The following is a 54801-nucleotide window of genomic DNA, read 5'->3' on the forward strand; positions in this document are numbered from 1 at the left end:
CATGGCCTTCTCATGGCGCAGGCGGAACCAGGCGTTGTCGGCCTCGGGCTCGCGCCGGTAGGCCAGGTCCGTCTTGTCCCGGTCGCCCACGTAGAACAGATAGCCCAGCATCTGCACGGCCTCGCGCTGCTGGCCTTCGCCGAGCAGGGCCGCGACGGGCACTTCCAGGTGCTGGCCCAGCAGGTCGAGCAAGGCGGACTCGGCAGCGGTGACGGCGTGGATGGCCACGCGCAGGTCGAAGGTCTGCAGGCCGCGGCCGCCGCTGTCGCGCTCGGCGAACTGCGTGCGCATGGCGTTCAGCACGGCCTGGTAGTTACCTACGGGCTGGCCGACGATGAGCGCGCGGGCGTCTTCCAGCGTCTGGCGGATCTTCTCGCCGCCGGGCACCTCGCCCACGCCGGTGTGGCCGGCGTTGTCGGTGAGGATCAACAGGTTGCGCGTGAAGTATGGGCCGTGCGCGCCCGACAGGTTCATGAGCATGTCGTCGTGGCCCGCCACGGGCACGACACGCAGGTCTTTGACGATGGGGCTGGTCACGGGCTCAGTCCGCCGAGATCTTGCGGGTGTCGATCAGCGTCTTCCAGCGCGCCCATTCCTTGGCCTGGAAGGCCGTGAACTCGGCCGGCGTGCTGGCCACGATCTCCAGGCCCTGCTCCAGCATGCGCTGCTTGACGGCCGGATCGTTCATGGACGCAACGGCGGCCTTGGCCAGCTTGTCCTTCACCGCGGCGGGCAGGCCCTTGGGGGCTGCCAGGCCTTGCCACGAGTACACCTCGGCGCCCTTGACGCCGGCCTCGGCCAGCGTGGGCACATCGGGCAGCACGGGCGAGCGCTTGTCGCCCGTCACTGCGATGGCGTGCAGCTTGCCGGCCTTGATGTGCGGCAGCACCGCGTTGACGTTCTGGAACGAGAAGTCCACCTGGCCGCCCAGCAGGTCGTTGATGGCCGGTGCGCCGCCCTTGTAGGGCACGTGCAGGCCTTCGGTGCCGCTCTGCTGCCAGAACACCTCGGCCGACAGGTGGTCGGACGAGCCGTTGCCAGAGCTCGCGAAGCTCACCTTGCCGGGGTTGGCCTTGAGCAGCGCGATGACCTCGGCCAGCGTGCGCTCCTTCTGCTTGGGGCTGGCCACGAGCACGTTGGGCGCCTGCACCGGCACGCTGATGTAGTCGAAGTCCTTGGTGGCGTCGTAGGGCACGCTCTTGACCAAGTGCGGCGTGACGACGAAGGCGCCCAGCGAGGACACCAGCAGCGTGTAGCCGTCCGGCGCGGCGCGCTTCACGAAACCGGCGCCGATGGTGCCCGTGGCACCCGGCTTGTTGTCGACGATGAAGCTCTGGCCCAGGGCCGTGCCCATCTGCAGCGCCATGGCGCGCGCCACCATGTCGGTGGAGCCGCCGGCCGGGAAGGGCACGACGATGGTCACGGGCTTGTCGGGCCACGTGGTTTGGGCACCGGCCACGAGCGAGAGCGTGCAGGCCATGGCGGCGAGCAACTTTTTCATGGAATTTCTCCTGAAGAACAAAGGAAGGACGCCTCCGTGCCAGCGCACGAACCGCCAAAGTTATCGTTAACAAACTATGTGTTAACGATATCCAAAGTCCAACAGAAGAAATCTAGGTAATTACCCGAGCCTCAAATCACAAAGGGCCGTCGCGCGTCACGCAGGCGACACCGCGGTATCGGTACCGCGGATCTCAGGTGCTGGCGCGTTCCACGATCGAGAAGCCGATGTCGACCACGGGCGCCGCGGGAGCCCGGCCCTCGACCCGCGCCACCACCATCTCGGCCGCCAGGCGGCCGATGCGCGTGCCGTCGATGCGCACCGTGGTCAGCGGCGGCGCGGCGTCGGCCGCCACGCTCTGGTCGCCCATGCCGACGATGGCCAGTTGCCCCGGCACGGCGATGCCGCGCTCGCGCGCTTCGATGGACGCGCCCAGCGCCAGCATGTCGGAGCTGCAGAACACGGCCGTGACGCCGGGGGCACGCTCCAGCAGCTCGGCCAGCCCGGCCCGGCCCGCGCCCATGGTGCTGGGCGCCGGCATGAACGCCGCCTGCGAGGTCTGCATGCCCAGCGCCTGGGCCCGTTCGGTGAAGGCCGCCACGCGCGTGAGCGCGCGCGCGTCGCCCGCGCTGACCATGGCCACATGGCGGTGGCCGCGCGCGTGCAGGTAGTCGACCACGGCCGCGCCGATGGCAGGGTGCGAGAAGCCCACCAGCATGTCGATCGGCGTGGGCGTGAACTCCCAGGTCTCCACCACGGGAATGCCGCTGGCGCGCAGCACGCGCCGCCCCTCCTCGGAGCGCACCACGCCCGTGACGACCACGCCGTCGGGCCGGCGCTGCACGATGGCGCGCAGCAACTCGTCCTCGCGCGTGGCGTCGTAGCCGCTCTGGCCGATCATGAGCTGGTAGCCAAGCGCGTGCAGCGCAAGGTCCAGCGCCTCCACCATCTCCTGGAACACCGGCCCCACCATGGTCGGCAGCAGCGCGGCCACCAGCCGCGCGCGCGCGCTGCGCAGGCCGCTGGCCATGGCGTTGGGCACGAAGTTCGTGCGCCGCACGGCCTCGCGCACGCGCTCCAGCGTGTCGGGCGAGACCTTTTGCGGCGTGTTGAGCGCGCGCGAGACGGTCATGGCGGAGACGCCGGCGATGCGGGCGACGTCCTGGATCGTGAAGGGCTTGGCGCCTGGGTTCACAGTGTTGTTGTGGGGCGTGGAAAGCGGGGATTGTGACTAGAATCCGCGCCCCCTCGCCGGACCACCCATGCCGCAGATCGTCGTCGACCAGCTCACCAAGACCTACCGCATCGCCGAGCGCGCACCGGGGCTGGGCGGTGCGCTGCGCGGCCTGTGGCAGCGCCGCCACCGCGCAGTGCAGGCGCTGGCCGGCGTGTCGTTCCAGCTCGAACGCGGCGAGCTGCTGGGCTTCATCGGCCCCAACGGGGCGGGTAAGTCCACCACCATCAAGATCCTGGCCGGCATCCTGCAGCCCGACGGCGGCCGCGTCACAGTGGACGGGCGCAACCCGTTCGCCGACCGGCAGGCGCACGTGGGCCGTATCGGCGTGGTGTTCGGCCAGCGCACCCAGCTCTGGTGGGACCTGCCGGTGGGCGAGGGCTTCGACCTGCTGCGCGACATCTACCGCGTGGATGTACACCGCTACCGCGCCACGCGCGACGAGCTGGTCGCCGCGCTGCAGCTTGAGCGCGTGCTGGACCAGCCCGTGCGCCAGCTCTCGCTGGGCCAGCGCATGCGCGCCGAGATCGCGGCCGCGCTGCTGCACGAACCCGACCTGCTGTTCCTGGACGAGCCCACCATCGGCCTGGACGCGCCGTCCAAGCTCGCGGTGCGCGACTTCGTGCGCCGCGCCAACCGGGAACGCGGCACCACGGTGCTGCTGACCACGCACGACATGCACGACATCGAGGCCCTGGCCGAACGCGTGATCGTGATCGGCCATGGCCGCGTGCTGGCCGACAGCCCCGTGGCCGCGCTGCGCGCCCAGGTGCTGGCCGAGCGCCGGCTGCTGGTGGACTTTGCCGAGGAAGCCCCCGCGACGCTGGCGCAGCCCGGCGTGCGCGAGATCGCGCGCGAGGGCCGCACGCTGGTGCTGGGTTTCGATCCCGCGCTGGTGGCGGCCCCGACGCTGATCGCCGCCATCGCCGGTGCGCATGCCGTGGAGGACATCCGGCTCGAAGGCCTGGCCATCGAGGAAGTCATCACGCGCTTCTACGCGCTGCACGGCGCGGCAGAAGGCTGATGCAGGCTTACCGTGCCCTCTTCGTCTCGCGCTTCCTGCAGGTGCTGCAATACCGCGCGGCCGCGCTCGCGGGCTTTGGCACGCAGTGCTGGTGGGGCGGCATCAAGGTCATGGTGCTGGCGGCCTTCTTCGGTCAAGCCGGCCACGCCGCGCCGACCATGACGCTGGCCCAGGCCATCACCTACACCTGGGTGGCCCAGGGCCTGCTGGCGCTGCTGCCCTGGAGCGGCGACCCCGAGGTGGCGCTGGCCGTGCGCACGGGCGCCGTGGCCTACGACCGGTTGCGCCCCATCGACGCCTACGCGCTGTGGTTCGCACGCAGCGCGGGCTGGATCGCCGCGCGCGTGCTGCCGCGCGTGGCGCTGATGGCGGCCTTCGCGGCCGTGCTGTTGCCGCTGGCCGGCTTGCAGGCCTGGGCCTGGCAACTGCCCGCGACACCGGCGGCGGTGCTGGCCTTCGCGCTGTCGGCGCTGCTCGCGCTGGTGCTGTCCACGGCCCTCGTGATGCTGCTCAACATCGCCGCGGCCGCGGCCCTGGACGCACGCGGCATCAACGCTTTCGCGGTGCCGCTGGTCATCCTGCTGTCAGGCAACCTCGTGCCGCTGGCACTGCTGCCCGACGGCTGGCAGCAGGCTCTGCTGCTGCAGCCGCTGGCCGGACTCCTGGACATCCCGATGCGGCTGTACATGGCGCAGGCCACCGGCGCGCAGGCGGCGGCGCTGCTCGGGCTGCAGCTGTTCTGGGCTGTGGCGCTGGTGGCGCTGGGCCGGCTGCTGATGGCGCGCACCCTGCGCCGGTTAGAGATCCAGGGCGGCTGACATGAGCCACCTGCACCTGTTCCTGCGCCTGGTCGCCGCCTCGCTGCGCGGCCAGCTGCGCTACCCGGCCTCGGCACTGCTGCTGACCGTCTCGCAGTTCCTCGCCACCGGCATCGAAGTGGTGGCGATCTGGGCCCTGTTCGACCGCTTCGGCAGCGTGCAGGGCTGGCGCATCGGCGAGGTGGCGCTGTTCTACGGCCTCGTGCACACCATGTTCGCGCTGGCCGACGCGCTGGGCCGCGGCTTCGACATCCTGGGCACGGAGTTCCTGCGCACGGGCCACTTCGACCGCCTGTTGCTGCGTCCGCGCCCGTTGGCGCTGCAGCTCATGGCGCACGAGGTGCGGCTCTCGCGCCTGGGCCGGCTGCTGCAGGCGCTGGCCGTGCTGGCGTTCGCGAGCGTGGCCACGCCCATCGCCTGGACGCCGGCCACGCTCGCGCTGGCGCTGTTCTGCGTCGCCAGCGGCGTCGCCCTGTTCCTGGGCATCCTGGTGCTGCAGGGCACGCTGGCCTTCTGGACCGTGGAAAGCCTGGAGATCGCCAACGTGTTCACCTACGGCGGCGTCGAGGCCGGCCAGTACCCGATGGCCGTGTACGCGCGCTGGTTCCGTCGCCTGCTGACCTTCGTGGTGCCGCTGGCCTGCGTGGCCTACTACCCGGGCCTGGCCATCCTCGGCCGGGCCGACCCGCTGGGCGCACCCAACTGGCTGGGCTGGATTTCGCCGGTGGCCGGCTTCGCCTTCCTGGCGTTGTCGTTCGCGGCCTGGCGCGTGGGTGTGCGGCACTACGCCTCCACGGGCAGCTGAAGCCCCGCGTTCACAACGGATTTGCCCGGGGTGCCTACAGTGCGGCCGCATGCAAATAGCCCACACCTCCGTCTGGCGCGACTCCCCGGACCGTTACGGCCGCATCAGCCGCTGGCTGCACTGGGGCATGGCGCTGCTGTTCGCCTGGCAATTCATCGGCATGGGCCTGCGGCTGGCATTGGGCCGCACGCCCCTCGTGTCGTTCTTCGTCGGCTCGCATTCCAGCGTGGGCCTGCTGCTGATGGTCCTGGTGCTGCTGCGTGGCGCATGGGGTCTGTCCAACGCCGGCCGGCGTCCGCCGCACGGCACAGGTTGGCTGGGCCGCGCGGCGGCCGCCGGCCATCGCGCGCTGTACCTGCTCATGGTGGTCGTGCCGCTGCTGGCCCTGGTGCGCGCCTACGGATCGGGCCGGGCCTTCATCTGGTTCAATACGCTGCCGCTGTGGGGCGCCAGCCCCAAGAACGAGGCCCTGATGGCACCGGCCAACGCCGCACACGGGCTGCTGGCCTGGGTGCTGCTGGCGCTCGTCGCGGGGCACGTGGGCATGGTGCTGTTGCACCGCTGGTGGTGGCGCGACCAGGTGGCCCAGCGCATGGTGGGCCGGGTGCGCTGAGCGCCGCCGGCATCGAGACGCCGGCGTCCCGGTAGACGCAACGCACGAAGGAGCGTTCCAAAGCATGGTTCCGTTCTCGCTGGAAGAAGAGGTGCAGGCGCTGAAGTCGCAACTGGACAGGATCGTCCGCGAGCGCGACGACCTGGCGCGGCAACTGGAAGCATCGCGTTTCGATGCCCTGACCGGATTGCTGAACCGGCGCGAGTTCCACGACATCGTGTGCGAGCGCCTGCAAGAGGGCCAGAGTGGATCGCTGCTCATGCTGGATCTCGACGGATTCAAGCTGGTCAACGACCAGTTCGGGCACACCACAGGCGATGTCCTGATCCGAAGGGTTGGCGCCCGCCTGTCTGAATGGTCCCCGCCGGGCACGCTGCTGACGCGGTACGGCGGCGAGGAGTTCGGCGTCTTCGTGCCACACGCCCGCGGAGACGATGCTGCGCCGCTGTGCGAGGCACTGCTCCAGCTGTTCCGAAAGCCGCATGTCATCGATGGCCGCGCGCTCGTCGTCACGGTCTCCATCGGCTACACGGACTGCGGCAACCTGGGTCTGGATGAACTCCTGCGGCGTGCCGACATCGCCCTGTACGCGGCCAAGCACCGCGGCCGCAACCGGGCGGTGGCCTTCGGCTCTGCGATGGAAACCCTTCCCGCGGCCCGCCGCGAACTGGCGTCCATCGTCGTCAATCTGCAGCAGCAACTGATGGCCGTGCGCGACGAAGCGCGCACCGACGCGCTCACCGGGCTGCCCAACCGCCGCGCACTGGAGGAGACCATGGCCACCATCCAGGCAGACGGCACCGCGCCGCTGGGCATCGCGTTCGTCGACCTGGACCATTTCGGCATGGTCAACCACGCCCAGGGCGACGCGGCCGGCGACCGCGTGCTGCAGCAGGTCGCCACCGCACTCAGAACCGCCGTGCGCCAGGACGATCAGGTCTTTCGCAAGGGCGGCGAGGAATTCGTCGTGCTCATGCCCGGCATCACGGGAAAGGCCGCGACCCTGGCCGCCACCCGCATGCTCGACGCGATCCGCACGCTGAACATCCCGAACCAGGGCGGCACCGGCGGCGACTGCCTCACGGCCACGGTCGGCGTTGCGGCCACGCCCGGGGGTGCGGCGTATTGGTCCGTTCTGGAGCAGGCCAGTGCCGTGGCAATGCGGGCGAAGGAAACGCAGGGGCGCAACGCCGTCCATGCATGGCGGCCATCGGTCCCCAAGGACGCCGGGTAGCGCTGCCGAAGCCGGCGTCGGACCCGTCTGCGGTGTTGGCATCGCACGCTCAAACTGCCACACTGGCCGCGGCTTCCCCGACCGCACCATGACCGCCTTCGCATTCCTCTCCAACACGAGCTTCCTCAAGGTCCCCGTCAACGACACGCGCCGCCCGTTCGCCATCGCTGGCGTGGCCTGGGACGGTTGTGTCACCAACCGCCCCGGCGCCCGCTTCGGGCCACGCGCGATCCGCGAGGCCAGCCACATGCTGTGCGACGGCACACACCCGCTGTTCGACGTCTCGCCCGAGGCCGCGCTGACCGACGTGGGCGACCTGCCGCTGCCCAACACCAGCCTGAAGGAGATGCGCGCCGCGATGATGCCGCTGGTGCGCACGCTCATCGCGCACTACCACATGGCCTGGCTAGGCGGCGACCACTCGATCACGCTGGCCCTGCTGCGCGCCTACCGCCAACACTTCGACCGGCCGCTGGCCGTGGTGCACTTCGATGCCCATTGCGACACCTGGAAGGACCACTTCGGCGAACCCAGCGGGCACGGCACCTGGGTCTACGAGGCCATGCGCGAAGGCCTGGTGGTGAAGGAGTGCTTCGTGCAGTTCGGCATCCGCTCGGCCGGCGAGCGCGCCGCGCGCGACTATGTGCGCGACCAGGGCGGCATCATCCACACTGCGCGCGCGCTGCGCGGCCTGGAGGGCCCGACGCAGTTGCAACCCCTGGTGGCCGAACTGCGCGGGCGGCTGGCCGCGCACGGCAACCCGCCGCTGTACCTGAGCCTGGACATCGACTGCCTGGACCCGGCCTTCGCCCCCGGCACCGGCACGCCCGAGCCCGGCGGCATGAGCACCAACCAGGTGCTGAGCCTGCTCGAGGAGATGGCCGAGCTGCCCTTCGTGGGCATGGACTGCGTGGAGGTGGCACCGCCCTACGACCACGCCGAGCTGACCAGCTACGCCGCGGCGCAGTTCGTCTGGACCTACCTGAGCGCCCGGGTGGCGCAGCGGCCGCGCTGAGCCGCTTCAGAAGGCCGTCGCGTAGCGCTCGAACTCCCAGGCGCTGACGTGGCGCGCATAGGCGGTCCACTCGGCCCGCTTGAGCCGCACGAACTCGCCATGCGCCGCGGCGCCCAGCGCCTGCGCCAGCACGCTGTCGCGCTCGAGCGCCTCGACGGCTTCGCCCAGGCTTTGCGGCAGCACCGCGATGCCTTCGGCGCGGATGCGCTGCAAGGGCCAGTCGAACAGGTCGTCGGGCCGCGCCGGGCCCGGGTCCAGGTGCCGGTCGACACCGTCCAGCCCCGCCGCGATCAACCCCGCCGCGGCCAGGTAGGGGTTGGCCGCGGCATCGGGCAGGCGCCATTCGAAGCGGCCACGCAGCGTGCGCACCAGCGCCGTGCGGTTGTTGAAGCCATGGGCCACGTAGGCCGGCGCCCAGCTCGTGCCCGACAGCGATTCGCCGACCACCAGCCGCTTGTACGAATTGACCGTGGGCGCGGCCAGCGCGCACAGCGCCGCGCTGCGCCCGAGCACGCCGGCGATGAAGGACTGGCCCAGCTCCGACAGGTCTGCGTGGTCGTCGGCGAACAGGTTCTCCTCGCCCTTCCACAGCGACACGTGGAAGTGCAGCCCGCTGCCGGGCTGGTTGGCAAAGGGCTTGGGCATCATCGAGAAGCTGGCGCCGTGCCGCTCGGCCAGGGTGTGCGCCGCCATCTTGAACAGCATGAGCCGGTCGGCCGTGGTCAGCACGTCGGCATGGCTGAAATTGACCTCGAACTGGCCATGCGCGTCCTCGTGGTCGGTCTGCAGCAGTTCCATGCCGGCGTCCAGCAGGGCCTGGTTCAGCGCATCGAGAAAGCCGCCCTGGCGCGCCAGGGCCTTGAGGTCGTAGGAGGGCTTGTCCGAGCGGTCCAGCGCATCGATGGGTTGCCACTGGCCCGACGCATCGCGGCGCAGCAGGAAGAACTCGGGCTCCATGCCGACCTGCAGCGTCCAGCCGCGCGCAGCCAGCCGCTCCACCTGGCGGCGCAGGATCTGCCGCGGGCAGGCCTCGAAGGGCTGGCCGTCGACATGGCCGTCGCAGACCACGCGGGCATAGCCCGGCATCCAGGGCAAGGCCTGGGCCGTGGCCGGGTCGCCGCGGCCGTAGTACTCGGAGCGGGCGCCACTGCGCGGCAGGCCGGTGCCGACGATGGAGGTGCCGGAAAAACCGGCGCCGCTGCGCAGCAGCGTGCCGATCTGGGCCAGCGGCACGTACTTGCCGCGCGCCACGCCCAGCAGATCGGTGAACTGCGCCAGCAGCGTGTGGACGCCCTGCCGCGCCAGCCGCTCCTGCAGGGCCTGGGCCGTGTTCGGTTCAGGCATGGATGCGCAGCCAGGTGGTCTTGAGTTCGGTGTACTTGTCGAAGGCATGCAGCGACTTGTCGCGACCATTGCCGGACTGCTTGTAGCCGCCGAACGGCACGGTGATGTCGTCTTCGTCGTACTGGTTCACGTGCACGGTGCCGGCGCGCAGTGCGCGTGCGACACGGTGCGCGCGGTCGATGTGGCTGCTCCAGACGCTGGCCTGCAGGCCGTAGGGCGAATCGTTGGCCAGCGCGATGGCATGGGACTCGTCGCGGAAACGGATCACGCTGAGCACCGGGCCGAAGATCTCCTCGCGCGCGATGCGCATGTCGCTGCGCACCTGGTCGAACACCGTGGGTTCCACGTAGAAGCCGCCGCTGTCCGCGCGGGCCTGGCGGCCGCCCGCCACACAGCGCGCGCCCTCCTCCTGGCCCGATGCGATGTAGCCCATCACGGTGCGCAGCTGGCCTTCGTCGACCACGGCGCCCATCACGGTCGCTTCGTCCAGCGGGTCGGCCGGCGCGTAGGCCGGCGCATGGCGCGCCACGCGCGCGACGAAATCGTCGGCGATGGCCTCGTGCACGAGCAGCCGCGACGGCGCATTGCAGGACTCGCCCTGGTTGAAGTACATGCTGCCGGCCGCGGTCTCGGCCGCGCGGTCGAGGTCGTCGAAATCGGGGAACACGATGAAGGCCGACTTGCCCCCGAGCTCGTTGTAGACGCGCTTGAGGTTGGACTGGCCCGCATAGGCCAGCATGCGCCGGCCGACGCGCGTGGAGCCCGTGAAGCCGATGGCGTCCACATCCGGGTGCAGCGCCAGCGCTTCGCCCGCTTCGTGGCCGAAGCCAGGAGCCACGTTGAAGACGCCGGGCGGCAGCCCTGCCTCCACCGCGATCTCGGCCATGCGCATGGCCGTGTAAGGCGACTTCTCCGAGGGCTTGAGCACAACGCAGTTGCCGGCCGCCAGGGCCGGGCCCAGCTTCCAGGCCGCCATGATCATCGGGTAGTTCCAGGGCACGATGGCCCCGACCACGCCCATGGGTTCGCGCGTGATCAGCGCCAGCGCCGAAGGGCCGGTCGGTGCGATCTCGTCGTAGACCTTGTCGATGGCCTCGGCATACCAGGCGATGCAGCGCGCCGCGGCCGGCACGTCCACGCTGCGGCTGAAGCGGATGGGCTTGCCCATGTCCAGCGTCTCCAGCAAGGCCAGCTCGTCGGTCGCGGCCAGCAGGCCTTCAGCGAACTTCTGCAGCAGCTTCTTGCGCGCGGCCGGCGGCTGGCGCGACCAGCGGCCGTCGTCGAAGGCGGCGCGCGCGCTGGCCACGGCACGGTCCACATCGGCCGCCTGGGCCTGGGCCACGGCGCCGAGCAGGCGACCGTCCACCGGCGAGCGCTTGTCGAAGGTCTGGCCGGCGGCGCTGGCGCAGCGCTGGCCGTCGATCAGCATGCGGCCGTCGGGCCGCAGCGCGGCGGCCCGTTCCTGCCAGGAGGAAAGCGTCATGGAGAAGCTCCGCCCCAGGTCAGAAGCTCACGACGACCGAGGTCGCGAGCAGGTGGTTGGACTTCTTGTACTCACCGCTCCGAACATCCAGGAACACCGGCAGGTTGGCGCGGTCGAGCCGGTATTCGGCCTTCAGCGTGGTGTTGGGATTGAGCAGGTAGCTCATGCCCATCGTGAGCGCGTAGCGGTTGGCGCCCTTGTTGGGATCTCCAAGCTGATCGGGGCCGATGCCGTTGCGGTCGTCGAAGGCCGTGTAGCCCAACAGGCCGCCGCCGTTCTTCTTGTTGTGGATGTAGTCTGCGCGCAGCGTTCCCTCCAGCCGCGGCATGAACTTGTAGGCGGCCAGGCCCGACAGGCCCCACCAGCGGGCGTCGCGCAGGGCGCCGGTGTCCGGGTCGGGCGTGATCGAGGCCCGGCGCTGCATGCCGACGCTGGCCTGGCCCTGCAGCGTCCAGTCGCCACGGATGAAGTAGGCATCGAACTCGAACAGGTGCACGGTCGAGTCGCGTTGCGCAATGGGGTTGCCATCCGCGTCCAGCACCAACTCCGTGAGGTTTGGCGCCTTGCCATGCACGCCCGCGAAGCCGAAGCCCGCGTACTCGCCCTTGGCGTAGTCGACACGGTAGGCCAGCACCGGCGCCTTGTTGCCCGAGCCGCGCCGCGTGGCGTTCATGTTGGCCAGCATGGCCTTGTAGATCCACTTGCCGTCGGTGATCTCCATGCCGGCGCCGGTGTAGGCCGTGGGCAGCGTGAAGTCAAACAGCAGGTTGTGGGTGATGAGCTTGTTCTGCGGTGCCGGCAGGTATTCGTAGCCGGACCAGTCCGGCACCTGGCCGGCGATGAAGCGGGTCGTGGGGCTGCCCAGGGGGATGGAGACCGAGGCCTCGTGGATGATGGAGGTACCGTCGAAGGTCGAGCCGACGCCGCGGTTCGGCGCCAGCGTGAGGCGCCAGCGCGTGCCGCTGTCGGTCTCCTTCGTGAAGTCGATGACGGCGGCACCAAAGTAGGAGTTGTCGTAGTTGTAGCCGTCGTTGTCCACCCGGTTCAGGAACTGGAAGGTCGAGGTGTCCTGGCGCCTGTTGTAGATGTAGGTCGGGTCCATGTAGCCCTTGATCTGCAGGCCCTTGAGGCCCAGCGCGTCGCGGGTGTCTTCCAGTGCCTCGGTCTTGAGCGCGATGCGGTTGAACTCCTGCTGCTGGTCTGGCGTCATGCCGGGGGCTGGCGCGGCAGCAGCCTTGGCCTCGGTGTCCTGCAGGCGCTTCTCGAGCTGGTTGACCTTGTCGCGCAGCGCGCGCAACTCGTTCAGCAACTCGGCCGAGCTTTGCGCCGCGGACGGCAGCGGGAACGTGGCGGCCAGGGCGGCGGCGATGGCGGTGTACTTCCAGATGGTCATCTTGTTACTCCTCGAACGGGATGTTGTGGGACACAGGAAAGGAATCGAAAGGCGCGCATCACTCTTCACGTCGCGCGGCGGCCATCGCGCGGGTGCGTTCCCGCTCGGCGCGGGCAATGAGGTAGCTGGCGGCGATGACGCCGATGGAGACCAGCACGATGATCACGGTGGCCACGGCGTTGACGGTGGGGTTCAGGCCCAGGCGCGCGCGCGAGAAGATCACCAGCGGCATCGTGGTCGAGCCCGGGCCCGACAGGAAGGCCGACAGCACCACGTCGTCCAGCGAGATCGTGAAGGTGAGCAGCCAGGCCGACAGCATGGACTGCGTGATCATGGGCAGCGTGACCAGCCGGAACACCTGGGCCGGGCGCGCACCCAGGTCCATTGCGGCTTCTTCGAGCTGCGGGTTGAGCTCCTGCAGCCGGGCCTGGACGACCACGGTGGCGTAGGCCATGCCCAGCAGCACATGGCCCAGCCAGATCGTGAACGCGCCGCGCTCGGGAAAGCCGGTCAGGCGCTGCAGCGAGACCAGCATCAGCAGCAGCGACAGGCCGACGATGACCTCGGGCATCACCAGCGGCGCGTTGACCATGCCCGAGAACAGCGTGCGGCCGCGAAAGCGCTGGTACTTGTTCAGCGTGAACGCGGCCAGCGTGCCGAGCACGACCGACCCGCAGGCGGTGAAGAACGCGATCTTCATCGACAGCCACAGGCCGGCGATGATCTCGCGGTCGCGCGCCAGCGCGGCATACCACTTGAACGTGAAACCCTCCCAGACGCCCGGCACGGGCGAGTCGTTGAAGGAGTACACGACCAGCGCAATGATGGGCAGGAACAGGAAGGCGTAGACCAGGACCAGCCAGGTGCGCGCGGTGGTGCGGGCGGCACGGGGCCCGAACAGTGCACGGCTCATCGTCCAGCCTCCTGGGCTTGCGCCTGGTAGCGGTTGAACAGCGCCAGCGGGATCAGGATCAGCAGCACCACGACCACCGCCACGCTGGAGGCCATGGGCCAGTCGTTGTTGCTGAAGAACTCGTCCCACAGCACGCGGCCGATCATCAGGGTCTGCGGCCCGCCCAGCAGCTCCGGGATCACGAACTCGCCCACGCAGGGGATGAACACCAGCATGCTGCCGGCGATGATCCCGGCCTTGGACAGCGGCACCGTCACCTTCCAGAACGCGACCCAGGGCGAGGCGCCCAGGTCGCTGGCGGCCTCCAGCAGGCGCAGGTCCATCTTGGCCAGGTTGCCGTACAGCGGCAGGATCATGAAGGGCAGGTAGGTGTAGACCATGCCCAGCACCAGCGAAAACGGCGTGTTGAGCAGCTTGCCTGGCGTGGCGATCATGCCGCCGGCCGCCAGCAGTTGGTCGATGCCCAGCGCCACCAGCACCTCCGCCACCCAGCCATGGTCGCTGAGCAGGCCCTTCCAGGCGTAGACGCGCAGCAGGAACGAGGTCCAGAACGGCAGCATCACGAGCATCAGCAGCAGCGGCTGGGCCGTGGGGCGGGCGCGCGCCATGAAGTAGGCGAACGGGTAGCCGATCGCCAGGCACAGCAGGGTGGTGATGGCCGCGTACTTCAGGCTCGCCACATAGGCACGGAAGTACAGGTCGTCCTGCGTGATGAAGACGTAGTTGCTGAACTTCAGGCTCAGCTGCAGCACGCCGTCCTTCAGCGTCAGCAGGTCCTTGAAGGTCACGGTCTCCATCTCGGAGACGCTGATCTTGGCGACGATCAGGAAGGGCAGCAGGAAGAACACCAGCAGCCACAGGTAGGGGATGCCGATGACGGCCGTGCGGCCGCTCCACCAGGACCGGCGGCGCGTGGCGGCGGGGGTCGTGCTCATCGCATGCTCCTCACTGGGTCAGGACGACCTGGGCCGAATCGGACCAGTGCGCCCAGGCCTGGTCGTCCCAGGTCAACACGTCTTCCGGATGGCGCTCGGCGTTGATCTGGCTGACCTTGATGACCTGGCCGCTGCCCAACTGCAGGTGGTAGACGGTGTAGCTGCCGAAGTAGGAGAGGTCGCGCACCTTGCCCTGCACCTTGTTGTACTGGCCCGTGGGCTCCTGGCGCGACAGGCGAATCTTCTCGGGCCGCAGCGCCACGCTCACGTCCATGCCCTGGTGGCCGGTGATGCCGTGGCCGACGTAGTGCGTCATGTCCTGGCAACGGATCACCACGTGGTCGGGGTGGTCCTCGGCCAGCGTGCCGTCGATGAGGTTGACGTTGCCGATGAAGTCGGCGACGAAACGCGTGGACGGGGTCTCGTAGATCTCACCCGGCGCGCCGACCTGCAGCAAGCGGCCCTCGCTCATGATGGCGATGCGCGAGGCCATGGTCATGGCCTCTTCCTGGTCGTGCGTGACCATCACGCAGGTCACCCCGACCTCCTCGATGATGTTGACCAGCTCCAGCTGCGTCTCTTCGCGCAGCTTCTTGTCGAGTGCGCCGAGCGGCTCGTCCAGCAGCAGCAGGTTGGGCCGCTTGGCCAGGCTGCGCGCCAGGGCCACGCGCTGCTGCTGGCCGCCGGACATCTGGTGCGGCTTGCGCTTGGCGAACTTGCCGAGCTGCACGAGCTTGAGCATCTCTTCCACGCGCTGCGCCACCGAGTCGCCGGGCATGCCGTCGCGGCGCAGGCCGAAGGCGATGTTGTCCCACACGCTGAGGTGGGGGAACAGCGCGTACGACTGGAACATCATGTTGATGGGCCGCTCGTACGGCGGCAGGTTGCTGAGGTCCTTGCCGTCCAGCACGATGCTGCCGGAGGTCGGCAGGTCGAAACCACCCAGCATGCGCAGCAGCGTGGTCTTGCCGCAGCCGGACGAGCCCAGCAGCGCGAAGATCTCGCCCTTCTGGATGTCCAGACTGACGTGGTTGACGGCCTTGACGCCGCCGAAATCCTTGACCACGTCACGAATTTGCAGGTACGCCTGCCCCTGGCTCTTCACCATATTCCACTCCCCCTCGCGGTTGGCTGGACCTTCAGGTCACATGCCGGTCTTGAATGATGTGAACAGCCGGGTGACCGTGCGGCGGATGTCGTTGCTGAGGGCGTCGGGCGCCACCATCTTCTTCATGTCCTCGTCGGTCGGGAAGATGGTCGGGTTGTTGGCCACTTCGGGCTTGATGAACTTGCGCGATTCCTTGTTGGGGTTCGCGTAGAAGACCTTGTTGGACAGGCCTGCATGCACCTCGGGGCGCAGGATGTAGTTGATGAACTTGAGCGCGTTGTCAGGGTGCGGCGCATCGGCCGGGATCACCATCACGTCGAAGAACAACAGGCCGCCGTTCTTGGGGATCAGCGCCTCGATCTTCTGGCCGGTCTTGCCGTCGATGGCGCGCTGGCGCGCGATGTTGATGTCACCCGACCAGCCCAGGGCCAGGCAGATCGACCCATTGGCCATGTCGTTGATGTAGCCCGACGAACTGAACAGCGTGACGTAGGGGCGGACCGTCTTGAGCAGGGGGCCTACGCCGCTGTAGTCGGCCTGGTTGCGGCTGAACGGCGGCTTGCCCAGGTAGTGCATGGCGGCCGGCACGATCTCGGTGGCCGAATCAAGGAAGCTCACGCCGCAGGACTTGAGCTTGGAGATGTACTCGGGCTTGAACACCAGGTCCCAGACGTTGTCCGGCATGGGCGTGCTGCCGAGCGCGGCCTTGACCTTGTCGACGTTGATGCCCACCGTGGTGTAGCCCCAGAGCCAGTTCACCTGGTACTGGTTGCCTGGGTCGAGCTTGGCCAGTTGCTCCTGCAACACCGGGTCCAGGTTCTTCAGGTTGGGCAGCTTGGACTTGTCGAGCTTTTGCAGCAGGCCGCCATCGGCCTGCAGCTTGGCCCAGTACGAGGACGGCACGACGATGTCATAGCCGGTCTTGCCCGCCACCAGCTTGGCGTGGACGATCTCGTTGTTGTCGAAGTTGTCGTAGCGCACCTTGATGCCGGTCTCCTTCTCGAAGTTGGCGATCGTGTCCTCGGCGATGTAGTCGGACCAGTTGTAGATGTTGAGGACCTTCTCCTCCTGCGCCAGCACGGCCTGGGGGGCCAGCGCGGCGCAGGCCAGGGCAAGCCCGGCAAAGGCACCGGCGATGCGGTGCGGGCGGCGACGGAACGACATCAGCTTCATGTTGAAACCTCCGGAGTGGGGAGCAAGCGACAAGGGGAAGGGAGAAGTTCAGAGCCAGCCGTTGCGCTGCGCGTCGGCCAGGGTCAGGTCCAGCGCGCGGCGGATCAGCACCATCATGTCGTCGAGCTGGGCCCGCGTCATCACCAGCGGGGGCGCGATGATCATGCGGTCGCCCACGGCGCGCATGACCAGGCCGTTGCCGAAGCAGTGGCCACGGCAGACCATGCCCAGTTCCAGCGCCTCGGGAAACGGCGCGCCGCTGGCCTTGTCCTTGACCAGCAGCACCGCGCCCATCAGGCCGCAGGTCTGCACCTCGCCCACGAGCGGGTGGTCCTTGAGCTGCTCGAAGCATTCGGCGAGGTAGGGGCCGGTGTCGTCGCGCACGCGTTCGACCAGGCCCTCGCGCTGGATCAGCCGGATGTTGGCCAGCGCCACGGCGCAGGCCACCGGATGGCCGGAGTAGGTGTAGCCATGGTTGAACTCGCCGCCGCGCTCGATCAGCACGTTGGCCACGCGGTCGCCCACCATCACGCCGCCCAGCGGGATGTAGCCGGAGGTGACGCCCTTGGCGAAGGTCATGAGGTCGGGCCGCGTGCCGAAGCGCTCGCAGCCGAACCACTGCCCAGTGCGGCCGAAGCCGCAGATGACCTCGTCGGATACCAGCAACACGCCGTACTTGTCGCAGATGCGCTGGATCTCGGGCCAGTAGGTTTCCGGCGGCACGATGACACCGCCGGCGCCCTGCACCGGCTCGCCGATGAAGGCCGCCACCTTGTCGGCGCCGACCTCCAGGATCTTGGCCTCCAGCCAGCCAGCCGCGAGGAGGCCGAACGCGTCGCGCGACATGCTGCGGCCGAGTTCGTGCCAGTAGGGCTGCTCCATGTGGACGATGCCCGGGATCGGCAGGCCGCCCTGCGCGTGCATGCCGCCCATGCCGCCCAGCGAGGCGCCGGCCATGGTGGAGCCGTGGTAGGCGTTCTTGCGGCTGATGATCACGTCGCGCTGGGGCTGGCCCAGCAGGTCCCAGTAGCGGCGCACCATGCGCACCACGGTGTCGTTGCCCTCCGAGCCCGAGCCCGAGAAGAACACATGCTTGAACTGCGGCGGCGTGACCTCGGCCAGCAGCTCCGCCAGCTCGATGGCCGGTGGCGTCGCTGTCTGGAAGAAGGCGTTGTAGAAGGGCAGTTCCTGCAGCTGGCGCGTGGCGGCGTCGATGAGTTCCTGGCGGCCGTAGCCGACGTTGACACACCACAGGCCCGACATGGCGTCGAGGATCTTGTGGCCTTCGCTGTCGTGCAGGTAGATGCCTTCGGCCCGCGTGATGATGCGCGAGCCCTTGCGCGCCAGGCTCTGGAAGTCGGTGAAGGGATGCAGGAAGTGGGCGGCATCGGCGCGTTGCCATTCCTGGGTGGTGCGGGTGGTCGTGTTCATGGAGGTCGATGGAGTTCGGTGGATGGAATGCGTGAGGACAGCTCAAACGTGCAGCAACAGGTGTTCACGTTCCCAGGGCGAGATGACCTTCATGAACTCCTCGTACTCGATCTCCTTGACTTCGGTGTAGACGGTCACGAACTCCTGGCCCAGCACGGTGTGCAGGTCGGTCTCGGCCTTGAGCAGCTCCAGCGCCTCGCCCAGGCTGCGCGGCAGGCTGTATTCGCCCAGGTAGGCGTCGCCCTTGCATTCGGGCTTGGGCTCGATCCGGTTCTTCATGCCCAGGTAGCCGCAGGCCAGCGTCGCGGCCAGGGCCACGTAGGGGTTGGCGTCCGCGCCGATGACGCGGTTCTCGATGCGGCGCGCGGCCGGGCCCGCCACCGGCGAGCGGATGCCCACGGTGCGGTTGTCGGTACCCCACTGGATGTTGATGGGGGCCGCCGTCGCGCGGGACAGCCGGCGGTACGAGTTGACGTACGGGGCGAACAGCGCCATCGCCGCAGGGATGTAGCGCTGCAGGCCGCCGATGTACCAGCGGAACATGTCCGAGGCGCTGCCGTCGGCATTGCTGAAGATGTTCTGCCCGTTCCTGTCGACCACGCTCTGGTGCACGTGCATGGCGCTGCCCGGCTCATGGGCCATGGGCTTGGCCATGAAGGTGGCGTACATCTCGTGGCGCAGCGCGGCCTCGCGGATGGTGCGCTTGAAGAAGAACACCTCGTCGGCCAGGCCCAGCGGGTGGTCGTGGAAGAAGTTGATCTCCATCTGCCCGGCGCCGGCCTCGTGGATCAAGGTGTCGACGTTGAGCTCCATCTTTTCGCAGTAGGCGTAGATGTCCTCAAACAGCGGGTCGAACTCGTTGACCGCATCGATGGAGTAGGACTGGCGCGACGTCTCGGCGCGGCCGCTGCGGCCACGCGGCGGGCGCAGTGGTTCGTTGGGATCGGTGTTGCGCTCGATCAGGTAGAACTCGAGCTCGGGCGCGACCACCGGATTCCAGCCCTCGGCGGCAAACAGGTCGCAAACCCGGCGCAGCACGGAGCGCGGCGCATACGGCACCATGTTGCCGTCGCGGTCGAAGCAGTCGTGGATCACCTGGGCCGTCGGGTCGACCGCCCAGGGCACGATGCGCACGGTGGCCGGGTCGGGCCGCAGGTGCATGTCGCGGTCCGTCGGCGAGATGACGTCGTAATAGGGCCCTTGCTCGGGGAACTCACCGGTCACCCCGATGGCGACGATGGCCTCGGGCAAGCGCATGCCGCGGTCTTCGGTGAATTTCTCGCGTGGCAGGATCTTGCCGCGGGCCACGCCCGTGAGGTCGGGCACCAGGCACTCGATCTCGGTGACGCGGCGCTCGTTGAGCCATTGCTCGAGCTCGCTGAATGTGAAGTTATCTCGTACGACCATATCTACCTTTCTTGTGCACCGGCCCTGTGGGCGCGGCGCGTCTTATCTGGATCTGACAACGATGCGTTGCAGTCAGGGCAGCTAGGTTTCAGGCGCGAGATCGTCGTCTTCGTTGCGGTGGTGCGCCGCGCGCCAAGCTTGACAGGCGCGACCGAAAGCCGTCAAGAGCTTGCGGGAGATGGGGTTCTCGGCGGCCCGCCATTCGGGGTGCCATTGCACGCACAGGCTGAAGCCCGTGGATTGGGGAACCGAGAAGGCCTCGACGAGACCGTCCGGCGCGAGCGCCTCGGCATGCAGGCCGTCGGCCAGGCGCCGGATGCCCTGGCCGTGCAGGCTGTTGACCTGGAAGTCGCCCAGGCCGAGCAGCGACTCGAGCACGCCACCGCGTTGCACGCTGACCGAGTGCACCGGCCCGTATTGCACGTCGACCGGATCCTCGTCGCGCGAGCGGTGGTCCATCATGCCGGGCTGCTCCTGCACGGCCTGGTACAGCGAGCCGCCCAGCGCCACATTGGTTTCCTGCAGGCCACGGCAGACGGCGAAGAGCGGCATGCCGCGCCGCAGCACCTCGCGCGCCAGCGGCAGCGTCCAGGCATCGCGCGCCTCGTCCAGCGGCAGGCTGGTGTCGTGCACGGTCTCGCCGAAGTGGCGCGGATGGGTGTTGGAGACAGACCCCGTGAGGAACACGCCGTCCGCAAGGGACAGCAATGCCATCACTTCGTCAGGCTGCGCCGCCGGCACCACCACGGGCAGGCAGCCGGCCAGCCGGACGGCATCGAGGTACTTCTTGCCTGCAGCCTGGAACGGATGGTGTCCAAGCATCTTGCTGCAGGCCGGAACCAGCACGATGGGCGGGTTCCGTTGGGTGGACGGATATGTGGTGCTCATTGGGCTTGCTGCGCCGGGTTCTTGACCCGGGTCTTGCGACGCGGCGCATTGGGCTTGCTGGTGCGGGAACGGAGTGTTCTGTGCCTTGGCATGTGCAAGGGCTGTGCCACAACACAAGGCCGCCCGGGCCTTGCGCTGTGGTACAGCCCCGCCGCCGCGCGCGCAGGCCGGGCGAGAGGATTCATAGCGCATCCCTCATGCGGTAGTAGGCCATGCCGAGCACAAGGGCGGGCATGCGGAGCCGGGCTCCTCCTGGAAATGAACGGTGCCGGAGACGAGCGAAGATGTCGAAGCGTGCAGCGTCGCCCGTCATGGCCTCGGCCACCAGCTTGCCTGCCAGGCCCGTGAGCGCCAGGCCGTGGCCCGAGAAGCCCTGCAGGTAATACACATTGGCGTGGTGCGAGCGCACTGAATACGATCCATCGGACGGTGCGCTCTGCGCCCCATCCTTGAGCAGCCGCCCGAAATTGGGCGCGCGGTTCATGGAGATGTCGACGAAGCCGCCCCATGCGTGGTCGATGCGGCAATTGGCGAGCTGCGGGAACGTCGTGGCCATCCGCTTGCGCATGCTGGCCACCAGGTTGCGCGGCGTGGCCGTGCTGTAGCTCACACGCCCGCCGTAGAGCATGCGGTGGTCGGCGGTGGGCCGGAAGTAGTCGAGCACGAAGTTGGTGTCGCACACGGCCGAGCGCGAGGGAATCAGCGCCGCGCAGAGCACCGGATCCAGCGGCTCGGAACACACGATGTAGGTCCCCACCGGCATGATGCGCGACTCCATCTGCGCGGCCACGCCCTGCAGGTAGACGTTGCCGGCCAGCAGCACCTGCTCGGCCACGACCTGGCCGCGCGCCGTGTGCACCCGCGGCCGGGCGCCGGTCTGCAGTCGCGTGACGGCGCTGTCCTCGTAGATGCGGACACCCAGGCGCTGTGCGGCCCGGGCCAGGCCCAGGCTGTACTTGAGCGGATGCAGGTGCCCCGAGCGGGCATCGTGGATGCCGCTGTGAAAGCGCGGACTGGCGATCCAGTGGCCCATCTCCTGCGGCGCGATCCAGGTGGTCTGGTAACCGTAGCTGTGGTGCATGTGCTCCTGCCACTTGCGCAGCTCGGCGGCCTTGCGTGCGTTGACCGCCAGGCCCATGTAGCCCGGCTGCCAGTCGCAATCGATGCCAAACCGCTGGCAGCGCTGCGTGATCAGGTCCAGGGCCTCCAGCGTCATGTCCCAGACGTTGCGGGCCAGTTCCTTGCCGAGCTGCTGCTCGATCACGCTCTGGTCACAGGCCAGGCCGGCGATGGCCTGCCCGCCATTGCGGCCGGAGGCACCCCAGGCCACCTGCCGGGCTTCGAGCAGCACCACCTGGCGACCCCGGTCCGCCAGTTCGATCGCGGCCGACAGGCCGGCCAGGCCGCCGCCCACGATGACGGCATCGGCCTGAACCTCACCGTCGAGCGCGGGACACCGGACCTCGCGCGACGCCGTGGCCGCATAGTAGGAATCGCGCGCAAGATCCTGGTCGACGCTCAGAAAGCTCATAAATAAGCGAAGCTAGCCTTAGAAGGGAAATGCACCATCCCGGAGCCAGTCCGCGGCGCGGGCGGAGGCCGGCGCCACTTCATGCCATGCGATCGGTTGCCGCACCACGGTACTGAAAGACCTCAGGCTTGTCGATCTCGCCCCCATGGTGTTCACGTTCGTCTCTTTGTGTTTTTTCGTATGCATTTCGCATGCCAGTTTAGGCGGGCGAGGACGCAATCGGGTTGCGCTTGGGTGGAGGGTGAACCCTGCGTATTCGCATAACATGCGACTATCCTGGGCCATCACAGAATCCAATGCGAAAGTTCGAGGCTGACGTGCAATTCGACGCGATTGACGCGGCCATCCTGCGCGAGCTGCAGCACGACGCCAGACTCTCCAATGTGGAGTTGGCCAACCGGGTCCAGCTCTCGCCCTCGGCCTGCCTGCGGCGTGTGAAGCTGCTGGAGGATGGCGGCGTGATCACCCACTACGTGGCCCTGGTCAACCCCAAGGCGGTGGGCCAGCCGGGCACCTCGTTCACCATCGTCAACATCGAACGGACCACGCCGGACGCCTTGCGCGCCTTCGAGCAGGCGGTGGCGGACGAGCCGCGCATCCAGGATTGCTTTTATGTCGCCGGCAGCAACGACTACCTGCTGCGCTTCACCTACCGCGATGCCGACGACCTCGAGCGCTTCTATGGCGAAGTGCTGTCACGCCTGCCCGGCGTGGTGCGCTCGAACTCCATGTTGGTGCTGCGCACCGTCAAGCGCACGACCGCGCTGGCGCTGCGCTCCGAACTGCGCCAGTAGCCCGGCTAGTACGCGCTCAGCGCGCCGTCGACGAAAACCTTGAGCTCGCCCGGCGCAAAGGCCGTCCAGGCCTCGTTGGTCGTGAGTGGCGTGGTCACGACCACGGCCACGCGGTCGTCGGGCGTGGTCAGGCTGGAGAAGTCGACCGAGAGGTCTTCGTCGGCCAGCTGGGCCTGTGTGAACGGATGGCGCCGCTCCACGTAGTGCAACAGCGTGGACGCATGGGCCCACAGCGCCTGGCCGTTGGACAGCAGGAAGTTGAAGGTGCCGTGGCGTGCGACGCGCGGCGCCAGCTCGCGCAGCGTGATGCTGAGCTCCTCGACCGTGGGCACATCCGCATGCGACTTGGCCAGCTCCTGCATGATCCAGCAGAACGCGCGCTCGCTGTCGGTGCTGCCGACCGAGCGGAAGGCCCCGTGCAGGCGCGGGTGGAAGTCCTTCAGGTCGCCGTTGTGCGCGAACACCCAGTAACGGCCCCAGAGCTCGCGCACGAAGGGGTGGCAGTTCTCCAGCGCCACCACGCCCTGGGTGGCCTTGCGGATGTGCGAGATCACGTTGCGGCTCTTGATCGGGTAGCGCCGGATCAGCTCGGCCACGGGCGACTCGCAGGCGCTCTGGTGGTCGACGAAGTGGCGCACCCCGCGGCCCTCGAAGAAGGCGATGCCCCAGCCATCGCTGTGGTGGTCGGTGCGGCCGCCGCGCTCGGCGAAGCCGGTGAAGCTGAACACCACGTCGGTCGGCGTGTTGCAGTTCATGCCCAGCAGTTGGCACATGGTCAGGCTCCCGCGCGCGGGTCGGCGCGCAACTGGCGCGCCGCCGCGATCGCCAGCACGCACAGCGCGGCCAGCATCAGAAAGGTCTCGTTGAAGGCGGCCAGGCGCTCGGTGCTCACGCCCGCCTGCGGCATCAGACTCTGGCCGTGCGCGGCCAGCCGCCATTCGAGCACGATGCCGCACAGGCTCACGCCGGTGGCGCCACCCAGCATGCGCAGGAAGTTGATCGCGCTGGCGCCCTGCGGGATCAGCGGCTTGTCGAGCGAGCGCATGGCGCCCAGGTTCAGCGAGGGCAGGATGAAGCCCAGGCCGATGCGGCCCAGGATGGCCCAGGCCACGAGCCAGGCGATCGGGCTGGCCGCTGGCACCGTCATCATGAGCGCGAACGAGGCTGCCAGCAGCGCCAGGCCGGTGCTCACGAGCAAGGAGGCGGGCTTGCGGTCCGCGAGGCGGCCGACCAAGGCCATGGTGCCGGCCAGGACGAGGCTGGCAGGAACCAGGATGGTGCCCACGTGCGCGGCCGACAGATGCAGCGCCGACTGCATGTAGACCGGCAGCAGGTAGGTGGAACCGAACAGCGCCGTGCCGTAGATGCCCGAGACCACGCAGCCCATGGCATAGGCGCGCGACTGGAACAAGCGCATGTCCATGAGCGGCAGCCCGCCGCCCCGGGTCTGGCGCTCCTGCCACCAGATGAAGCCGCCGAAGGCCGCCACGGCCGCGGCCAGCAGCAGCACCGCCACCGCACCCGGCCGCGCGTGCAGTTCCACCATGCCGTTGAGCAGGCACAGCGTGCCCACCGTGCCCAGCACCAGGCCGGACCAGTCGAGCCGGCCGCCGTCGCGCGTGGCCACTGTGCCGCCCGGCGCCGTCATGGGCACGTAGGTGCGCGCCAGCCACAGCGAGGCCATGCAGAAGGGCACGACCATGAAGAAGATCGAACGCCAGCCGAAGGCCTCGACCAGCAAACCGCCGATGCTGGGGCCGATGGCCGGCGCCAGCACCACGCCCATGCCGAAGATGCCGGTGGCGCGCCCCTGCTCGTGCGGCTGGAAGGCCCGCAGGATGATGATGGCCGGGATGGGCTGCACCACGCCGGCCGCCAGGCCCTCGGCCACACGGGCCGCCAGCACCAGGCCGAAGTCCGAGGCGAAGCCGCCCGCGATGCCGCCGGTCATGAGCAGCCACATGGCGCCCGAATAGGTACGGCGGTAGCCGTAGCGCGCCAGCAGCCAGGGCGTGGTCAGCATGGAGCTGGTCATGGCCACCATGAAGCCCGAACTGACCCAGGCCGCGCGCGACGGCCCCAGCGCGAACTGGTGGCTCATGTCCGGCACCGCCACGTTGACGATGGTGGAGGACATGATGGACGCCATCGTGCCCACCATGACGGACAGCAGCAGCAGCCAGCGGTAGCGGGGCCCATAGCGGGCCCGCAGGTCGGGCAGGGAAGACGTCGCGCTCAAGGGACGAGGGCCGTGGCCGGCCCGCCTATTTCTTCTCGGACCAGAGCTGGCCGCCGGTGGCCCAGTTCTCGCGTTTGATGTCGGTGATGAGGATGTCGACCGATTCCGGCGAGCCGCCGAGGATCTCGACAGAAACGCGGGTGATCTCGGCCACGAGCTTCTTCTTCTGCTCGATGGTGCGGCCTTCCATCATTTCGACGTGGTACGTGGGCATGGGTGGTTCTCCTGCAAGGGCTGAAAGCCACGCATGTTAGCCCTGGGCACAGCGCGGGCAGACACAGGCCAGGCCACGCGCGGCCGGCGGCACGCGGGCCAGCACCTCGGGGGCGATGCAGGCCTGCATGCACCAGCAGTCGGCAGCGCGCGCAGCCTCGCCACAGGCGATGACGCAGGCATTGGCCTGGCCGCACAGCGGGCAGGTGCCAGCGTCGGGCACGGGCAGCGGCGACAGGGGTGCGACGGGCATGCAAATGAGTGTAGGCCAAGCCCGCGTCCGCCCGGGCCCGCGCCGAAGGCCGCTTCCCGGCCTGCACAATGGACGACGCTTTCCATCCAGAACAAGGAGAACCTCATGCTGGCCAACATCCTGATCGTGCTCGTGGCGCTGCTGCACCTGTACTTCCTGGTCCTGGAAATGGTGCTCTGGGACAAGCCCCAGGGCATGAAGGCCTTCCAGCTCACGCCCGAGAAGGCCGAGATGACCAAGGCCATGGCCGCCAACCAGGGCCTGTACAACGGCTTCCTGGCAGCCGGGCTGCTCTGGGGCCTGAACCTGGGCGCCGAAGGCCTGCACATCAAGGTCTTCTTCCTGGCCTGTGTGGCGGTGGCCGGCGTGTTCGGCGCCATCACCGTCAGCCGCAAGATCTTCTACGTCCAGGCGCTGCCGGCCCTGCTCGCCCTCGCTGCGCTCTGGCTGCTGTAAGAGGGCTACAGCACCTCGTCGTCCGCGGACGGGCGGCGCGCGGCGGTGGCCTCGGCCAGCGCATTGGCCTGGGCCTGCTCGGTGGCGAAGATGTCCCACACGGCAATGAACATGGCCGCAATCAGCGGCCCGATCACGAAGCCGTTGAGCCCGAACAGCGCCATGCCGCCCAGCGTGCTGATCAGCACCACGTAGTCGGGCATCTTGGTGTCCTTGCCCACCAGCAGCGGACGCAGCACGTTGTCCACCAGGCCGATCACGACCACACCGTAGACCACCAGGCCGATGCCCTGCAGCGTGGCGCCGGTGGCCAGCAGGTAGACCGCCACCGGCCCCCAGACCAGGCCGGCACCCACGGCCGGCAGCAGCGACAGGAAGGCCATCAGCACCGCCCACAGCACCGGCGCATGGATGCCCAGCACCCAGAACGCCAGCCCGCCGAGTGCGCCCTGCACGGCGGCGACGGCGATGTTGCCCTTCACCGTGGCGCGGATCACGGTGGTGAACTTGCCCGAGAGGTTGCGCAGGTAGCCCGCATCGAGCGGGATGGCGTTGCGCATGCGGCGTGTCAGCTGGGCGCCGTCGCGCAGCAGGAAGAACAGCAGGTACAGCATGATGAAGAAGCTGACCACGAAGTCGAAGGTGTTCTGCCCGATGTCGATGGCCTGCTGCGCGATGCGCTGGCTGCCCTGCTGCAGCGCGGTCACGAGGCGCTGCTGCAGGCCGTCCAGGTCGTCCAGGCCGAAGCGGCCCAGCAGCTGCGTGAACCAGTCGGGCAGCGCTGCGTAGATCTGGTGGGCGTAGCCCGAGAAGCTCACGCCGCCGTCGCGCACCTTGGCGTACAGCGCCGTCACCTCCTGCACCACGGAGCTCGTGATCATGGCCAGCGGCAGGATCACGAGCAGCACGATGATGAGCAAGGTGAGCAGCGCGGCCAGCGTGGGCCGCTGGCGCGTCTTGACCAGCAGGCGCCGGTACAGCGGCGCGAACACGATCGCCAGCACCGCCCCCCAGAACACCGCGCCATAGAAGGGCAACAGGATCCAGCCGAAGGCGACCGAGACGGCCACCAGCAGCAGGATGAAGGCTTTTTGTTCGAGTGCCGGGGGCTGGGAGGACATGGACGAGGCAGGGCTGGCGGAGGTGCCGCGCATCGTATCGGCAAACCGCCTGCCCCCACGGCCCGCCGTGTCAGACGGCGTAGAGGCCTTCGGTCGTCCGAAAGCCCTTGACCTCGATCGGGTTGCCGAAGGGATCGCGAAAGAACATGGTCCATTGCTCGCCGGGTTCGCCGGCGAAGCGCACCTGCGGCGCGAGCACGAAGTCGGTGCCGGCGGCTTCCAGCCGGCGTGCCAGTTCCTGCCAGGCCGGCAGCAGCAGCACCACGCCGAAATGCGGCATGGGCACCAGCTTGTCGCCCACCCGGCCGGTGGCGGCCGTGGCGAACGGCTCGCCCAGGTGCAGCGAGAGCTGGTGGCCGAAGAAGTCGAAGTCGACCCAGGTGGCGGTGCTGCGGCCTTCGCGGCATCCCAGCGTGCCGCCATAGAAGCGGCGCGCGGCGTCCAGGTCGGTGACGTTGAAGGCGAGGTGGAAGACGGAGGTCATGGTGGTTGCGGGTGGGTCAGAGGGTGGGAACGCGCAGGCGCCGTCCGGCACCGGCGCGGCGTGAACGGCCCGGCCTGCGCTGCGGCCGGCGTCAATCGATGGTCGCGCCCGAGCGCTTGATCGCGTCGGCCCAGACCGGCCGCTCCTTCTTCGCCAGGTTGAAGAGGTCTTCGCGCGGGCCGGTGTGGACTTCGTAGGCCTGGGTTTCCAGCGCCTGCTTCACGGCCGGGGACTGCAGCGCCCTGTTGAAGGCCGCGTTCAGGAAGTCCAGTGCCTTGGGGTCGGTGCCGGCAGCGGCCACGTAGCCGTTCCAGGCCACGGCCTGGTAGCTCTTGAGGCCGGACTCGGCCATGGTCGGCAGATCGGGCACACGGCTGTCGCGCGCAGCGCCGGTCACCGCGAGCGGAATGATCTTGCCGGTCTTCAGGTGCGGGGCGATCGAGGTGATGTTCTCGAACACCAGGTCGACCTCGCCGCGCAGCAGCGCCAGGTCGGCCTCCAGGCCGCCCTTGTAGGGGATGTGCACGATGGACACACCGGCCATGGACTTGAACATTTCGGCCGACAGATGGCCCGTGGTGCCGTTGCCGCCCGAGGCGACCGTCAGCTTGCCCGGGTTCTTCTTGGCCAGCGCGATGAGTTCGGCCACGCTCTTGACGCCCAGGTCGGCGCGCACGGCCAGCACGTTCTGCACCGAACCCGTCAGCGCCACGGGGACCAGCTGCCGGTCCGCGTCGTACGCGAGCTTCTTGTACAGCGACTGGTTGATGGCCAGCGTCGCCACGTTGGCGTAGGCGATGGTGTACCCGTCGGCCGGCGCGTTGATCAGCGCCTGCGTGCCGATGATGCCCGAAGCCCCCACGCGGTTCATGACCACCATGGTCTGGCCGATGTCGCGGCCGATCGCGTCGGCCAGCAGCCGCGAGACGATGTCGGGCGTGGTGCCGGCATTGAACGGCACGATCAGCGTGATCGGCTTGTCGGGGTAGGCCGCGGAAGCATGGCCCGCCAAAGCCAGCGCGGCCAGCGGGGCCGCCACGGCCTTGAGCAACAGGCGGCGTACAGAAGACGAAGAAGCGAAAACGGACATGGTCAGGACTTTCCAGGGATCGAGGGGGGTGGGACGGTCTCCTGTGGGCCGCTGATCGCGGCCTCGTGTCGTGGGGATGCGGTGACGGATTGCAGGACCGGCAGGTCGACGTTGCCGCCCGACAGCACGATGACGGCGCTGCGCCCCTGCAGGTGGAGGTGGCCGGCCAGCAGCGCGGCCAGCGCCACGCTGCCGCCGGGCTCCACGACCAGGCGCAGCTCTTCGAGCGCGAAGCGCATGGCGGCGGCGACCTCGGTGTCGCTGACGGCGACGGCGCGGCCCAGCAGCGGCTGGTTGACGGCGAAGGGCAGCTCGGCCGGGGTCACGGCCATCAGTGCGTCGCACAGCGTGGTCGCGCCGGGCGCGTTGGTCTCGCGTTGGCCGCTGGCCAGCGAACGCACGGTGTCGTCGAAACCCGCGGGCTCCACGGCCACGCGCTCGGCCTGCGGCGCCAGCGCGGCCAGCGCCAGGCTGCAGCCGGCCATCAGGCCGCCGCCGCCGCAGGGCGCGGCGAACAGCCCGAGGCGGGCGCGCGCCTCGGGCGCGAGGTCCTGCAGCGCCTCCAGCGCGACGGTGCCCTGGGCGGCCAGCACCTCGGGGTGGTCGCCCGGCGGCACCAGCGTGCCGCCGGTCTCGGCCAGCAGGCGCATGCCGATGTCCTCGCGGCTCTCCCTGGCACGGTCGTAGTGCACCACGCGCGCACCCTGGGCCAGCGCACGCGCCACCTTGTTCTTCGGCGCGTCCACGGGCATCACGATGGTGGCGGGCACGCCGAGCCGGCGCGCGGCCCAGGCGATGGCCTGGCCATGGTTGCCCGTGGAATAGGCCACCACGCCGGCCGCACGGCGCCCGGGTGGCAGCGCCAGCAGGGCGTTGAAGGCGCCACGGATCTTGAACGAGCCCGTGACCTGCAGGTTCTCGGCCTTGAGCCACACGGGGCCGCCGGCGCGTTCGTCCAGCACGGGTGAGCGCAGCAGCGGCGTGCGCAGCACGTGCGGCGCGATGGCTTCGGCCGCCCGCGCCACGTCGGCGAAGCGCGGCACGCGCAGCTCGCCCAGCATGGCGTGGACGATGCGCTCGGGCAGGACCGGGGCCGCCATACCCGCGGCCTTCATGCGCCCTGCCCCGGCTGCCAGACGGCCGGCGCGCTGCTGCCGGTCTGACTGGCGATGCGCTGGTAGGCCTCCAGGCGGCGGTGCTGCGCGAAGTTGAAGATGGTGCTCCTGCCCAGTTCGCACATGGCGAGGTTGCAGTCGGCCACGATGAGCTCGTCGTCCCAGGTCGACGCCAGGGCCATCACTTCGCCCTGCGGGTTGACGATCACGGAATGGCCCATGAGCTCGAAGCCGTCTTCGTTGCCGGCCTTGGCCACCCCCACGCCGAAGGTGGCGTTCTGGTAGCAGCCAGCCTGGATCGAGAGTTGCGAATGGAACTGGCGCTGGTACGGGGCTTCGAAGCCGCGGTTCTCCTGGTTCACGGCCGGCGTGTTGTAGCCCAGCATCACGAGCTCGACCTGCTGCAGGCCCAGTTCGCGCCAGGACTCGGGCCAGCGCCGGTCGTTGCAGATCAGCATGCCCAGGTTCACGTCCACGCCGCCGACGGGCGCACGCGTGACCGGAAAGCCCAGGTTGCCGACTTCGAAGTAGCGCTTCTCCAGGTGCTGCACCTTGCGGATGGTGGAGAACTCCTTGTGGCCCGGCAGGTGGACCTTGCGGTACTTGAGCACGATCTCGCCCGAGGGCGCGATGACCACCGAGGTGTTGAAGCGGCGCTTGCGCAGCACGCCGTTCTCGTCGGGCTCGTGGGCGATCTCGGCGTAGCCCAGGTAGCAGGTCAGGCCGTAGCGGCGGATCGCGTCGAACAGCGGCTGCGTGGCCGGCGAAGGCAGGGCCTCCTCGTACCAGCCGTCGGCCTCGTCGAGGTTCTCGACGTACCAGCGCGGGAAGAAGGTCGTGAAGGCCAGTTCGGGGAAGACGACCACGTTCGCGCCGCGCTGGTGCGCCCTTTCGAGCAGGCGCACCATGCGCGCGACGACGACGTCGCGGCCTTCTGCGCGTTGGATGGGGCCCAGCTGGGCGGCGGCGACGGTGATCAGGCGGTTCATGGCAGTGGGTGAGGACATGCAGGGGCGGGGCGAAGGCCGGGGTTCGGCCGGACGGGGTCAGTTGGCGGGCGGAAGCTGTCGGTGCGCAGTGGTCCGTCGCAGATCAGTGGCCGGCCATGCCGGCACGGCGTTTCTCGAGGCTGGCCAGCACGCGGGTGAGCGGCCACAGCATCGCCAGATACAGCAGCGCGGCCAGCACGATGGGCGAAGGGTTGTAGACCAGGGACTGCGTGTCGCGCGCGGCCCGCAGCAGTTCGGGCATGCCGACCACGCTGGCGATGGTCGTCAGCTTGACGACCTCGATGCAGTTGCCCAGCAGGTCCGGCATCACGTTGCGCACCGCCTGCGGCAGGACGACGTGCCGCAGCGCCTGCAGGCGGGTCAGTCCGGTGGAGCGGGCTGCCTCCATCTGGCCTCGGGGCACGGACTGGATGCCGGCACGGAAGACCTCGCAGAAGTAGCTGGCGTTGTTGAGCACGAAGGCCAGCACAACGGCGCCGAGCTTGGGCACGTTGCCGACCAGGAACGGCAGTCCGAAGTACAGGAAGATCAGCAGCACCAGCGGCGGGAACGCGCGGAAGAAGTCGACGTAGGCGATGACCGACCAGCGCGCCCAGCGCGCGGGCGACTGCGTCTGCGCCAGCGCCAGCAGCAGCCCGGCGCCTGCGCCCAGCGGGATGACGATGGCGGACAGCCAGACCGTGGTCCACAGGCCGCCGAGCAGGTAGGGGAAGACCTGGCGGTAGATCTCCAGGTTGAAGAAGGTGTCGATGAGCGTGTCCATGGCGGGGCTGCTCAGGTTCCGTGGGCGGCGCGGTGCTCGAGCCAGCGCGCCACGCAGACGATCGGCAGGAACACCAGCAGGTAGAGGAAGGCGCCGACGGTCAGCGGCGTCGGGTTGCCCGCCACGGCCGCCGATGCCTGGGCGGTGCTGAGGATCTCGCCCAGCGCCACCACCGAGCCCAGAGCGGTGTTCTTGGTCGTGGCGATGACGCGGTTGGTCAGTGGCGGCACGGCACGCCGCAGGGCCTGCGGCAGCAGCACCCAGCGCATGGCCTGCCACCAGTTCAGGCCGGTGGAGCGTGCGGCCTCCATCTGGCCCCGGGGCAGCGAGGACAGGCCGGCCCAGATGCTTTCCGTGGCGTAGGCGGCGAGCACCAGCGACAGCGAGAGCCAGGTCGAGGTGAACGACGAGAGCGGCAGGTTCACCGCCGGCAGGCCGAAGTACAGCAGGATGATGATGACCAGCGGCGGCAGCGAGCGCGTGACGTCCGAGAACACCACGACAGGGATGCGCAGCCAGGCGCGCCCGGTGGCGCGGGCCAGCGCCAGCGCCAGCCCGGCCAGCACGCCCGTGACCACGGTCGCCGCGCCGACGCCGACCGTGACCACCATGCCCCATGCGATCTCGCGCCAGTACTGCGCGGCCACCGCGGGGTTGAAGAAGGTGAAGAGGAATCCGGCGTTGGCTTCGTTCATGCCGCCCTCACGCCTTGGCGTCCATGTAACGGCCGATGAAGCTGCGCGTGCGCGCCTCCTTCGGGTTCTCGAAGACCTCGGCCGGCGTGCCCTGCTCCGCGACGACGCCGCCGTCCATGAACACCACGCGGTCGGCCACGGCATGCGCGAAGGCCATCTCGTGCGTCACCACCAGCATGGTCATGCCGCCGTCGCGCAGGCTGCGCATCACGCGCAGCACCTCTTCGACGAGTTCGGGGTCGAGCGCGCTGGTGGGTTCGTCGAACAGCATGACCTTGGGCTGCAGGGCGATGCCGCGCGCGATGCCCACGCGCTGCTGCTGCCCGCCCGAGAGCTGGGCCGGATAGGCATCGGCCTTGTGCGCCAGGCCCACCTGCCCGAGCGCCTCGCGGGCGATCGCCTCGGCGTGCGCGCGGTCCTTCTTCTGCACCCGCCGCAGCGCCAGCGTCACGTTCTCCAGTGCGCTCAAGTGCGGATACAGGTTGAAGTGCTGGAACACCATGCCCACGCTCTGCCGCACGCGGTTGATGTCCGTGTCCGGCCGGGTGATGTCCTGGCCGTCGACCACCACCTGGCCCGCCGTCGGCTCTTCCAGACGGTTGCAGCAGCGCAGCATGGTGCTCTTGCCCGACCCGGAGGGCCCGATGACGCAGACCAGTTCGGCCGGCCGGACGCGGAGGTCGACACCGCGCAGGACCTCCTGCGGGCCATAGGACTTGCGCAGTCCGACGAGTTCGAGAATGGGTGCGCTCATGGCTGGATGGGGAAATCGTCCGCGTGGTCCGGCTCAGGCGCAGTTCGGCTTGACCGGCGTGGCGTCGTAGTTCTCAGTGCCGGGCACGCCATGGCCGGGCGCCACGGTGCGCTCCACGCTGCCTGGCGCAGGGTCGATGCCATACCACTTGGTGGCCAGGCGCGCGATGGTGCCGTCCAGCTTCATGCACTTGAGGGCGTTGGAGACCGCATCGCGGCCGGCCTTGTCGTTCAGGCGGAAGGGGATGGCCCACACCAGCCCGGTCTTCACCGTGTACGTGGTCTGCAGCGCCGGGTTCTGCTTGGCGGCCCAGCCCGCGACCGTGTTGCCGGCCAGGTTGAAGTCGGCACGGTTGGACATGACGGCCTGGATCGCGTCGGCGTTGGTGCCGTACACGTCGTACTTGAAGCCGTACTTCTCGGCGTTCTCCTTGGCCCAGCCTTCGTAGTTGGAGCCCTTGTTGACGGCCACGGTCTTGCCCTTGAGGCCTTCGAGCGTTTCCAGCTTCGTGCCGCCCCTGCGGGCCAGGAAGGTGTAGTTGGTCTCGGTGTAGCCCTCGGTGAAGAGCAGCGCGCGGGCGCGGTCCGGGTTCACCGTGACCGGCGCCAGCAGGAAGTCGTACTTGCCGCTGTTCAGGCCCGGGATCAGGCCGGAGAACTCGGTCGCCTCGATCTCCACCTTGCGGCGCAGGCGCTTGCCCAGTTCCTCGGCGAGGTCGACGTTGAAGCCCTGGATGCCACCGCCGAGCTTGACCATGGCCTGCGGCGCGAAGGTCGGATCGACCGCGGTGCGCAGGGGTGGCGCGTCCTGGGCCTGGGCCAACGGCCCGAAGGTCGCGGCGCTGGCGGCCAGAACACAGAGGAGTCGGCGGGGCAGGAGGTGGTGGTGCATGGTCGGGCGCGTGGATGGAATGGATGTGGAAGGGGTGGGGGAAGCGGCTGGCAAGGTCAGGCGGTGGCGGCGCCACCGGCGGTGCCGAGTCCGATCAGGGCGCTGAACGCGCCCCGGCCGGGCGAGGGGGCGGGCGGCGCACCCAGCGGCCGCGACGGTCCGCGGCGCAGGAACTGACCCGAGCCCGGAGCGGCGTGCAGCGCGCCGGCGCGGGCCACGCTGCGACCGCGGCTGAACACGTCTTCCGGCCAGCCGGTCAGGCGCATGCCTTCGTAGGGCGTGTAGCCGACGTTGTCGTGCAGCAGCGCGGCCGTCACGTCCACGACGCGCGCGGGATTCCAGATGGCGATGTCCGCATCGGCGCCCACCGCGATGGCGCCCTTGCGCGGCGCCAGGCCGTACATGTGCGCATGGTTGGTGGCGGTCAGCGCCACGAACTGCTCGATGCCCATGCGGCCCTTCATGACGCCTTCGGAGAACAGCAGCGGCATGCGCAGCTCGATGCCCGGCACGCCGTTGGCCATCTCCTTGAAGGTGGTCGATTCGCCCCGGGGCAGCTTGCCCGACGCGTCGAAGCGAAACGGCGAGTGGTCGGACGAATACACGCCCAGGGTGCCGTCCAGCAGGCCGGCCCAGACCGACTCCTGCGAGGCCTTGTCGCGCGGCGGCGGGCTGCAGCAGAACTTGGCGCCTTCCACCCCCGGCAGGTCGATGTTGGAGGCTTCCAGGAACAGGTACTGCGGGCAGCTCTCGGCATGCACCTGCGCGCCCAGGCGGCGGGCCTGGCGCAGCACCTCCACGGTCTCCGCGCCCGCCACGTGCACGATCAGGATGGGAACGTCCACCAGGCGCGACAGCTGCACCGCGCGGTAGGTGGCCTCGGCCTCGGCCAACGGATCGTGCGCGACGCCGTGGAACTTGGGCGCCGTGTGGCCGCGGTCCAACAGGCGCTGCGCGATCCAGCGGATCATGTCGTGGTTCTCGGCGTGCACCATCACCATGGCCCCCTCGCGGCCGGCCGTCGCCATCACGTCCAGCAGCGCGTGGTCGTCGAGCTTGAGCAGGTCGTAGGTCATGTAGACCTTGAGCGAGGTGATGCCGTCGCGGATGGCCTGCGGCAGGTGCACGGACAGCGCCTCCTCGTCGGGGCGTGTGAGGATCAGGTGGAAGCCGTAGTCGATGACCGCCTTCTCGGCGGCCCGGCGCGCGTAGTCGGCCAGCACCTGGGGGATGCTGTCCTTGCGGTGCTGGGCGGCGAACGACAGGATGGTGGTGGTGCCGCCGAAGGCCGCGGACACCGTGCCCGAATAGAAGTCGTCGGCGCACATGAGGCCCATGCCCGAGAGCTGCTCGATGTGGCAGTGGCTGTCGATGCCGCCGGGCAGCACCCAACGGCCGCGGGCATCCACGTCTTCCCGGCCGGGCGCGAGGTCGGGCCCGATGGCCGCGATGCGGCCGTCGACGATGCCGATGTCGCCATCGGTGCAGCCGGTGGCGTTGCAGATCCTGCCGCCACGGATGGTGAGGTCGAAGGGAGCGGTCATGGTGCGGGCGCTGGAAGGACGGACGGGCCGGGACAGGTGCGGACGCGGTCGTCGACCGCGTCCACACGGGGCCGCGTCGGGCTGCCGGAGCGCCTGTGGCGCAGCGGCAGGACGACGCGTTGGAGGAAATTATTTCGAGCGCGCGCCGCGCTGTCGCCTGCCGATTCGTGCGACAGGCATAACCTGCGGTTAAGCGGTCGCGTCCTGGTGCATCTCTGCACCTTGCCGGGGCACGGATGGCCCATTGCCGTGCATCAAGGCCCGCAGATCGGTGATGAAGGACTGCGCGATCTGCGACAGCGGTTCGAAGCGCAGGTGCAGCAGCGTCGCATGGACCAGCGGCGTGCCATGCACCGGCCGCACCACCAGGCGGTGGTTGGTCCAGCTGCGCACCGAGAACTCGTCGACCAGCGCGATGCCGGCCCCCGCCTGCACCATGGCATAGGCGTTCTGCGGCGAACCCACCTCCACCGCCGCGCGCACGGGCTGGCCCGCGGCCTCGAACAGCTGGGCCACCAGCCGGCCGAAGTAGGTGCTGCGTTCGTAGGAGACCAGCGGCCAGGGAACGAGGTCCTCCACCGCCAGCGTGGCCAGGCGCGCGAGCGGGTGGTCGTACGGACACACGCAGACCAGCCGCGCCGAGCCCAGCGGCATGGCGAGCAGGTTGGGATGCTCCACCGGGCGCAGCGTCACCGCCAGGTCCGCCTGGTGGTTGAGCACGCGCTCCACCAGCGGCACCGGCCCGAGGTACTGGAAGGTGACCTTGACATTCGGATGGCGCAGGCGAAAGCGCATCACGGCCTGCGGAATGATCATCTGGCCGACGCTGGGGCTGGACACCAGGTTGAGGATGCCGTCGCTGTTCTCGCGCAACTCCCGCGCCAGCTCGTTGACGCGGCCCACGCCCGCGTAGACCAGCTCCACTTCGCGGATCAACTTCTTGGCCTCGGGCGTCGGATACAGCCGCCCCTTGATGCGCTCGAACAGCGGGAAACCGACGCGGCTTTCCGTGTGCGAGAGCAGCCGGCTGACCGCGGGCTGCGACACGCACAGCAGCTCCGACGCGCCGGTGATGGAGCCCGTGATCATCACGGCACGGAAGACTTCGATCTGGCGCAGGTTGAGGGACATGGCGTGCCGGCCCGGCCCGCGGGCCAAGCGGATAACAGAACGTTAAGGATGACCCACAACTTAGCAAGTGCCATGCCCCGCCGGGCGGCCTAGACTTTTTGCACGCCCTGCCGACCGCCCGCCCCATGCCCCGCACCCTCTACGTCATCAATCCCAACAGCAACACCAGCGTGACCGCGCAACTCGATGCCGCGGTGGACCCGCTGCGGCACGCCGGCGGGCCCGACATCCGCTGCGTGACACTCCCATCCGGCCCGCCCGGTGTGGAGACGCAGGCCCATGTGGATGAGGCCGCGCTGGCCGTCAACGCGTTCGCCGCGCGCCACCAGGCCGACGCCGCGGGCTTCGTGGTGGCCTGCTTCAGCGATCCGGGCGTGGCGCAACTGCGCGAGCGCGTCGCGGTCCCGGTACTGGGCATCAGCGAATCGGCGGTGCTGACGGCCTTGACCCTGGGCCACCACTTCGGCGTGGTCGCGATCCTGCCGGGCTCCATCCCGCGCCACCTGCGCGCCTGGGGCGCCATGGGCATCGCGCAGCGTTGCGTCGGCGAGATCGCCATCGGACGCGGCGTGTCCGCACTGGCCGACCGCGAGGCCACGCTGGCGGCCATGGTCGACGCCGGCCGGCGCCTGCGGGACGAGCGCGGCGCCCATGTGCTGGTGATGGGCTGCGCCGGCATGGCCACGTTCCGCACGCCGCTGGACGAGGCCTGCGGCCTGCCGGTGGTCGAGCCCACGCAGGCCGCCGCGGCGATGGCGCTGGGCCGCATCCTGCTGGGCTGGTGAGCATGCACCTGGCGTTCCCCGGCGGGCCGGCGCGATGAATCCCGTGCACGATGCACCTGCCCGGCCCGCCGCGCCGCATGCCGAGCTGCACCGGCGGCTGCACGGCATCGTGGGCGACGCCGGGATGGTGCACGACGCCCTTGCCCAGGCGCCCTACCTGCGCGACTGGCAGGGCCGGTGGCAGGGCCGGGCCGCGCTCGTCGTGCGGCCAGCCGACACCGCACAGACCTCCGCCGTCATGCGGGTGTGCCACGAGACGCACACGCCGGTGGTCACCCAAGGCGGCAACACCGGCCTGCGCGGCGGCGCGACACCCGACGCCAGCGGTGCGCAGATCGTCCTGCACACCGGGCGCATGGACCGCATCCGTGGCGTCGACCCGGTGAACCTGACCCTGCTGGCCGACGCGGGCGTGACGCTGGCGCGCGTGCAGCAGGCCGCGCAGGACGCCGGGCGCTCGTTTGCGCTGCGCCTGGGTTCCGAAGCCCGCTGCACCATCGGCGGCAATCTGGCCACCAATGCCGGCGGCGCCACCGGCATGCGCGCGCTCACGCTCGGCCTGGAGGTGGTGCTGCCCGACGGGCGCGTGTGGAACGGCCTGCACAGGCGGCACCAGGACCACGGCGGCCTCGACCTGCGGCAACTGCTGATCGGCTCCGAAGGCGCGCTGGGCGTCATCACCACGGCCATGCTGCAGCTGCAGCCCCGGCCCGCCGCCGTTGCGACGGCCTGGGTGGGCGCCGCGCAGCTGGATGCCCTCGTCGCGCTGCAGGACGCGCTGCGCGCGCGCTGCGGCGGCTGTCCCGCGGCGTTCGAGCTGATGTCCGGCGAGGCCGTGGCCCTGGTGCTGGCGCAGGTCCCCGGCACGCGCGCTCCGCTGGCGGGGCGGCATGCCTTCCAGGCGCTGATCGCATGCAGCGACACCTGCGCCGGCCCGCTGGCCGGACCGTTGCAGGCCGTGCTGGCCGAGGAGTCGGCCGCAGGTGCGCTCGGCGAGGTCGCGTTCGGGTCGACACCGGCCCAGGTGCAGGACTTCTGGCGGCTGCGGCAGGGCATCGCCGAGGCCCAGCTGCGGGCCGGCCGCACGCACCAGCACGACGTCTGGCTGCCGCTGTCCCGGCTATCCGCGTTCGTCGCGCAGGCCGGCGCGGTGCTGCGGCGCCAGGCGCCCGACGTGCGGCTGCTCTGCTTCGGGCACCTGGGCGACGGCAGCCTGCACTGCGGTCTGCTGGTGCCCGATGCCGCCCGCGCCGCCGTGGACGACGCGGCGCTGCACGCGCTGGGCAAGGCGCTGCACGCGCTGGCCACCGAACACGGCGGCAGCGCCGTCGCAGCACAGGGCGTGGACGCGCCGCGGCGCCACGCGCACGCGATCGAGGCCGACCTGCTGATGCGGATCAAGCAGGCGCTCGACCCGAACCACTTGATGAATCCCGGCAAGGTGTTCTGAACCGTGCCGGCCCGCCACCGCTCTCCCCATCTCCCCGTACCGCCAGGCCCCCGGGCCTGGCAGCCGACATCGCCATGAAGATCCTGTTCTGCAGCACCCACCCGCTCCACACGGCGGACTACGTGGCCGAGTTCCAGGCCGCCCTGCCCCATGCGGAGCTCGTGCCGTGGCACGCGGGCCTGCCAGCACAGGACGCCGAACTCGCCATCGTCTTCCAGCCGCCGGACGCGCTGTACGCGCGCGAACCGCAACTGCGCGCGCTGTTCAACCTGGGCGCGGGCGTGGACGCGCTGCTGCGCAACCCGGCCTTGCCGCCGTCGGTGGCGCTCTACCGCATCGAGGACGCCGGCATGTCGGCGCAGATCGCTGAGTACGTGGTGCACGCGGTGGCGGGCATCGTGCGGCAGTTCGGGCGCTATGCCGGGCAACAGACGCAGGGGCGCTGGCAACAGCTGACCGCGCGCGACCGACGCGCGTTTCCGGTCGGGGTGCTGGGCCTGGGCGCCATCGGCCGGCGGATCGCGGCCGTGCTGGCCCAGCTCGATTACGACGTGGCGGGCTGGTCGCGCAGCGGCCAGCCGGTGGACGGGGTGCAGGTCTTCGCTGGCTCGGACGGCTTGCCGGCCTTCCTCGCGCGCAGCCGCATCCTGGTCAACATCCTGCCGCTCACCGAGGAGACCTCGGGCATCCTCCGCGCGCAGACGATGGGCCAACTGCTGGCGCCGGCGCACGTGGTCAACGTCGGGCGCGGCGAGCACCTGGTGGAAGAAGATCTGCTGGCCCTGCTGGACGCGGGCCAGGTGGAGAGCGCGGTGCTGGACGTGTTCCGCACCGAGCCGCTGCCACCGGACCATCCGTTCTGGCACCACCCCCGCGTCACCGTGACGCCGCACGTGGCGGCGCAGACCGGCCGGCGCGAGACCGTGGCGCAGATCGCCCGCAAGATCGAGGACTGGCTGGCGGGCCGTCCGGTGTCGGGACAGGTGTCGCGCGAGCGGGGCTACTGAGCCGCGTGGGCGGCCGGGGCCCGCGCAGCCCGGCCGGTGTGGCGCGTCACGCGCCGGCCTTGACCTTCAAGCGCCAGGCATGCAGCAGCGGCTCGGTGTAACCACTCGGCTGCTCCTTGCCCTTGAACACCAGGTCCAGCGCGGCCTGGAACGCCGCGCCCTGCGGGTTGGCCACCAGGCTCTTGTACAGCGGGTCGCCAGCGTTCTGCTTGTCCACCACGGCGGCCATGCGCGTGAAGGTCTCGCGCACCTGGGCTTCGGTCACCACGCCGTGCTGCAGCCAGTTGGCCATGTGCTGGCTGCTGATGCGCAGCGTGGCGCGGTCTTCCATGAGGCCCACGTTGTGGATGTCGGGCACCTTGGAGCAGCCCACGCCCTGGTCGATCCAGCGCACCACGTAGCCCAGGATGCCCTGGGCGTTGTTGTCGAGCTCCTGCTGTTTGTCGGCGGTGGACCAGTTGGTGTCCGTCGCCACAGGCACGGTCAGGAGGCCGTTCAGGATGGCGTCGCGCTCGGCCGCCACGTCCGTCTTCTCGAGTTCCTTCTGCACGTCCGCCACGCTGACCTGGTGGTAGTGCAGCGCATGCAGCGTCGCGGCCGTGGGGCTGGGCACCCAGGCGGTGTTGGCGCCGGCCTTGGGGTGGCCGATCTTCTGCACCAGCATGTCGGCCATCAGGTCTGGCATGGCCCACATGCCCTTGCCGATCTGGGCCTTGCCACGCAGGCCGGCGGCCAGGCCGACCAGCACGTTGTTCTTCTCGTACGACGTGATCCAGGGCGTGGTCTTCATCGCGCCCTTGCGCAGCATCGGGCCGGCGTACATGGCCGTGTGCATCTCGTCGCCCGTGCGGTCCAGGAAGCCGGTGTTGATGAAGGCCACGCGGCTGGCGGCCGCGGCGATGCAGGCGGCCAGGTTCACGCTGGTGCGGCGCTCTTCGTCCATGATGCCCAGCTTGACCGTGCTGTCGGCCAGGCCCAGCAGCTGCTCGACGCGGCCGAACAGCTCGCTCGCGAAGGCCACTTCGGCCGGTCCGTGCATCTTGGGCTTGACGATGTAGACCGAGCCGGTGCGCGAGTTGCGCACGGTCTGGCCGGCACGGGGCTTCAGGTCGTGCAGCGCGATGGTGGTGGTGATGACCGCATCCATGATCCCTTCGGGGATTTCGCGGGTCGCGCCGTCGGCCGCCTGGTACAGGATGGCCGGGTTGGTCATCAGGTGGCCGACGTTGCGCACGAACATCAGCGAGCGGCCGTGCAGCGTGACGGGTTGGCCGTTGGCGCCGGTGTACTGGCGGTCGGGGTTCAGGCCGCGCGTGAAGGTCTTGCCGCCCTTGGCGACTTCCTCGGTCAGCGTGCCCTGCAGGATGCCCAGCCAGTTGCCGTAGGCGACGACCTTGTCGTCGGCGTCGACCACGGCGACCGAATCTTCCAGGTCGAGGATGGTGGACAGCGCGGATTCGAGCACCACATCGCTGACGCCGGCCGCGTCGCTCTGGCCGATGGCCGTGCTGCGGTCGATGCGGATGTCGATATGGATGCCGTTGTGCTGGAGCAGCACCGAAGAAGGCGCAGCGGCATCGCCCTGGAAGCCGATGAACTGGGCGGCGTCCTGCAGGCCGGTCGTGCCTGCGCCGGTCTGCACCACGAGCTTGCCGCCTTCGATGCGGTAGCCCGTCGCATCCTTGTGCGAGCCGCTGGCCAGTGGCGCAGCCTCGTCCAGGAACTTGCGCGCGAAGGCGATGACCTTGGCGCCGCGGATGGGGTTGTAGCCGCCGGCCTTCTCGGCGCCGTCGTCTTCGGAAATCGCGTCGGTGCCGTACAACGCGTCGTACAGCGAGCCCCAACGTGCGTTGGCCGCGTTCAGCGCGTAGCGCGCGTTCAGGATCGGCACCACCAGCTGCGGGCCGGCCTGGGTGGCCAGTTCGGCGTCGACCTGGGTGGTGGTCGCCTTGGCGCCCGCGGGCACCGGCACCAGGTAGCCGATCTTCTCGAGGAAGGCGCGGTAGGCCGGCATGTCGGCGATCGGGCCGGGGTGGGCCCGGTGCCAGGCATCCAGTTCGGTCTGCAGGCGGTCGCGCTCGGCCAGCAGCGCGATGTTTTTGGGCGCCAGATCGCCGACGATTGCATCGAAGCCCTTCCAGAACGTGGCCGCTTCGATGCCGGTGCCGGGCAGCACCTTGTCTTCGATGAAACGGGCCAGGTTGGTCGCGACCTGGAGGCGGTGGTAGGTGGTGCGTGCGGTCATGGCTGGCCTTTCGGAGTCCGGATGCGGAAAAGGATCGTCGGGGGATGCAGAAAACGGGCCGCGCGCTCGGGCACATCGCGGCGTCCCCTGACTTTAGAGGACACTGGGCCTTCGATTGCGCACCGCAGCAGCGGGTCATCTGTGACCAAAATGACGGTAATCGCGGAATTTTCAGTCCCAAAGCCACCTCATCCCAGCGCAATAAACCGGCATTGCCACCCCAGGAACCTGCCATGGCCCTTCTGAATGCACTCGCCTTGAACCACCTGAACCAGGTGCTCCAGCAGCACATCGATGCCGGCCTGCTGCCCGGCGCCGTGGTGCTGGTCGGCCAGGGCGGCCAGGTCGCGCACCAGGCCGCGCTGGGGCGGCGGGACCCTGCCGGCCAGCAGGCCATGCCGGCCGACGCGATCTTCCGCATCTATTCGATGACCAAGCCCATCGTGTCGCTCGCGGCGCTGATGCTGGCCGAGCAGGGCCGGTTGTCGCTGGCCGATCCGATCATGCGCTGGCTGCCGCAGTTCGCCGAGACGCCCGTGGGCGTGGAGCGCGACGGGGCGCTGGCGCTGGAGCGCGCGCTGCGCCCGCCCACGGTGCACGACCTGCTGCGCCACACGGCCGGCTTCACCTACGAGTTCCTGGGCAACAGCGCCGTGCAGCGCCAGTACCAGGCGGCCGGCCTCGCCGACACCGCCCGGACCAACGCGGGCTTCTGCGACGCACTGGCGCGCCTGCCCTACAGCGCCCAGCCCGGCAGCTGCTGGCAGTACAGCCGCGCCACCGACGTGCTGGGCGCGTTGCTCGAGGTCGTCGCTGGCGAACCGCTGGGCGCGCTGCTGCAGCGCCTCATCCTGGGCCCTCTGGGCATGGTGGACACCGGTTTCAGCGTGCCGCCGGCGCAGCAGCACCGCATCGCCGAACCCTTCGCGCAGTGCCCCGAAACCGGCCAGAGCGTCGTGATGCTGGACGCACGCAGCACGCCGGCCTTCGAATCGGGCGGCGGCGGCCTGTTGTCGACCGCGGCCGACTACCTGCGCTTCCTGCAGCTGTTGCGCAACCAGGGCCGCTTCCAAGGCCAGCGCCTGGTCTCGCGCAAGACCATGGAATGGATGGTGGCCGACCACCTTGGCACCATTCCCGTGGCCGGCGAGCTGCTCGCGCCCGGCCATGGCTTCGGCCTGGGCGTGGCCGTGCGCACGGCGCCCGGCCTGGTGGCCCAGCCGGGCTCGCCGGGCATGTACTTCTGGAGCGGCATCGGCGGCACCTTCTTCTTCGTCGACCCGGCCGAGGACGTGTTCGCGCTGCTGCTGGCGCAGACGCCCAACCAGCGCATCTTCTTCCGCAACCTGTTCCGGCACCTGGTCTACGCGGCCATCGAATGAAGGAACCCGCCATGACCACCACGACGCCATCGCGCTGGGCACTGCTGCTCGCCACCGCCCTGCTCGTGGCCTGCGCCACGCCGCGCCCCATGGGTGCACCGCCGGGTGCCGTCAGCGTGAGCTGGAGCGACCCGGCCCAGTTCGCCGAAGCGCGCGAGAACCACGCCGACACGCCGGCCGCGCGCGAGGCCTGGCTCAGCGCGCTGGCCCGCCATCTGGCCGAGAAGGCGGCGGCCGTGCTGCCCGAAGACGAGAAGCTCGAGGTGCGCATCACCGACGTCAAGCGCGCCGGCGGCTTCGAGCCCTGGCGCGGCCCGCAGGCGAGCGACCTGCGCGTGGTGCGCGACGTCTATCCGCCGCGCATCGACCTGCACTTCCAGCGCCTGGCGGCCGACGGCCGCGTGCTGCAAACTGGCAGGCGGCAGCTGCGTGACGTCACGTTCCTGATGCGGCCGACCCGCTACAGCGGCGACCCGCTGCGCTTCGAGAAGGTGCTGGTGGACGATTGGGTGGCCAAGGAATTCGGCGCCTTGCACTGAAGCCGCTGCAGCATTTTGTATCCCGGGGGCTGAAATAGAATTGCCGCTCGCCGGAGCAGCCTGCTCCCGGACGCCTGATTCACCCGAGACACACGCCGATGGACGCGTCCACTACCTTGCCAGGGACCCTGGGGGCCAGCCATTCGCCGCTGACCCAGCTGGTCGTCGATGCCTTGCGCGGCCGCATCCTGAGCGGCCAGGTGCCGCCAGGCGAGCGCCTGGTCGAAGGCCGCCTGTCCGAAGAACTGGGCGTGTCGCGCATGCCCGTGCGCGAAGCCTTGCGGCAGCTGGCCGCCGAGGGCCTGGTGACGATCGAGCCACGCCGCGGCGCCTCGGTGACGAGCTTCAGCCAGCAGCAGATGCGCGAACTGGTGGAAGTACGCGCCACCCTGGAGGGGCTCAACTCCAAACTGGCCGCCAAGCGCCACGACCCAGCCCAGATCGCCGAGCTCGAACGCATCCTCGAAGAAGGCACGCGCCTGGCCGAGAGCGACGACGTGGCCACCACCATGCGGATGAACCAGCGCTTCCACGACGCGCTCTCCAACAGCGCGGCCAACTCGGTGCTGCAGGACATCATGCGCTCGCTGCGCGACCGCACGGCGCTGGTGTTCGCACCCATCAACCGCACGCGCGGCAAGCAGAACTGGGAAGAGCACGCCGCCATCCTGCGCGCCGTGATCAAGGGCGACGCGGAGCTCGCCGCGCTGCTCGCCACCCGCCACGTGTACAACGCCGCGCAGATGGAGCCTTGAGCGGCGGGTGGCCCATCAGCCACCCTGCAGCCGACGCCAGGCCAGGCCCGCCAGCGCCACGTCTTCCAGGCCCACGCCGACCGACTTGTAGACCATGATTTGGCGCGCGTCCGTGCGCCCGCGCACCCGGCCGCAGACCAGCGCGCCGAGCTCCACGATCTTCGCGTCCCCCAGCGCATCGGGAGCGGCGAGCACCAGATCGCCCGCCTCGCGCAGCGACTGCGGCCGCCACTCGACCGCCACCAGTGCCGCCCGCCGCAGCGCCGCATCGTCCAGTTCGCGCGTGTGCGGCAGGCTGGAGCCGACGGCCGCGACGAAGGCGCCCTCGGCCAGCGCTTCACCCGCAAACAGGGCTTGCTGCGCGCGCGACGCCGTGACCACGAGGTCGGCGCCGTCCACCGCCTCGGCCGCCGTGCACAGGCGCAGTGGCACACCGCACGCGCGCGCCCAGGTGTCGGCCTGCTGCGGCGTCACGTGGCGGCTGCACACGCGAATCTCGTCCAGCCCATAGGCCGCTGCGAACTGCGCCAGGTGCGCGCGCCCTTGCACACCCGCCCCGAACAAGGCCAACGTGCGGGCATCGGGCCGGGCCAGGTAGCCCGCCGCGATGACCGAGCAGGCGGCCGTGCGCAGGCGTGTGATCGCTGCCGCGTCGAACGAGGCCAGCGGCCGCCCATCCTCGGCGGAGAACAGCAGGATCACGAACGAGAACTGCCCTGCGATCGTGGTGTAGACCTTGGCCCCGGCCACCTGCTGGCCGGGGATCACCGCCCCCAGCGTGGACAGCTTCAGGCCGCCGGCTTCGGTGCGGATGCGCTGCTGCATGGCGGCCTGCGCATCGCCGAAGGCGCGGAATGCCTCTCGCAGGCAGTGCTGTGCGTCCTGCGCCGTGACGGCGGCGTCGACCATGGCATCGGTGATGTGTTGCATGGCAGTGCTCAATGGGGAAATGCGCGTTGCGCCAGGATGCCCAGCGCGCCGAACGCCGCCAGGCCCAGCAGCAGCGGGCGCGGCGAGCGGTGGTGCAGCAGCTGGCCGAGCCGGCCGGAGGCCGCGAAGCCGCCCAGCATCCAGGGCGCCAGCAGCAGGGCCAGCTGCAGTTCGCGCAGGCCCATGCGGCCCACCAGCGCCAGCGTGGCCATCGAGACGGCGGAGCCGGCGAAGAAGATGCAGCCCAGCGTCGCGCGCAGGCGGTCAGCCTGCAGATGCTGCATGGCGATGGCGAACGGGGGCGCGCCGGCCGAGGTGATGGTGCCCATGACACCGGAGGCCACGCCCGCGATCGCCACGTTGCGCGGGCTGGCTGCAACGCGCCAGCCGCGCAGGCTCAAGGCCACGGCGGCCAGGATCAGCAGCGCGAACAGCAGCGACAAGGTGTCGGCCGACAGCAGGGCCAGGCACAGGGCGGCGCCAGCCGTGCCGACCACGCGGCCGGCGAGCCCGGTGCCGGCCGCCTGCCAGTCGATCGCGCGCGCCTCGCGCAGCGCAGCCATCAGCGACAGCGGGCAAGCCAGCGCGATCAGCGGCCCCGGCACGAGCTCCGGGAACCACAGCGCGGCCAGCGGCGCGCAGAACATCGCAAAGCCCAGGCCGCCCACGCCCTGCAGGCAGGCACCGACGAGGACCATCAACGCCATGCCGGCGTAGTGGCCTGCCTCCAGGCCGGCCGGCCACCAGGCCAGGATGCCGGCCGCGCTCACCAGGACACCGCGATGTCGCCCAGCACGAAGGTCTGGCAGGCCATGCGGTAGCCCGCAGCCAGCTGCGCGTCGGAGAGGTGCTTGCGCTCTTTGGGTTTCACGGCATCCGTGTGCGCCAGCCCTTCCTCGATGCGGCACTTGCAGGTGCCGCACAGGCCGCCGCCGCACTTGAACGGAATGCCGCCCTTCTCGCGCAGCGACACGCGCAGCAGGTTGCTGTTCTGCGGCGCGCTGACCACCTTGCCGGCGCTCGGCACGAAGGTGATCTGCACGGTACCGGCCGCCGTCGCGGCTGGCACCAGCGCGCGGGGCCGCAGCTGCGTTTCCATGGTGCCGAAGCGGCACAGAGCCTGCAGCTCGGCGCGGGCCCCGGCCAGGTCGCCGAAACGCTCCAGGAACTTGGAAGGCACCATGTTCACGGTGGCCGGCTCGGTCTCGTCGACCACACGCACGCGGGTCGCCTCTTCGAGTACGGCGATCACGAACTGGGCGCGCACGCGGCCGCAGAACACATAGTCGTAGGCCTCGACGGGCCGCAGGCCGGGGCCCACCTCGGTGCGGAACTGGCCAGGCTTGCTTGTCAGGATCACATGGGTCGTCATGGCGCGGGTCTCAGGCGGTCGGGGCTGGTTCGGGGGCGTCCTGCGCCAACTCGATGTCGTGCTCCAGCCAGAGCTGGCAGGCCAGCCGGTAGCCGGCATCCACGCGCTCGCCGAGCTGCTTCTTCTCCTTCCAGTTCGGCGGGGGCAGGTGCTCACCCCCCCGCAGCACCCGGCAGGCGCACTTGGCGCACTTGCCCATGCCGCAGCCGTATTGCAAGTGGGGATAGGGGAACTGGCGGATGCCCGCGCGCACGACCAGATTGGTCCGCGGCTGGACCTCGTCACGGTAGGTCTGGCCTAGTTTGTGGAGAACGACGTTGGGCATGAAATCGGCTCTCGGCATACCGTTTAAAGAATTGGGGCGAACGCAAACGACAGAGATTCCATCGCCTCCAGGCCCCTCCAGAGAGGAATCCCCAGGGCATTCACCGATCTCTCCATTTTTTTGGCGTTGCGGGCAACTTGGTTTTCAGTATACTGTATTCTTCCGAGCACGGAAACACCCTTCAATCTGCAGGAGCTGCGCCATGACCGCCGAACTGATGAACCGCGACACTTTCCGCACCGCCCTCGAAGACGCCATCAAGGGCAAGAGCGCCAACAAGGCCCCCTTCAGCCAGGCCTGGGCCTCGGGCGACCTGAGCCGCGCCCACCTGGCGCGCTGGGCCGAGAACCACTACCACTACGTCGGCCCGTTCGCCGACTACCTGGCCTACATCTACGCCCGCACGCCGGACACCATGACCGAGGCCAAGGACTTCCTGCTGGCCAACATGTACGAGGAAGAGATCGGCGGCGACCGCCACACCGACCTGCTGGTGCGCTTCGCCGAAGCCTGCGGCACGACGCGCGAGCGCGTGGTCGACCCCGACAACATGTCGCCCACCACACGTGGCCTGCAGAGCTGGTGCTACGCCGTCGCCATGCGCGAAGACCCGGTGGTGGCCGTCGCCGGCCTGGTCGTGGGCCTGGAATCGCAGGTGCCCTCCATCTACCGCAAGCAGACGCCCACGCTGCGCGAGAAGTACGGCTTCACCGACGAAGAGGTCGAGTTCTTCGACCTGCACATCGTCTCCGACGAAATCCATGGCGAACGCGGCTACCAGATCGTGCTGGAGCATGCGAACACGGTGGAGCTGCAGCAGCGCTGCCTCAAGATCTGCGAAATCGGCGCCCAGATGCGCCTGCTGTACACGACGGCGCTCTACCACGACTACGTGGCCAACGACCTGCCCGCGCTGAAGCTGGCAGCCTGACGCGGGACCCGACGCCACCATGTCCGCCCCACCCGAAGAGTTCCTGAACCACATCCAGGGCGAATGGGTCCGCAGCCGCGCGGGCCGCACCTTCGACAGCCTCAACCCGCACGACACGCGCGAGACCGTGGGCCGCTTCCAGGCCTCGGGCCCGGCCGATGCCGAGGCGGCCGTCGCGGCGGCATCGGCCGCGTTCGAGGCCTGGCGCGCCACGCCGATCGGCAAGCGCGCCAAGATCCTGCAGGACGCGGCCAGCTACCTCGAAACCCATGCCGCACGCTTTGCCGAGGAGCTCACGCGCGAAGAGGGCAAGTCGGTCGCGCTGGCCCGGGACGAGTTCATGCGCTCGGCGCAGACGCTGCGCTTCTACGCCGTGGAGGGCCAGACCCTGGGTGGCGAGACCTACCCGCAGGACGACCCGCTGATGACCGTCTACAGCCAGCGCGAGCCGCTGGGCGTGGTGACGGTGATCGCACCATGGAACTTCCCGGTGTCGATCCCGGCGCGCAAGATCGCGCCGGCGCTGATCACGGGCAACACCGTGGTGTTCAAGCCCTCGTCGGACGCACCGCTGTCGGGCCTGCGCCTGGCCGAAGCCCTGGTGCAGGCCGGCCTGCCCAAGGGCGTGCTGAACTTCATCACCGGACGCGCCGGCGATGTCGGGCCGGTGATCACCACGTCCGAGGCCGTGCGGGCGATCTCGTTCACGGGCTCCACCGCCGCGGGCGAGGCCATCCACCGCACCGTGCACCTGACGACGCGGCTGCAGATGGAGCTGGGCGGCAAGAACCCGCTGATCGTGATGGACGATGCCGACCTCGACCAGGCCGTGGACCTGGCCGTCAAGGGCGGCTTCTCGCTGTCGGGCCAGGCCTGCACGGGCACCAGCCGTGTGATCGTGCTGAAGTCCGTCAAGTCCGAGTTCACGCGTCGCCTGGTCGAGCGCGTGACGCAGCTGAAGATCGGCAGCGGCCTCACGCCCGGCATGGACCTGGGCCCGCTGGCCACGGCCAAGCAGCTGGAGACCGTGCTGTCCTACCTGGCCATCGGCCGGCAGGAGGCCCGGCTGCTGTGCGGCGGCGAGCGGCTCACGGCCGAGCCCTATGCGCACGGCTACTACGTGTCGCCCGCCGTGTTCGACGAGGTGGCGCCCGAGGCGCGCATCGCGCGCGAGGAGATCTTCGGCCCCGTGATCGCGGTGCTGGAGGCCGACGGCTACGCCGACGCCATCGCCAAGGCCAACGACACGCGCTACGGACTGTCCGCCGCCATCGCCACGCGCAACCCGCGCGTGATGCACGACTTCGCGCACCAGATCCAGGCCGGCACCGTGAAGATCAACCGCACGACCACCGGCAACCTGGTCAACGCGCCGTTCGGCGGCATCAAGCTGTCCAGCACCTCCACGTTCCGCGAGTCGGGCCGGGCCGGGCTGGAGTTCTTCACCCAGATCAAGACCATCTACCGAGGCGTCTGAAGCATGAAACCATCCCTGAAGATCGAACGCGCCGAAGCCCGCCTGATGGCCGATGCGGCACTGAAGAAAGCGCGAGAGATCGGCGTGGCCGAGACCGTCTGCATCGCCGACGACGGCGGCTTTCCGCTGCTGCTCGAGCGCATGGACGGCGCCCGCATCACCGGCCCGCAGATCGCCTGGAACAAGGCTTTCACGGCGGCCGGCCACAAGCGCTCCACGCATTTGTTCACCACGCCCCCGAACGGCCCGGCGCTGCCCGGCAACGAGGCCTTCGGCATCCAGCTCAGCTTCGAGGGCCGTTTCGCGGCCTTCGTCGGCGGCTATCCCATCGTGGTGAACGGCGAGGTGGTGGGTGGCGTCGGCCTGTCCGGTGGCAACGGCGAGCAGGACACGGCCTGCGGCGTGGCCGCGCTGCAGGCGCTGGCCGAGCACCTGGCCGGCCAGCACGAGGTGCTGGTCGCGGCCGACATCAAGAAGTAAGCCGCACGGAGAGCGCCATGGAACACCGCGTGCACTGGCTGGAGGGCGACACGACATTCGCCGTGGCGAGCGGCGAGACCGTGCTGGACGCCGCGCTGCGCCAGCAGGTCGCCCTGCCGCATGACTGCCGCTTCGGCGGCTGCGGCACGTGCCGCGTGAAGCTGGTCGAAGGCCGCGTGCACTACGAGGAGCAGCCGTTCGCCCTCGGCGACGAGGACGTGGCGCGCGGCGAGGCCATCGCCTGCCAGGCACGGCCCTGCAGCGACCTGGTGCTGAGCGTGGCGCCGCCGCTGCGGTGCTCGCCCCCCACGCGCGCGCGTGCCGTGGTGAAGGACGTGGCGGCGCTCGCGCACGATGTGATGCACCTGCAGCTCAGCCTGCCGGACGAGCCCCGGCTCGTCTACCAGGCGGGCCAGTACATGAACGTGCTGCTGGGCGACGACCGGCACCGCAGCTTCTCGATGGCCTCCAAGCCCGGCAGCGGCCTGGTGGACTTCCATGTGCGCCGCATCGCGGGCGGACGCTTCACCGACCGTGCGCTGGCCGCGCTGCGCCCCGGCGACGTGCTCGACGTAGAGGTGCCGCTGGGCCAGTTCCGCTACCACCGCGAGGACGAGCGGCCGATCGCCATGCTGGCCACCGGCACCGGCCTGGCACCGCTGAAGGCCATGCTGGAAGCGCTGATGGACGACGCGGACTGCCCGCCCGTGAGCCTGTACTGGGGCATGCGCGACCAGGGCGGGCTGTACCTGCACGACCGCATCCCGGCCTGGGCCGAGCGCCTGTACGACTTCCGCTACGTGCCGGTGCTGTCGCGCCCCGGCGCCGGCTGGAGCGGGCGCACCGGCTACGTGCACCAGGCCCTGCTGGAAGACCAGCCCGATCTGTCCGAGCACGCGGTCTACCTGTGCGGTTCGCCGAACATGGTGGCCGACGCGCGCAGCGCGGCCATCGCGCACGGCGCCGACCCGCAGTACGTGTACGCCGACGCCTTCACCTTCCAGGAGCCCACCCGATGATGGATCTCGGCATCGCTGGCCGCACGGCCCTGGTGTTCGGCGGTAGCAAGGGCATGGGCCGCGCCTGCGCGCTGCACCTGGCACGTGCCGGCGCGCAGGTCTGCATCGCCGCACGCACCGAAGCCACCCTGGCCCAGGCCGCGGACGAACTCGGCGCCGCGACCTCGGCACCGGTGCGCTGGGTCGTGGCCGACATCACCACAGCGGCCGGCCGCGATGCCGCGCTGGCCGCCTGCCCCGACCCGGACATCCTGGTCAACAACGCCGACGGCCGCCCGCCCGGCGATTTCCGCGACTGGTCACCGGCCGACTGGCATGCGGCGCTGGACGCGATGATGATCGGCCCGATCGAGATGATCCGCCGCACGGTGGACCCCATGATCGCGCGCCGCTTCGGCCGCATCGTCAACATCGTCGCGCGCAGCGTGAAGTCGCCGCAGGCCGAGCTGGGCCTGTCCAACGGCGCCCGCTCGGGGCTGGTGGGCTTCGTCTCCGGCCTGTCGCGCCAGACCGTGCGCCACAACGTGACGATCAACAACCTGCTACCCGGCGCCTTCGCGACCGATGCGCAGCGCCACCACGTGCGCAAGATGGCCGAGCAGTCGGGCCGGCCGTTCGCATCGATCTGGCGGGAACGCGAGGCGGCCACGCCCGCCGCCCGCTTCGGCGAGCCCGACGAGATCGGCGCGCTGTGCGCCTTCGTCGCCTCGCAGTACGCGGGCTACATGACGGGGCAGAGCCTGCTGGTGGACGGCGGCTCCTACCCGGGCACGTTCTAGCCATGGCGGACATGGCTCCCCTGGCGTCCGCAGCCGGCGTAGCGGGCGCCGAATGCATGGTGGCCACTGGCCACCCCCTGGCCTCCCAGGCGGCGCTGCGCATGCTGCGTGCCGGCGGCAGCGCGGTCGACGCCGCCATCGCGGCCGATGCCGTGCTGGGGGTGGTCGAGCCCATGGCCACCGGCATCGGCGGCGACATGCTGGCCATGGTGGTGCAGGCCGACGGCACGCCGGTCTCCTACAACGGCACCGGCCGGGCGCCCGCCGGCCTGGATGCGGCGCTGGTCTCGGCCCTGCCCGGCGCACGCATCCCCGAACGCCACCCCTACACGGTCACCGTGCCGGGGGCGGTGCGCGGCTGGCACGACATGCACCACCGCTTCGGACGCCTGCCCTGGCCGGCGCTGTTCCAGCCGGCCATCGCCGCCGCCCGCGACGGCTTCGCCGTGGCGCCGGTCTGCGCGCGCGAATGGGCGCTGTTCGCCAGGGTGCTGCTGCGCGACGCCGCCAGCAGCACGCTGTACCGGGCCAACGCGCCGCCGCGCGCCGGAGAGCGCTTCGCCAATCCCGCGCTTGCAGGCGTGCTGCAAGCGATCGCTGCCGAAGGCCCCGACAGCTTCTACCTGGGAGTGCCGGCCCGCGCGGCGGCGGCCCAGGTCCAGGCACTGGGCGGCGTGCTGGCCGCGGAAGACTTCGCGGCCCACACCGGCGATTTCCGCACACCCGCCAGCACGCAGTTCCAGGGCCTCACGGTGCTGGAATGCCCGCCCAACACCCATGGTGTGGCGGTGCTGCGCGCATTGGACACGCTGGCCCGGCAGGACTTGAGCCCGCAGGACCCGCACACCACGGTGCGTGCCGTGCAGGCCATGGACGAGGCCATGCAGTGGGCGCAGCAGACCGTGGCCGACCCGGCCGGCAACACGGTCTGCACGGCCATCGTCGACCGGGACGGGCTGGGGGTGTCCCTGATGACCAGCGTGTTCAAGCGGTTCGGCTCCGGCATCGCGGCGCCGGGCTGCGGCTTCGTGCTGCAGAACCGGGGCTTCGGCTTCTCCGCACCCGGCCACATCAACGGGCCCGCGCCGCGCAAGCGGCCTTACCACACCGTGGTACCGGGCGCTGCGCTGCGCGAGGGGCGCCTGCACGCGGTGTTCGGCGTCGTCGGCGGCGCGATGCAGCCGCAGGGCCAGCTGCAACTGCTGCTGCGGCTGGCGGCCTGGGGCGAGCCGCTGCAGGCCGCGCTGGACGCGCCGCGGTGGCGGCTGGAATCTGCAGGCGCGCTGGCCATCGAAGCCGGCACGCCCCCACCCGTCGAACAGGCCCTGCGCGCGGCAGGCTATGCAGACCCGGCCGGCATGGGCGAGCTCGGCGGACGCTCCGACTTCGGCGGCGCCCAATGGATCACGCGCCAGCCCGATGGCCTGCTGTGCGGCGCATCGGACCGCCGCAAGGACGGCGTCGCGGCGGGTTGGTAGGCGCCCGCGCCGGCGGCTAGGCCTGCAGCCGCTCGATCACCTCGTCGCTCTCCAGCACATCGCCGAAGAACAGCATCCAGTTGTTCAGACAGGCGATGTGTTCCGCGTGCGTCACGGCGGACAGCGTGTCCGGCACCATCACGGTGGCGTAGTCCATCATCATCGCGTCGCGCGCGGTGGACTCGCAGCAGGCATTGGTGACCGTGCCACCGATCAGCACGTGCGTGATGCCATGCGCCGTGAGCACGGCGTCCAGCGCGGACGAACCGGGCGCCAGCGCGCTGTAGCACCGCTTGACCACCCGCGGGTCCTGCGCTTCGGCCTGCAGGCCAGGTGCCAGCTCGAAGCCCGCATGGCTGCGGCTGAGCTCCACCAGCCGGCGCGCGCTGCGCTCGGGCGTCAGCATCTTGGCGTGGTGGTGCGACCAGAACTGGTCGGCACCATCGGCGCAGGTCTGGATCCAGACGACCAGCCCACCGGCAGCGCGGACGGCCTGCGCCAGCCGGTTCACCGCGCCGAAGGTGGCGCGGGCCGGCGCGTTCTCGCCCTGGTAGCCGGGCTGGGTGAAGTAGTTCTGCAGGTCGACCACGACGAACGCGGTCCGGCGCGCCGGCAGGCGCTCGTGGGGGTGCAGGCAACCCTGGCGGGCCAGCACCCGGTCGACCACCCATTGCGGAAATTCCATCTGCAGCTCCTTCAGCCGTAGCGTTTGGCCACCACGGCTTCGAGCCGCGCAATGGCCAGGTACATGAGCCCGGACAGCACGGCCAGCACCACGATGGCGGTCATGACGATGTTGAGCTTGAAGATCTGGCTGCCGTTCACGATGAGAAAGCCCAGGCCCGCGTTGGCCGACTGGAACTCGCCGACGATCACGCCCACCAGGGCCAGGCCGATGTTCATCTTCAGCGCCGCGATCAAGGTGGGCACGCTGCCGGGCAGCACCACCAGGCGCAACACCTGCGCGCGGTTCGCGCCCAGCGTCTGCGCCAGCTTGATCTTGTTCGGGTCGATGGACTGGAAGCCGTCGTAGACCACCATGATGGTGACGAACACCGCGATGGCCACCGCCATGCCGTAGACCGAGTAGTCCGATCCCAGCCACAGGTAAAAGATCGGCACGAAGGCGATCTTGGGCATGGCATTGGCCACGACCAGGAAGGGGTCGAGCACCTTGTAGGCAAAGCCCGACCACCACAGACCCGCCGCCACGGCGGTGCCGATGAGCATGCTCAGGCCGAAGCCGACCAGCGTGGCGGCCAGCGTGGTCCAGGTGTGCATGGCGAGGTTGCCGTTGCGCAGCAGGTCGAGGAAGGTGGGCCACAGCGCGCTCGGGTAGCTCGTGAGCATGGGATTCACGATCTGCGCGCGGGCCAGGTACTCCCACAGCGCCAGGCTGGCCAGCAGCAGCGCGGCGCGGGCCAGCACGATCCAGTGCCGGCGC

General features: G+C 69.7%; 55 protein-coding genes and 1 pseudogene (1 of these 56 only partly in view). 20 read left to right on the forward strand and 36 right to left on the reverse strand.

Going from position 1 to position 54801, the window contains the following annotated elements:
• The 3 genes and pseudogenes from gudD to ASF45_RS06250 all read right to left on the reverse strand — a co-directional run.
• A pseudogene (gudD, locus tag ASF45_RS06240) lies at positions 1 to 480 on the reverse strand (glucarate dehydratase); the annotation flags it as partial.
• A gap of 61 nt (positions 481 to 541) precedes the next feature.
• Positions 542 to 1501, reverse strand: coding sequence for a tripartite tricarboxylate transporter substrate binding protein (locus ASF45_RS06245; protein WP_056658807.1), 960 nt, complete (start codon positions 1499 to 1501; stop codon positions 542 to 544).
• Positions 1502 to 1694: 193 nt separating this feature from the next.
• Positions 1695 to 2696 carry a LacI family DNA-binding transcriptional regulator gene (locus tag ASF45_RS06250; RefSeq protein ID WP_056658810.1) on the reverse strand — a complete coding sequence of 334 codons (1002 nt, stop codon included), beginning with the start codon at positions 2694 to 2696 and terminating at the stop codon, positions 1695 to 1697.
• Between the two features lie 67 nt (positions 2697 to 2763).
• On the opposite strand from ASF45_RS06250, the gene ASF45_RS06255 reads away from it, so the two are divergent.
• The 6 genes from ASF45_RS06255 (at position 2764) to speB (ending at position 8244) form a co-directional block, all read left to right on the forward strand.
• Complete coding sequence (locus ASF45_RS06255) at positions 2764 to 3759, forward strand: ATP-binding cassette domain-containing protein (protein WP_056658813.1); 996 nt, start codon at positions 2764 to 2766, stop codon at positions 3757 to 3759.
• Positions 3759 to 4577: an ABC-2 family transporter protein gene (locus ASF45_RS06260; RefSeq protein WP_056658816.1), complete on the forward strand. Its 819-nt coding sequence runs from the start codon at positions 3759 to 3761 to the stop codon at positions 4575 to 4577. The genes ASF45_RS06255 and ASF45_RS06260 overlap by 1 nt, the downstream gene beginning before the upstream one ends.
• Before the next feature lies 1 nt (position 4578).
• Positions 4579 to 5382: an ABC transporter permease gene (locus ASF45_RS06265; RefSeq protein ID WP_056658819.1), complete on the forward strand. Its 804-nt coding sequence runs from the start codon at positions 4579 to 4581 to the stop codon at positions 5380 to 5382.
• 49 nt (positions 5383 to 5431) lie between these two features.
• Positions 5432 to 5995 carry a cytochrome b gene (locus ASF45_RS06270; protein WP_056658823.1) on the forward strand — a complete coding sequence of 188 codons (564 nt, stop codon included), beginning with the start codon at positions 5432 to 5434 and terminating at the stop codon, positions 5993 to 5995.
• Between the two features lie 91 nt (positions 5996 to 6086).
• Positions 6087 to 7229, forward strand: a complete 1143-nt coding sequence (locus tag ASF45_RS06275) for a diguanylate cyclase domain-containing protein (RefSeq protein WP_162243965.1) — start codon at positions 6087 to 6089, stop codon at positions 7227 to 7229.
• A gap of 88 nt (positions 7230 to 7317) precedes the next feature.
• Positions 7318 to 8244 carry an agmatinase gene (gene speB / locus ASF45_RS06280; RefSeq protein ID WP_056658828.1) on the forward strand — a complete coding sequence of 309 codons (927 nt, stop codon included), beginning with the start codon at positions 7318 to 7320 and terminating at the stop codon, positions 8242 to 8244.
• 6 nt (positions 8245 to 8250) lie between these two features.
• On the opposite strand, the gene glnT is transcribed toward speB, so the two are convergent.
• The 11 genes from glnT to ASF45_RS06335 all read right to left on the reverse strand — a co-directional run bounded on the left by glnT (position 8251) and on the right by ASF45_RS06335 (position 21850).
• On the reverse strand, positions 8251 to 9588 hold the full coding sequence (glnT, locus tag ASF45_RS06285) for a type III glutamate--ammonia ligase (protein ID WP_056658831.1): 1338 nt from the start codon (positions 9586 to 9588) through the stop codon (positions 8251 to 8253).
• Positions 9581 to 11071 carry an aldehyde dehydrogenase gene (locus ASF45_RS06290; RefSeq protein ID WP_056658834.1) on the reverse strand — a complete coding sequence of 497 codons (1491 nt, stop codon included), beginning with the start codon at positions 11069 to 11071 and terminating at the stop codon, positions 9581 to 9583. Before ASF45_RS06290 ends, glnT begins: the two co-directional genes overlap by 8 nt.
• Positions 11072 to 11090: 19 nt before the next feature.
• Positions 11091 to 12464: a DUF3138 family protein gene (locus ASF45_RS06295; protein WP_056658837.1), complete on the reverse strand. Its 1374-nt coding sequence runs from the start codon at positions 12462 to 12464 to the stop codon at positions 11091 to 11093.
• Positions 12465 to 12522: 58 nt separating this feature from the next.
• Positions 12523 to 13377 carry an ABC transporter permease gene (locus ASF45_RS06300; protein ID WP_056658840.1) on the reverse strand — a complete coding sequence of 285 codons (855 nt, stop codon included), beginning with the start codon at positions 13375 to 13377 and terminating at the stop codon, positions 12523 to 12525.
• Positions 13374 to 14312, reverse strand: coding sequence for an ABC transporter permease (locus tag ASF45_RS06305; RefSeq protein WP_056658843.1), 939 nt, complete (start codon positions 14310 to 14312; stop codon positions 13374 to 13376). The genes ASF45_RS06300 and ASF45_RS06305 overlap by 4 nt, the downstream gene beginning before the upstream one ends.
• A gap of 10 nt (positions 14313 to 14322) precedes the next feature.
• The gene (locus ASF45_RS06310; protein WP_056658846.1) at positions 14323 to 15420 is read right to left on the reverse strand and encodes an ABC transporter ATP-binding protein; all 1098 of its coding nucleotides are present in this window, start codon (positions 15418 to 15420) and stop codon (positions 14323 to 14325) included.
• A 36-nt stretch (positions 15421 to 15456) separates the two neighbouring features.
• On the reverse strand, positions 15457 to 16593 hold the full coding sequence (locus tag ASF45_RS06315; RefSeq protein WP_056658849.1) for a polyamine ABC transporter substrate-binding protein: 1137 nt from the start codon (positions 16591 to 16593) through the stop codon (positions 15457 to 15459).
• A 48-nt stretch (positions 16594 to 16641) separates the two neighbouring features.
• Positions 16642 to 18024 carry an aspartate aminotransferase family protein gene (locus tag ASF45_RS06320; RefSeq protein ID WP_056658852.1) on the reverse strand — a complete coding sequence of 461 codons (1383 nt, stop codon included), beginning with the start codon at positions 18022 to 18024 and terminating at the stop codon, positions 16642 to 16644.
• A gap of 42 nt (positions 18025 to 18066) precedes the next feature.
• The gene (locus ASF45_RS06325; RefSeq protein WP_056658855.1) at positions 18067 to 19431 is read right to left on the reverse strand and encodes a glutamine synthetase family protein; all 1365 of its coding nucleotides are present in this window, start codon (positions 19429 to 19431) and stop codon (positions 18067 to 18069) included.
• An 81-nt stretch (positions 19432 to 19512) separates the two neighbouring features.
• Positions 19513 to 20319: a gamma-glutamyl-gamma-aminobutyrate hydrolase family protein gene (locus ASF45_RS06330; protein ID WP_056658858.1), complete on the reverse strand. Its 807-nt coding sequence runs from the start codon at positions 20317 to 20319 to the stop codon at positions 19513 to 19515.
• Between the two features lie 181 nt (positions 20320 to 20500).
• On the reverse strand, positions 20501 to 21850 hold the full coding sequence (locus ASF45_RS06335; protein WP_056658861.1) for an FAD-binding oxidoreductase: 1350 nt from the start codon (positions 21848 to 21850) through the stop codon (positions 20501 to 20503).
• A 317-nt stretch (positions 21851 to 22167) separates the two neighbouring features.
• Here ASF45_RS06335 and ASF45_RS06340 point away from each other — a divergent pair, with 317 nt between their 5' ends.
• Positions 22168 to 22644, forward strand: a complete 477-nt coding sequence (locus tag ASF45_RS06340; protein ID WP_200932121.1) for an Lrp/AsnC family transcriptional regulator — start codon at positions 22168 to 22170, stop codon at positions 22642 to 22644.
• A gap of 5 nt (positions 22645 to 22649) precedes the next feature.
• On the opposite strand, the gene ASF45_RS06345 is transcribed toward ASF45_RS06340, so the two are convergent.
• From ASF45_RS06345 to ASF45_RS06360, 4 genes are read right to left on the reverse strand one after another with little or no spacing between them, the layout of a single operon-like run.
• On the reverse strand, positions 22650 to 23417 hold the full coding sequence (locus tag ASF45_RS06345; RefSeq protein ID WP_056658867.1) for a class II glutamine amidotransferase: 768 nt from the start codon (positions 23415 to 23417) through the stop codon (positions 22650 to 22652).
• Between the two features lie 2 nt (positions 23418 to 23419).
• The gene (locus ASF45_RS06350) at positions 23420 to 24883 is read right to left on the reverse strand and encodes an MFS transporter (RefSeq protein ID WP_056658869.1); all 1464 of its coding nucleotides are present in this window, start codon (positions 24881 to 24883) and stop codon (positions 23420 to 23422) included.
• Positions 24884 to 24908: 25 nt separating this feature from the next.
• Positions 24909 to 25097 (reverse strand): 4-oxalocrotonate tautomerase, encoded by a 189-nt coding sequence (locus ASF45_RS06355; protein ID WP_056658872.1) that lies wholly within the window; start codon positions 25095 to 25097, stop codon positions 24909 to 24911.
• 36 nt (positions 25098 to 25133) lie between these two features.
• Positions 25134 to 25349, reverse strand: coding sequence for a cysteine-rich CWC family protein (locus ASF45_RS06360; RefSeq protein ID WP_056658875.1), 216 nt, complete (start codon positions 25347 to 25349; stop codon positions 25134 to 25136).
• Between the two features lie 105 nt (positions 25350 to 25454).
• Between ASF45_RS06360 and ASF45_RS06365 the strand changes: the two genes are divergently transcribed.
• A complete protein-coding gene (locus ASF45_RS06365) occupies positions 25455 to 25805 on the forward strand; it encodes a DUF1304 domain-containing protein (RefSeq protein WP_056658878.1) in 351 nt (116 codons plus the stop codon).
• 5 nt (positions 25806 to 25810) lie between these two features.
• On the opposite strand, the gene ASF45_RS06370 is transcribed toward ASF45_RS06365, so the two are convergent.
• From ASF45_RS06370 to ASF45_RS06420, 11 genes are all read right to left on the reverse strand, one after another.
• Positions 25811 to 26926: an AI-2E family transporter gene (locus ASF45_RS06370; protein WP_056659229.1), complete on the reverse strand. Its 1116-nt coding sequence runs from the start codon at positions 26924 to 26926 to the stop codon at positions 25811 to 25813.
• A gap of 70 nt (positions 26927 to 26996) precedes the next feature.
• Positions 26997 to 27410: a VOC family protein gene (locus ASF45_RS06375; protein ID WP_056658881.1), complete on the reverse strand. Its 414-nt coding sequence runs from the start codon at positions 27408 to 27410 to the stop codon at positions 26997 to 26999.
• 91 nt (positions 27411 to 27501) lie between these two features.
• Positions 27502 to 28500, reverse strand: coding sequence for a tripartite tricarboxylate transporter substrate binding protein (locus tag ASF45_RS06380; protein ID WP_056658884.1), 999 nt, complete (start codon positions 28498 to 28500; stop codon positions 27502 to 27504).
• 2 nt (positions 28501 to 28502) lie between these two features.
• Positions 28503 to 29600, reverse strand: coding sequence for a threonine/serine dehydratase (locus ASF45_RS06385; RefSeq protein ID WP_235580835.1), 1098 nt, complete (start codon positions 29598 to 29600; stop codon positions 28503 to 28505).
• 11 nt (positions 29601 to 29611) lie between these two features.
• Positions 29612 to 30604, reverse strand: coding sequence for an N-carbamoyl-D-amino-acid hydrolase (locus ASF45_RS06390; protein ID WP_056658887.1), 993 nt, complete (start codon positions 30602 to 30604; stop codon positions 29612 to 29614).
• 103 nt (positions 30605 to 30707) lie between these two features.
• Positions 30708 to 31388, reverse strand: coding sequence for an amino acid ABC transporter permease (locus tag ASF45_RS06395; protein ID WP_056658891.1), 681 nt, complete (start codon positions 31386 to 31388; stop codon positions 30708 to 30710).
• An 11-nt stretch (positions 31389 to 31399) separates the two neighbouring features.
• A complete protein-coding gene (locus tag ASF45_RS06400; protein ID WP_056658893.1) occupies positions 31400 to 32083 on the reverse strand; it encodes an amino acid ABC transporter permease in 684 nt (227 codons plus the stop codon).
• A 7-nt stretch (positions 32084 to 32090) separates the two neighbouring features.
• The gene (locus ASF45_RS06405) at positions 32091 to 32837 is read right to left on the reverse strand and encodes an amino acid ABC transporter ATP-binding protein (RefSeq protein WP_056658896.1); all 747 of its coding nucleotides are present in this window, start codon (positions 32835 to 32837) and stop codon (positions 32091 to 32093) included.
• 33 nt (positions 32838 to 32870) lie between these two features.
• Positions 32871 to 33728: a transporter substrate-binding domain-containing protein gene (locus tag ASF45_RS06410; RefSeq protein ID WP_056658899.1), complete on the reverse strand. Its 858-nt coding sequence runs from the start codon at positions 33726 to 33728 to the stop codon at positions 32871 to 32873.
• A 56-nt stretch (positions 33729 to 33784) separates the two neighbouring features.
• Positions 33785 to 35272: a dihydropyrimidinase gene (gene hydA / locus ASF45_RS06415; RefSeq protein ID WP_056658902.1), complete on the reverse strand. Its 1488-nt coding sequence runs from the start codon at positions 35270 to 35272 to the stop codon at positions 33785 to 33787.
• A 189-nt stretch (positions 35273 to 35461) separates the two neighbouring features.
• Positions 35462 to 36403 carry a LysR family transcriptional regulator gene (locus ASF45_RS06420; RefSeq protein WP_056658905.1) on the reverse strand — a complete coding sequence of 314 codons (942 nt, stop codon included), beginning with the start codon at positions 36401 to 36403 and terminating at the stop codon, positions 35462 to 35464.
• Between the two features lie 125 nt (positions 36404 to 36528).
• On the opposite strand from ASF45_RS06420, the gene ASF45_RS06425 reads away from it, so the two are divergent.
• The 3 genes from ASF45_RS06425 to ASF45_RS06435 all read left to right on the forward strand — a co-directional run bounded on the left by ASF45_RS06425 (position 36529) and on the right by ASF45_RS06435 (position 39645).
• Positions 36529 to 37188 carry an aspartate/glutamate racemase family protein gene (locus ASF45_RS06425; protein WP_056658907.1) on the forward strand — a complete coding sequence of 220 codons (660 nt, stop codon included), beginning with the start codon at positions 36529 to 36531 and terminating at the stop codon, positions 37186 to 37188.
• A gap of 34 nt (positions 37189 to 37222) precedes the next feature.
• Positions 37223 to 38638: an FAD-binding oxidoreductase gene (locus ASF45_RS06430; protein WP_056658910.1), complete on the forward strand. Its 1416-nt coding sequence runs from the start codon at positions 37223 to 37225 to the stop codon at positions 38636 to 38638.
• Positions 38639 to 38712: 74 nt separating this feature from the next.
• Entirely contained in the window at positions 38713 to 39645 is a 933-nt protein-coding gene (locus ASF45_RS06435) for a glyoxylate/hydroxypyruvate reductase A (protein WP_056658914.1), read from the forward strand.
• A gap of 46 nt (positions 39646 to 39691) precedes the next feature.
• Here ASF45_RS06435 and ASF45_RS06440 read toward each other — a convergent pair whose 3' ends face one another.
• On the reverse strand, positions 39692 to 41890 hold the full coding sequence (locus tag ASF45_RS06440) for a malate synthase G (RefSeq protein ID WP_056658917.1): 2199 nt from the start codon (positions 41888 to 41890) through the stop codon (positions 39692 to 39694).
• A gap of 233 nt (positions 41891 to 42123) precedes the next feature.
• On the opposite strand from ASF45_RS06440, the gene ASF45_RS06445 reads away from it, so the two are divergent.
• From ASF45_RS06445 to ASF45_RS06455, 3 genes are all read left to right on the forward strand, one after another.
• Positions 42124 to 43272, forward strand: coding sequence for a serine hydrolase (locus ASF45_RS06445; RefSeq protein ID WP_156472874.1), 1149 nt, complete (start codon positions 42124 to 42126; stop codon positions 43270 to 43272).
• Between the two features lie 11 nt (positions 43273 to 43283).
• The gene (locus tag ASF45_RS06450; protein WP_156472875.1) at positions 43284 to 43811 is read left to right on the forward strand and encodes a DUF3016 domain-containing protein; all 528 of its coding nucleotides are present in this window, start codon (positions 43284 to 43286) and stop codon (positions 43809 to 43811) included.
• Between the two features lie 98 nt (positions 43812 to 43909).
• On the forward strand, positions 43910 to 44566 hold the full coding sequence (locus ASF45_RS06455; RefSeq protein ID WP_056658923.1) for a GntR family transcriptional regulator: 657 nt from the start codon (positions 43910 to 43912) through the stop codon (positions 44564 to 44566).
• A 15-nt stretch (positions 44567 to 44581) separates the two neighbouring features.
• Here ASF45_RS06455 and ASF45_RS06460 read toward each other — a convergent pair whose 3' ends face one another.
• From ASF45_RS06460 to ASF45_RS06475, 4 genes are all read right to left on the reverse strand, one after another.
• Positions 44582 to 45496, reverse strand: coding sequence for an ornithine cyclodeaminase family protein (locus ASF45_RS06460; protein ID WP_056658926.1), 915 nt, complete (start codon positions 45494 to 45496; stop codon positions 44582 to 44584).
• Positions 45497 to 45504: 8 nt separating this feature from the next.
• Complete coding sequence (locus ASF45_RS06465; protein WP_235580836.1) at positions 45505 to 46266, reverse strand: TSUP family transporter; 762 nt, start codon at positions 46264 to 46266, stop codon at positions 45505 to 45507.
• On the reverse strand, positions 46263 to 46595 hold the full coding sequence (locus ASF45_RS06470) for a 2Fe-2S iron-sulfur cluster-binding protein (protein ID WP_056659237.1): 333 nt from the start codon (positions 46593 to 46595) through the stop codon (positions 46263 to 46265). Before ASF45_RS06470 ends, ASF45_RS06465 begins: the two co-directional genes overlap by 4 nt.
• A gap of 283 nt (positions 46596 to 46878) precedes the next feature.
• A complete protein-coding gene (locus ASF45_RS06475; RefSeq protein ID WP_056659239.1) occupies positions 46879 to 47193 on the reverse strand; it encodes a 2Fe-2S iron-sulfur cluster-binding protein in 315 nt (104 codons plus the stop codon).
• Between the two features lie 202 nt (positions 47194 to 47395).
• On the opposite strand from ASF45_RS06475, the gene ASF45_RS06480 reads away from it, so the two are divergent.
• Genes ASF45_RS06480 through ASF45_RS06505 form a run of 6 tightly spaced genes read left to right on the forward strand, consistent with a single transcriptional unit; the run spans position 47396 to position 53357 of the window.
• Positions 47396 to 48124, forward strand: a complete 729-nt coding sequence (locus tag ASF45_RS06480; RefSeq protein ID WP_056658930.1) for a TenA family transcriptional regulator — start codon at positions 47396 to 47398, stop codon at positions 48122 to 48124.
• A gap of 19 nt (positions 48125 to 48143) precedes the next feature.
• Positions 48144 to 49601: an aldehyde dehydrogenase family protein gene (locus ASF45_RS06485; protein WP_056658934.1), complete on the forward strand. Its 1458-nt coding sequence runs from the start codon at positions 48144 to 48146 to the stop codon at positions 49599 to 49601.
• A 3-nt stretch (positions 49602 to 49604) separates the two neighbouring features.
• Positions 49605 to 50081, forward strand: a complete 477-nt coding sequence (locus ASF45_RS06490; RefSeq protein WP_056658936.1) for a heme-binding protein — start codon at positions 49605 to 49607, stop codon at positions 50079 to 50081.
• 17 nt (positions 50082 to 50098) lie between these two features.
• On the forward strand, positions 50099 to 51100 hold the full coding sequence (locus ASF45_RS06495; protein WP_056658939.1) for a 2Fe-2S iron-sulfur cluster-binding protein: 1002 nt from the start codon (positions 50099 to 50101) through the stop codon (positions 51098 to 51100).
• Positions 51100 to 51879, forward strand: a complete 780-nt coding sequence (locus ASF45_RS06500) for an SDR family oxidoreductase (protein WP_056659242.1) — start codon at positions 51100 to 51102, stop codon at positions 51877 to 51879. The genes ASF45_RS06495 and ASF45_RS06500 overlap by 1 nt, the downstream gene beginning before the upstream one ends.
• A 56-nt stretch (positions 51880 to 51935) precedes the next feature.
• Positions 51936 to 53357, forward strand: a complete 1422-nt coding sequence (locus ASF45_RS06505) for a gamma-glutamyltransferase family protein (protein WP_235580837.1) — start codon at positions 51936 to 51938, stop codon at positions 53355 to 53357.
• Positions 53358 to 53373: 16 nt separating this feature from the next.
• Here ASF45_RS06505 and ASF45_RS06510 read toward each other — a convergent pair whose 3' ends face one another.
• Together ASF45_RS06510 and ASF45_RS06515 are read right to left on the reverse strand one after the other, a co-directional pair.
• Positions 53374 to 54042, reverse strand: a complete 669-nt coding sequence (locus ASF45_RS06510; protein ID WP_056658945.1) for a cysteine hydrolase family protein — start codon at positions 54040 to 54042, stop codon at positions 53374 to 53376.
• Between the two features lie 11 nt (positions 54043 to 54053).
• On the reverse strand, positions 54054 to 54801 hold the 3' portion of the coding sequence (locus tag ASF45_RS06515) for an ABC transporter permease (RefSeq protein WP_156472880.1). It continues 95 nt past the right edge of the window; 748 of the gene's 843 nt are visible here — the last part of the coding sequence; its start codon lies beyond the right edge, outside the window — the gene reads right to left on this strand; the stop codon is at positions 54054 to 54056.

The sequence above is a fragment of the Pseudorhodoferax sp. Leaf265 genome, from assembly GCF_001422365.1.
GTDB lineage: Bacteria > Pseudomonadota > Gammaproteobacteria > Burkholderiales > Burkholderiaceae_C > Pseudorhodoferax.

Excerpts from the sequence above, each read along its gene's own strand:
- ASF45_RS06245 (WP_056658807.1), bottom strand. The coding sequence starts at position 1,501 with ATGAAAAAGTTGCTCGCCGCCATGGCCTGCACGCTCTCGCTCGTGGCC.
- ASF45_RS06255 (WP_056658813.1), top strand. The coding sequence starts at position 2,764 with ATGCCGCAGATCGTCGTCGACCAGCTCACCAAGACCTACCGCATCGCC.
- ASF45_RS06260 (WP_056658816.1), top strand. The coding sequence starts at position 3,759 with ATGCAGGCTTACCGTGCCCTCTTCGTCTCGCGCTTCCTGCAGGTGCTG.
- ASF45_RS06265 (WP_056658819.1), top strand. The coding sequence starts at position 4,579 with ATGAGCCACCTGCACCTGTTCCTGCGCCTGGTCGCCGCCTCGCTGCGC.
- ASF45_RS06270 (WP_056658823.1), top strand. The coding sequence starts at position 5,432 with ATGCAAATAGCCCACACCTCCGTCTGGCGCGACTCCCCGGACCGTTAC.
- speB (WP_056658828.1), top strand. The coding sequence starts at position 7,318 with ATGACCGCCTTCGCATTCCTCTCCAACACGAGCTTCCTCAAGGTCCCC.
- glnT (WP_056658831.1), bottom strand. The coding sequence starts at position 9,588 with ATGCCTGAACCGAACACGGCCCAGGCCCTGCAGGAGCGGCTGGCGCGG.
- ASF45_RS06290 (WP_056658834.1), bottom strand. The coding sequence starts at position 11,071 with ATGACGCTTTCCTCCTGGCAGGAACGGGCCGCCGCGCTGCGGCCCGAC.
- ASF45_RS06295 (WP_056658837.1), bottom strand. The coding sequence starts at position 12,464 with ATGACCATCTGGAAGTACACCGCCATCGCCGCCGCCCTGGCCGCCACG.
- ASF45_RS06300 (WP_056658840.1), bottom strand. The coding sequence starts at position 13,377 with ATGAGCCGTGCACTGTTCGGGCCCCGTGCCGCCCGCACCACCGCGCGC.
- ASF45_RS06305 (WP_056658843.1), bottom strand. The coding sequence starts at position 14,312 with ATGAGCACGACCCCCGCCGCCACGCGCCGCCGGTCCTGGTGGAGCGGC.
- ASF45_RS06310 (WP_056658846.1), bottom strand. The coding sequence starts at position 15,420 with ATGGTGAAGAGCCAGGGGCAGGCGTACCTGCAAATTCGTGACGTGGTC.
- ASF45_RS06315 (WP_056658849.1), bottom strand. The coding sequence starts at position 16,593 with ATGAAGCTGATGTCGTTCCGTCGCCGCCCGCACCGCATCGCCGGTGCC.
- ASF45_RS06320 (WP_056658852.1), bottom strand. The coding sequence starts at position 18,024 with ATGAACACGACCACCCGCACCACCCAGGAATGGCAACGCGCCGATGCC.
- ASF45_RS06325 (WP_056658855.1), bottom strand. The coding sequence starts at position 19,431 with ATGGTCGTACGAGATAACTTCACATTCAGCGAGCTCGAGCAATGGCTC.
- ASF45_RS06330 (WP_056658858.1), bottom strand. The coding sequence starts at position 20,319 with ATGAGCACCACATATCCGTCCACCCAACGGAACCCGCCCATCGTGCTG.
- ASF45_RS06335 (WP_056658861.1), bottom strand. The coding sequence starts at position 21,850 with ATGAGCTTTCTGAGCGTCGACCAGGATCTTGCGCGCGATTCCTACTAT.
- ASF45_RS06345 (WP_056658867.1), bottom strand. The coding sequence starts at position 23,417 with ATGTGCCAACTGCTGGGCATGAACTGCAACACGCCGACCGACGTGGTG.
- ASF45_RS06355 (WP_056658872.1), bottom strand. The coding sequence starts at position 25,097 with ATGCCCACGTACCACGTCGAAATGATGGAAGGCCGCACCATCGAGCAG.
- ASF45_RS06360 (WP_056658875.1), bottom strand. The coding sequence starts at position 25,349 with ATGCCCGTCGCACCCCTGTCGCCGCTGCCCGTGCCCGACGCTGGCACC.
- ASF45_RS06365 (WP_056658878.1), top strand. The coding sequence starts at position 25,455 with ATGCTGGCCAACATCCTGATCGTGCTCGTGGCGCTGCTGCACCTGTAC.
- ASF45_RS06370 (WP_056659229.1), bottom strand. The coding sequence starts at position 26,926 with ATGTCCTCCCAGCCCCCGGCACTCGAACAAAAAGCCTTCATCCTGCTG.
- ASF45_RS06375 (WP_056658881.1), bottom strand. The coding sequence starts at position 27,410 with ATGACCTCCGTCTTCCACCTCGCCTTCAACGTCACCGACCTGGACGCC.
- ASF45_RS06380 (WP_056658884.1), bottom strand. The coding sequence starts at position 28,500 with ATGTCCGTTTTCGCTTCTTCGTCTTCTGTACGCCGCCTGTTGCTCAAG.
- ASF45_RS06385 (WP_235580835.1), bottom strand. The coding sequence starts at position 29,600 with ATGGCGGCCCCGGTCCTGCCCGAGCGCATCGTCCACGCCATGCTGGGC.
- ASF45_RS06390 (WP_056658887.1), bottom strand. The coding sequence starts at position 30,604 with ATGAACCGCCTGATCACCGTCGCCGCCGCCCAGCTGGGCCCCATCCAA.
- ASF45_RS06395 (WP_056658891.1), bottom strand. The coding sequence starts at position 31,388 with ATGGACACGCTCATCGACACCTTCTTCAACCTGGAGATCTACCGCCAG.
- ASF45_RS06400 (WP_056658893.1), bottom strand. The coding sequence starts at position 32,083 with ATGAACGAAGCCAACGCCGGATTCCTCTTCACCTTCTTCAACCCCGCG.
- ASF45_RS06405 (WP_056658896.1), bottom strand. The coding sequence starts at position 32,837 with ATGAGCGCACCCATTCTCGAACTCGTCGGACTGCGCAAGTCCTATGGC.
- ASF45_RS06410 (WP_056658899.1), bottom strand. The coding sequence starts at position 33,728 with ATGCACCACCACCTCCTGCCCCGCCGACTCCTCTGTGTTCTGGCCGCC.
- hydA (WP_056658902.1), bottom strand. The coding sequence starts at position 35,272 with ATGACCGCTCCCTTCGACCTCACCATCCGTGGCGGCAGGATCTGCAAC.
- ASF45_RS06420 (WP_056658905.1), bottom strand. The coding sequence starts at position 36,403 with ATGTCCCTCAACCTGCGCCAGATCGAAGTCTTCCGTGCCGTGATGATC.
- ASF45_RS06425 (WP_056658907.1), top strand. The coding sequence starts at position 36,529 with ATGCCCCGCACCCTCTACGTCATCAATCCCAACAGCAACACCAGCGTG.
- ASF45_RS06430 (WP_056658910.1), top strand. The coding sequence starts at position 37,223 with ATGAATCCCGTGCACGATGCACCTGCCCGGCCCGCCGCGCCGCATGCC.
- ASF45_RS06435 (WP_056658914.1), top strand. The coding sequence starts at position 38,713 with ATGAAGATCCTGTTCTGCAGCACCCACCCGCTCCACACGGCGGACTAC.
- ASF45_RS06440 (WP_056658917.1), bottom strand. The coding sequence starts at position 41,890 with ATGACCGCACGCACCACCTACCACCGCCTCCAGGTCGCGACCAACCTG.
- ASF45_RS06445 (WP_156472874.1), top strand. The coding sequence starts at position 42,124 with ATGGCCCTTCTGAATGCACTCGCCTTGAACCACCTGAACCAGGTGCTC.
- ASF45_RS06450 (WP_156472875.1), top strand. The coding sequence starts at position 43,284 with ATGACCACCACGACGCCATCGCGCTGGGCACTGCTGCTCGCCACCGCC.
- ASF45_RS06455 (WP_056658923.1), top strand. The coding sequence starts at position 43,910 with ATGGACGCGTCCACTACCTTGCCAGGGACCCTGGGGGCCAGCCATTCG.
- ASF45_RS06460 (WP_056658926.1), bottom strand. The coding sequence starts at position 45,496 with ATGCAACACATCACCGATGCCATGGTCGACGCCGCCGTCACGGCGCAG.
- ASF45_RS06470 (WP_056659237.1), bottom strand. The coding sequence starts at position 46,595 with ATGGAAACGCAGCTGCGGCCCCGCGCGCTGGTGCCAGCCGCGACGGCG.
- ASF45_RS06475 (WP_056659239.1), bottom strand. The coding sequence starts at position 47,193 with ATGCCCAACGTCGTTCTCCACAAACTAGGCCAGACCTACCGTGACGAG.
- ASF45_RS06480 (WP_056658930.1), top strand. The coding sequence starts at position 47,396 with ATGACCGCCGAACTGATGAACCGCGACACTTTCCGCACCGCCCTCGAA.
- ASF45_RS06485 (WP_056658934.1), top strand. The coding sequence starts at position 48,144 with ATGTCCGCCCCACCCGAAGAGTTCCTGAACCACATCCAGGGCGAATGG.
- ASF45_RS06490 (WP_056658936.1), top strand. The coding sequence starts at position 49,605 with ATGAAACCATCCCTGAAGATCGAACGCGCCGAAGCCCGCCTGATGGCC.
- ASF45_RS06495 (WP_056658939.1), top strand. The coding sequence starts at position 50,099 with ATGGAACACCGCGTGCACTGGCTGGAGGGCGACACGACATTCGCCGTG.
- ASF45_RS06500 (WP_056659242.1), top strand. The coding sequence starts at position 51,100 with ATGGATCTCGGCATCGCTGGCCGCACGGCCCTGGTGTTCGGCGGTAGC.
- ASF45_RS06505 (WP_235580837.1), top strand. The coding sequence starts at position 51,936 with ATGGTGGCCACTGGCCACCCCCTGGCCTCCCAGGCGGCGCTGCGCATG.
- ASF45_RS06510 (WP_056658945.1), bottom strand. The coding sequence starts at position 54,042 with ATGGAATTTCCGCAATGGGTGGTCGACCGGGTGCTGGCCCGCCAGGGT.